This window comes from Bradyrhizobium lablabi (assembly GCF_900141755.1).
Taxonomy (GTDB): Bacteria; Pseudomonadota; Alphaproteobacteria; order Rhizobiales; family Xanthobacteraceae; genus Bradyrhizobium; species Bradyrhizobium lablabi_A.
Window position 1 is genome coordinate 2,751,166 of record NZ_LT670844.1, and the last position, 56,552, is coordinate 2,807,717.

General features: G+C 60.9%; 54 protein-coding genes and 1 tRNA gene (2 of these 55 only partly in view). 26 read left to right on the forward strand and 29 right to left on the reverse strand.

Translation table 11 applies throughout. From position 1 onward, the window contains the following. From trxB to dapA, 3 genes are all read left to right on the forward strand, one after another. Positions 1–530, forward strand: the 3' portion of a protein-coding gene (gene trxB / locus B5526_RS12745) for a thioredoxin-disulfide reductase (protein WP_079538500.1). The gene continues 436 nt to the left of window position 1, outside the view; the window shows 530 of its 966 coding nt (coding positions 437–966); the start codon falls outside the window, past its left edge; the stop codon is at positions 528–530. Positions 531–532: 2 nt separating this feature from the next. Continuing rightward, on the forward strand, positions 533–1,456 hold the full coding sequence (locus tag B5526_RS12750) for a LysR family transcriptional regulator (RefSeq protein WP_079544956.1): 924 nt from the start codon (positions 533–535) through the stop codon (positions 1,454–1,456). A gap of 680 nt (positions 1,457–2,136) precedes the next feature. After that, the gene (gene dapA, locus B5526_RS12755) at positions 2,137–3,114 is read left to right on the forward strand and encodes a 4-hydroxy-tetrahydrodipicolinate synthase (RefSeq protein ID WP_079538501.1); all 978 of its coding nucleotides are present in this window, start codon (positions 2,137–2,139) and stop codon (positions 3,112–3,114) included. Here dapA and B5526_RS12760 read toward each other — a convergent pair. Then, complete coding sequence (locus B5526_RS12760) at positions 3,111–5,516, reverse strand: heavy metal translocating P-type ATPase (RefSeq protein WP_079538502.1); 2,406 nt, start codon at positions 5,514–5,516, stop codon at positions 3,111–3,113. The genes dapA and B5526_RS12760 overlap by 4 nt on opposite strands. Positions 5,517–5,569: 53 nt before the next feature. Between B5526_RS12760 and B5526_RS12765 the strand changes: the two genes are divergently transcribed. From B5526_RS12765 to B5526_RS39440, 3 genes are all read left to right on the forward strand, one after another. Further along, positions 5,570–5,845 (forward strand): metal-sensitive transcriptional regulator, encoded by a 276-nt coding sequence (locus B5526_RS12765; protein WP_079538503.1) that lies wholly within the window; start codon positions 5,570–5,572, stop codon positions 5,843–5,845. A gap of 256 nt (positions 5,846–6,101) precedes the next feature. Beyond that, a complete protein-coding gene (locus B5526_RS37665; RefSeq protein WP_154071287.1) occupies positions 6,102–6,248 on the forward strand; it encodes a hypothetical protein in 147 nt (48 codons plus the stop codon). A 138-nt stretch (positions 6,249–6,386) separates the two neighbouring features. Continuing rightward, positions 6,387–6,521 (forward strand): hypothetical protein, encoded by a 135-nt coding sequence (locus B5526_RS39440; protein WP_283807619.1) that lies wholly within the window; start codon positions 6,387–6,389, stop codon positions 6,519–6,521. 281 nt (positions 6,522–6,802) lie between these two features. Here B5526_RS39440 and B5526_RS12770 read toward each other — a convergent pair whose 3' ends face one another. The 6 genes from B5526_RS12770 to B5526_RS12795 form a co-directional block, all read right to left on the reverse strand. Next, positions 6,803–7,483: a ParA family protein gene (locus B5526_RS12770; RefSeq protein ID WP_079538504.1), complete on the reverse strand. Its 681-nt coding sequence runs from the start codon at positions 7,481–7,483 to the stop codon at positions 6,803–6,805. A gap of 439 nt (positions 7,484–7,922) precedes the next feature. Continuing rightward, positions 7,923–8,276, reverse strand: coding sequence for a hypothetical protein (locus B5526_RS12775; RefSeq protein ID WP_079538505.1), 354 nt, complete (start codon positions 8,274–8,276; stop codon positions 7,923–7,925). Positions 8,277–9,012: 736 nt separating this feature from the next. Then, entirely contained in the window at positions 9,013–9,444 is a 432-nt protein-coding gene (locus B5526_RS12780) for a hypothetical protein (protein WP_244562282.1), read from the reverse strand. A gap of 628 nt (positions 9,445–10,072) precedes the next feature. Then, positions 10,073–10,149: transfer RNA gene (locus B5526_RS12785), tRNA-His, on the reverse strand. 314 nt (positions 10,150–10,463) lie between these two features. Continuing rightward, entirely contained in the window at positions 10,464–10,898 is a 435-nt protein-coding gene (locus B5526_RS12790; RefSeq protein WP_079538507.1) for a phasin, read from the reverse strand. Positions 10,899–11,209: 311 nt separating this feature from the next. Beyond that, a complete protein-coding gene (locus B5526_RS12795; protein WP_079538508.1) occupies positions 11,210–11,593 on the reverse strand; it encodes a phasin in 384 nt (127 codons plus the stop codon). 366 nt (positions 11,594–11,959) lie between these two features. Between B5526_RS12795 and B5526_RS12800 the strand changes: the two genes are divergently transcribed. Both B5526_RS12800 and B5526_RS12805 read left to right on the forward strand, forming a co-directional pair. Then, positions 11,960–15,484, forward strand: coding sequence for a PAS domain-containing protein (locus B5526_RS12800; RefSeq protein WP_079538509.1), 3,525 nt, complete (start codon positions 11,960–11,962; stop codon positions 15,482–15,484). A gap of 22 nt (positions 15,485–15,506) precedes the next feature. After that, positions 15,507–16,334, forward strand: coding sequence for a substrate-binding domain-containing protein (locus B5526_RS12805; protein ID WP_079538510.1), 828 nt, complete (start codon positions 15,507–15,509; stop codon positions 16,332–16,334). Here the strand turns inward: B5526_RS12805 and B5526_RS12810 are convergent. The 3 genes from B5526_RS12810 to B5526_RS12820 are packed head-to-tail and all read right to left on the reverse strand — an operon-like array spanning position 16,308 to position 18,133. Continuing rightward, complete coding sequence (locus tag B5526_RS12810; protein WP_079538511.1) at positions 16,308–17,006, reverse strand: ABC transporter permease; 699 nt, start codon at positions 17,004–17,006, stop codon at positions 16,308–16,310. The genes B5526_RS12805 and B5526_RS12810 overlap by 27 nt on opposite strands. 10 nt (positions 17,007–17,016) lie before the next feature. Then, a complete protein-coding gene (locus B5526_RS12815) occupies positions 17,017–17,682 on the reverse strand; it encodes a class I SAM-dependent methyltransferase (protein ID WP_079538512.1) in 666 nt (221 codons plus the stop codon). 37 nt (positions 17,683–17,719) lie between these two features. After that, a complete protein-coding gene (locus B5526_RS12820; protein ID WP_079538513.1) occupies positions 17,720–18,133 on the reverse strand; it encodes a MerR family transcriptional regulator in 414 nt (137 codons plus the stop codon). A 65-nt stretch (positions 18,134–18,198) separates the two neighbouring features. Between B5526_RS12820 and B5526_RS12825 the strand changes: the two genes are divergently transcribed. Next, a complete protein-coding gene (locus B5526_RS12825; RefSeq protein WP_079538514.1) occupies positions 18,199–18,924 on the forward strand; it encodes a cation transporter in 726 nt (241 codons plus the stop codon). 157 nt (positions 18,925–19,081) lie between these two features. Here B5526_RS12825 and B5526_RS12830 read toward each other — a convergent pair whose 3' ends face one another. From B5526_RS12830 to B5526_RS37670, 10 genes are all read right to left on the reverse strand, one after another. Continuing rightward, the gene (locus B5526_RS12830; RefSeq protein ID WP_079538515.1) at positions 19,082–20,242 is read right to left on the reverse strand and encodes a permease; all 1,161 of its coding nucleotides are present in this window, start codon (positions 20,240–20,242) and stop codon (positions 19,082–19,084) included. A 121-nt stretch (positions 20,243–20,363) separates the two neighbouring features. Beyond that, on the reverse strand, positions 20,364–21,140 hold the full coding sequence (locus B5526_RS12835; RefSeq protein ID WP_079538516.1) for a DUF2182 domain-containing protein: 777 nt from the start codon (positions 21,138–21,140) through the stop codon (positions 20,364–20,366). 42 nt (positions 21,141–21,182) lie between these two features. After that, positions 21,183–21,815: a DUF1326 domain-containing protein gene (locus B5526_RS12840; protein ID WP_079538517.1), complete on the reverse strand. Its 633-nt coding sequence runs from the start codon at positions 21,813–21,815 to the stop codon at positions 21,183–21,185. Positions 21,816–22,665: 850 nt separating this feature from the next. Further along, positions 22,666–23,307 carry an NrsF family protein gene (locus tag B5526_RS12850; RefSeq protein WP_079538519.1) on the reverse strand — a complete coding sequence of 214 codons (642 nt, stop codon included), beginning with the start codon at positions 23,305–23,307 and terminating at the stop codon, positions 22,666–22,668. Further along, the gene (locus tag B5526_RS12855; protein WP_079538520.1) at positions 23,304–23,861 is read right to left on the reverse strand and encodes a sigma-70 family RNA polymerase sigma factor; all 558 of its coding nucleotides are present in this window, start codon (positions 23,859–23,861) and stop codon (positions 23,304–23,306) included. Before B5526_RS12855 ends, B5526_RS12850 begins: the two co-directional genes overlap by 4 nt. A gap of 58 nt (positions 23,862–23,919) precedes the next feature. Further along, positions 23,920–27,117 (reverse strand): efflux RND transporter permease subunit, encoded by a 3,198-nt coding sequence (locus B5526_RS12860; RefSeq protein WP_079538521.1) that lies wholly within the window; start codon positions 27,115–27,117, stop codon positions 23,920–23,922. Beyond that, positions 27,114–28,547, reverse strand: coding sequence for an efflux RND transporter periplasmic adaptor subunit (locus tag B5526_RS12865; RefSeq protein ID WP_079538522.1), 1,434 nt, complete (start codon positions 28,545–28,547; stop codon positions 27,114–27,116). The genes B5526_RS12860 and B5526_RS12865 overlap by 4 nt, the downstream gene beginning before the upstream one ends. A gap of 157 nt (positions 28,548–28,704) precedes the next feature. Continuing rightward, entirely contained in the window at positions 28,705–29,430 is a 726-nt protein-coding gene (locus B5526_RS12870; protein ID WP_079538523.1) for a TolC family protein, read from the reverse strand. Next, positions 29,427–29,834: a FixH family protein gene (locus B5526_RS12875; protein ID WP_079538524.1), complete on the reverse strand. Its 408-nt coding sequence runs from the start codon at positions 29,832–29,834 to the stop codon at positions 29,427–29,429. The genes B5526_RS12870 and B5526_RS12875 overlap by 4 nt, the downstream gene beginning before the upstream one ends. Positions 29,835–29,931: 97 nt before the next feature. Beyond that, positions 29,932–30,318, reverse strand: a complete 387-nt coding sequence (locus B5526_RS37670) for a hypothetical protein (protein WP_154071288.1) — start codon at positions 30,316–30,318, stop codon at positions 29,932–29,934. A gap of 133 nt (positions 30,319–30,451) precedes the next feature. Here B5526_RS37670 and B5526_RS12885 point away from each other — a divergent pair, with 133 nt between their 5' ends. Next, positions 30,452–30,907, forward strand: coding sequence for a YybH family protein (locus B5526_RS12885; RefSeq protein WP_079538526.1), 456 nt, complete (start codon positions 30,452–30,454; stop codon positions 30,905–30,907). A gap of 266 nt (positions 30,908–31,173) precedes the next feature. After that, positions 31,174–31,608: a hypothetical protein gene (locus B5526_RS12890; protein ID WP_079538527.1), complete on the forward strand. Its 435-nt coding sequence runs from the start codon at positions 31,174–31,176 to the stop codon at positions 31,606–31,608. Between the two features lie 84 nt (positions 31,609–31,692). On the opposite strand, the gene B5526_RS12895 is transcribed toward B5526_RS12890, so the two are convergent. The 3 genes from B5526_RS12895 to B5526_RS12905 form a co-directional block, all read right to left on the reverse strand. Beyond that, the gene (locus tag B5526_RS12895) at positions 31,693–32,082 is read right to left on the reverse strand and encodes a nuclear transport factor 2 family protein (protein WP_079538528.1); all 390 of its coding nucleotides are present in this window, start codon (positions 32,080–32,082) and stop codon (positions 31,693–31,695) included. A gap of 102 nt (positions 32,083–32,184) precedes the next feature. Next, positions 32,185–32,535, reverse strand: coding sequence for a DUF1330 domain-containing protein (locus B5526_RS12900; protein WP_079538529.1), 351 nt, complete (start codon positions 32,533–32,535; stop codon positions 32,185–32,187). Positions 32,536–32,551: 16 nt separating this feature from the next. Beyond that, positions 32,552–33,262, reverse strand: a complete 711-nt coding sequence (locus tag B5526_RS12905; RefSeq protein ID WP_079538530.1) for a Crp/Fnr family transcriptional regulator — start codon at positions 33,260–33,262, stop codon at positions 32,552–32,554. Positions 33,263–35,001: 1,739 nt separating this feature from the next. Between B5526_RS12905 and B5526_RS12915 the strand changes: the two genes are divergently transcribed. Both B5526_RS12915 and B5526_RS12920 read left to right on the forward strand, forming a co-directional pair. Then, a complete protein-coding gene (locus tag B5526_RS12915) occupies positions 35,002–35,400 on the forward strand; it encodes a VOC family protein (RefSeq protein ID WP_079538532.1) in 399 nt (132 codons plus the stop codon). Between the two features lie 207 nt (positions 35,401–35,607). Then, positions 35,608–35,820 (forward strand): hypothetical protein, encoded by a 213-nt coding sequence (locus B5526_RS12920; RefSeq protein ID WP_079538533.1) that lies wholly within the window; start codon positions 35,608–35,610, stop codon positions 35,818–35,820. A 43-nt stretch (positions 35,821–35,863) separates the two neighbouring features. On the opposite strand, the gene B5526_RS12925 is transcribed toward B5526_RS12920, so the two are convergent. After that, complete coding sequence (locus B5526_RS12925) at positions 35,864–36,655, reverse strand: alpha/beta fold hydrolase (protein WP_079544957.1); 792 nt, start codon at positions 36,653–36,655, stop codon at positions 35,864–35,866. 148 nt (positions 36,656–36,803) lie between these two features. On the opposite strand from B5526_RS12925, the gene B5526_RS12930 reads away from it, so the two are divergent. The 3 genes from B5526_RS12930 (at position 36,804) to B5526_RS12940 (ending at position 40,426) form a co-directional block, all read left to right on the forward strand. Then, the gene (locus tag B5526_RS12930) at positions 36,804–37,454 is read left to right on the forward strand and encodes a GntR family transcriptional regulator (protein WP_079538534.1); all 651 of its coding nucleotides are present in this window, start codon (positions 36,804–36,806) and stop codon (positions 37,452–37,454) included. Continuing rightward, positions 37,451–38,980: an aldehyde dehydrogenase gene (locus tag B5526_RS12935; protein WP_079538535.1), complete on the forward strand. Its 1,530-nt coding sequence runs from the start codon at positions 37,451–37,453 to the stop codon at positions 38,978–38,980. The genes B5526_RS12930 and B5526_RS12935 overlap by 4 nt, the downstream gene beginning before the upstream one ends. A gap of 78 nt (positions 38,981–39,058) precedes the next feature. Then, positions 39,059–40,426, forward strand: coding sequence for an MFS transporter (locus B5526_RS12940; RefSeq protein ID WP_079538537.1), 1,368 nt, complete (start codon positions 39,059–39,061; stop codon positions 40,424–40,426). A gap of 135 nt (positions 40,427–40,561) precedes the next feature. On the opposite strand, the gene B5526_RS12945 is transcribed toward B5526_RS12940, so the two are convergent. After that, complete coding sequence (locus B5526_RS12945; protein ID WP_079538538.1) at positions 40,562–41,212, reverse strand: 3-oxoacid CoA-transferase subunit B; 651 nt, start codon at positions 41,210–41,212, stop codon at positions 40,562–40,564. Then, positions 41,212–41,952 (reverse strand): CoA transferase subunit A, encoded by a 741-nt coding sequence (locus B5526_RS12950; protein ID WP_079538540.1) that lies wholly within the window; start codon positions 41,950–41,952, stop codon positions 41,212–41,214. Before B5526_RS12950 ends, B5526_RS12945 begins: the two co-directional genes overlap by 1 nt. Before the next feature lie 420 nt (positions 41,953–42,372). Here B5526_RS12950 and B5526_RS12955 point away from each other — a divergent pair, with 420 nt between their 5' ends. The 6 genes from B5526_RS12955 to B5526_RS37680 all read left to right on the forward strand — a co-directional run bounded on the left by B5526_RS12955 (position 42,373) and on the right by B5526_RS37680 (position 48,076). Then, positions 42,373–44,322, forward strand: coding sequence for an AsmA family protein (locus tag B5526_RS12955; RefSeq protein ID WP_079538542.1), 1,950 nt, complete (start codon positions 42,373–42,375; stop codon positions 44,320–44,322). Positions 44,323–44,428: 106 nt separating this feature from the next. Further along, entirely contained in the window at positions 44,429–44,779 is a 351-nt protein-coding gene (locus tag B5526_RS12960; protein ID WP_079538543.1) for a hypothetical protein, read from the forward strand. 176 nt (positions 44,780–44,955) lie between these two features. After that, positions 44,956–46,203, forward strand: a complete 1,248-nt coding sequence (locus tag B5526_RS12965; protein ID WP_079538544.1) for a hypothetical protein — start codon at positions 44,956–44,958, stop codon at positions 46,201–46,203. Between the two features lie 7 nt (positions 46,204–46,210). Further along, complete coding sequence (locus tag B5526_RS12970; RefSeq protein ID WP_197688434.1) at positions 46,211–46,966, forward strand: OmpA family protein; 756 nt, start codon at positions 46,211–46,213, stop codon at positions 46,964–46,966. Next, positions 46,963–47,826: a hypothetical protein gene (locus tag B5526_RS37675; protein WP_154071290.1), complete on the forward strand. Its 864-nt coding sequence runs from the start codon at positions 46,963–46,965 to the stop codon at positions 47,824–47,826. The genes B5526_RS12970 and B5526_RS37675 overlap by 4 nt, the downstream gene beginning before the upstream one ends. A gap of 19 nt (positions 47,827–47,845) precedes the next feature. Then, a complete protein-coding gene (locus B5526_RS37680) occupies positions 47,846–48,076 on the forward strand; it encodes a hypothetical protein (protein ID WP_154071291.1) in 231 nt (76 codons plus the stop codon). A 155-nt stretch (positions 48,077–48,231) separates the two neighbouring features. On the opposite strand, the gene B5526_RS12975 is transcribed toward B5526_RS37680, so the two are convergent. Further along, positions 48,232–48,663, reverse strand: a complete 432-nt coding sequence (locus B5526_RS12975; protein ID WP_079538548.1) for a hypothetical protein — start codon at positions 48,661–48,663, stop codon at positions 48,232–48,234. Positions 48,664–49,135: 472 nt separating this feature from the next. Between B5526_RS12975 and B5526_RS12980 the strand changes: the two genes are divergently transcribed. After that, positions 49,136–50,041 carry an AEC family transporter gene (locus B5526_RS12980; protein ID WP_079538550.1) on the forward strand — a complete coding sequence of 302 codons (906 nt, stop codon included), beginning with the start codon at positions 49,136–49,138 and terminating at the stop codon, positions 50,039–50,041. Between the two features lie 21 nt (positions 50,042–50,062). Here B5526_RS12980 and B5526_RS12985 read toward each other — a convergent pair whose 3' ends face one another. Further along, positions 50,063–50,809 carry a class I SAM-dependent methyltransferase gene (locus B5526_RS12985; protein ID WP_079538552.1) on the reverse strand — a complete coding sequence of 249 codons (747 nt, stop codon included), beginning with the start codon at positions 50,807–50,809 and terminating at the stop codon, positions 50,063–50,065. Between the two features lie 1,372 nt (positions 50,810–52,181). Here B5526_RS12985 and B5526_RS12990 point away from each other — a divergent pair. The 3 genes from B5526_RS12990 to B5526_RS13000 all read left to right on the forward strand — a co-directional run bounded on the left by B5526_RS12990 (position 52,182) and on the right by B5526_RS13000 (position 55,473). Continuing rightward, on the forward strand, positions 52,182–53,492 hold the full coding sequence (locus B5526_RS12990; RefSeq protein ID WP_154071701.1) for an ABC transporter substrate-binding protein: 1,311 nt from the start codon (positions 52,182–52,184) through the stop codon (positions 53,490–53,492). A 245-nt stretch (positions 53,493–53,737) separates the two neighbouring features. Continuing rightward, on the forward strand, positions 53,738–54,610 hold the full coding sequence (locus tag B5526_RS12995; protein WP_079538555.1) for a carbohydrate ABC transporter permease: 873 nt from the start codon (positions 53,738–53,740) through the stop codon (positions 54,608–54,610). After that, positions 54,607–55,473 carry a carbohydrate ABC transporter permease gene (locus tag B5526_RS13000; RefSeq protein ID WP_079538556.1) on the forward strand — a complete coding sequence of 289 codons (867 nt, stop codon included), beginning with the start codon at positions 54,607–54,609 and terminating at the stop codon, positions 55,471–55,473. The genes B5526_RS12995 and B5526_RS13000 overlap by 4 nt, the downstream gene beginning before the upstream one ends. Positions 55,474–55,656: 183 nt before the next feature. On the opposite strand, the gene B5526_RS13005 is transcribed toward B5526_RS13000, so the two are convergent. Beyond that, positions 55,657–56,552 carry the 3' portion of an alcohol dehydrogenase catalytic domain-containing protein gene (locus tag B5526_RS13005; protein ID WP_079538558.1) on the reverse strand. The gene runs 184 nt beyond the window's last position, so 896 of the gene's 1,080 nt are visible here — the last part of the coding sequence; its start codon lies beyond the right edge, outside the window; the stop codon is at positions 55,657–55,659.

Genomic DNA, 56,552 nt, shown 5'->3' on the forward strand with positions numbered 1-56,552 from the left:
GCGGCAAGGAAGTCATCGTGGTCGGCGGCGGCAACACCGCGGTGGAGGAAGCGCTGTTCCTCACCAACTTTGCTTCGCAAGTGACCATCGTGCATCGCCGCGATCATTTCCGCGCCGAGCGCATCCTGCAGGAACGGCTGTTCAAGCATCCCAAGATCAAGGTGGTGTGGGATAGCGCGATCGACGAAATCCGCGGCAGCGAAAATCCTGCCAAGGTTACCCATGTCCGCCTGAAGAATGTCAAAACCGGCGCGCTGAAAGAGCTGCCGGCGGACGGCGTCTTCATCGCGATCGGGCATGCGCCGGCGACCGAGCTGGTGCTCGGCCAGGTGAAATTGAAACCATCGGGATATGTCGAGGTGGCGCCGAATTCGACCGCGACGTCAGTCGCAGGCCTGTTCGCCGCCGGCGACGTCGCCGACGAAACCTACCGGCAGGCGGTCACGGCGGCGGGCCTTGGCTGCATGGCCGCACTTGAGGCCGAACGATTTCTCGCCCTTCGCGCCAGCGAACGCGCGGCGGCGGAATGATCATGGCTCGAACCCGCGACGGATTTACGGATATGGATTGGGATAAGCTGAAGGTGTTTCACGCAGCGGCGGAAGCGGGGAGCTTCACGCATGCCGGCGAGCAGCTTGGGCTGTCGCAGTCTGCGGTCTCAAGGCAGGTCAGCGCGCTGGAGCAGGAACTGTCGGTGTCGCTGTTTCACCGCCATGCCCGCGGCCTCATTCTCACCGAACAGGGCGATTTGTTGTTCCGCACCGCGCATGACGTCTTCATGCAATTGCAGGCGGCGCGTGCCAAACTGACCGACAGCCGCGAGCGGCCGAGCGGCGACCTCAAGATCACGACGCCGCCGGCGCTCGGCATCAACTGGCTGATTCCGCGGCTGCATGAATTCACCGCGCTCTATCCGGAGATCCGGATTTCGATGATCGTCACCGACGAGGAACTGGATCTCTCGATGCGCGAGGCGGATGTCGCGATCCGCACCCGCAAGCCGACCCAGCCCGATTTGATCCAGCGCAAGCTGTTCTCGATCGGCTTCCACGCCTATTGCTCGCCGGAATACATCAAGCGCTTCGGTACGCCGCGCACCCTCGACGACCTCGATTCCCATCGCATCATCATGCTGAGCGATTCCCAGGTTCCGGCGCATTTGGCGAACCGCAGCTGGCTGATCGATGCCGGCCGCAACGGCTCCGGTCCGCGCGAGGCCTATTTCAAGGTCAACAACATCTTAGGGTTGGTGCGCGCATGCCAGCAGGGGCTCGGGATCGCGGCGCTGCCGGACTATCTGGTCGAGGAAAACAACCGCCTGGTGCAGCTGTTCGGCGAGACGGACTCGATCCAGGTCGACACCTATTTCGTCTATCCCGAAGAGTTGAAGACGGTGGCACGGGTGCAGGTGTTCCGCGACTTCGTCGTCAGCAAGGCGCAGCGCTGGCCGTCGTAGCGGTTTGTCGCTGCTTCGCGCGTTTAAAGATTATCCGAATGTCGTTTGCAGGCCGCTCTGGAGAATGTCTCAACCAAAAACCGTGCGAATCTTAGATTCATGTTCTTTCGAATCAAAGGTAAGCAAAAGCGTTACAGCGCGCTTGTCGACGTCTGACGACAACAGCCCCCGGTCTCCGCATGACTGACATGCGGCTTGGACGGTTGCTGCAAGGCTCTAACGGGGACCATAATGTTTTCACGCTGAGCAGTCGCGTTGCGCATTTGTCCCCCTCCTCCAGTGGCGCGAAAGTTCAGTAATCCCTCTTGGAAGGTGATTGTGTCGGCCTCACGTGGCCAATACCTTAAGCCGGGCTTTTACGAGCCCGGCTTTTTTTCGTCTGGAACTGTTGCTCAGCAAATAGCCGCCCGAAAACCGTCGGATCGCGCTAACTCGCGGCGGTTGCATGCATCCGGCTGCACCTATTCCGCCTGTTGACAGCGCTAGTGCCGCCGATCATCATCCTCTGATGATCACGAATTCGTGCACTGCAGCGTCGTCGAAAAAAGCGCCCCTTCCGGGGACCGCAGATCGACGCGCGCGATAGACCTCTCGCCCTCGCCCGATCCGCAAAACCCCGCCGTCTGGACGGGGTTTTTTAGTGTCCCGTCTCCGGCTCAACTTTCCAAGGAGATGGACAAATGACCGACCCAATATCTTCCGACCTTCGAGCTTCCGACCTTCGATCTTGCCTACATGGCTTGTGGCTGCCGCTGATTGCGCCGTTTCGAGAAGGTGCGCTCGATGAGGCCTCGCTGCGGCGGCTGGTGCGGCACTACACGGCCCTGCCCGTCAACGGGCTGATCCTTGCCGCCACCACCGGCGAGGGTCTGACACTCACACCGAAAGAAACCCAACGGTTGGTGTTCGCGGTCCGGGACGAGGCGGGAGCCCGACCTCTTCCGGTTTGCCTTGGCCTGTCCGGCAGCAACACCGCTGCGCTGTTGGATACGCTGGAGACGACCGCGGCATGGCCGATCGACGGATATTTGATTTCCTGCCCGTATTATTCGCGGCCGTCGCAGCGCGGCCTGGAGCTGCATTTTGGCGCGCTGGCCGATCGCGCCGCGCATCCGCTTGCGCTCTACAACATTCCCTACCGGACCGGCGTCAATCTCGGCAATGAGGCAATGCTGCGCCTCGCCATGCATCCGAACATCGTCGGGTTGAAGGATTGTTCAGCAGACCGCAATCAATCGCTCGATCTGTTGCGCCGGCGCCCAAATGATTTTTCCGTGCTCACCGGCGAGGATGCCCAATACCATGAGGCGCTGACCGACGGCGCCGATGGCGCTATCCTGGCCTCCGCCCATGTCGAAACCGAAGCGTTTGCGAGGTTGCAAAGCTTGATGGCCGCGGGCGAGCGCGATGCCGCGTTGGCATGTTGGCAATCGGTTGCCGATCTCACCAGGTTGCTATTTTCCGAGCCGAGCCCGGCGCCGATCAAGTATTGGCTGTGGCGCACCGGATTGATCGACAGCGCGGAGGTAAGGCTTCCGATGACCGAAGTGAGCGCGGAGTTGGCGACGCGGATCGATCGGGAGATCGAGCGGCGCTCACCCCACCCCTCTCCCCGCGAAGAGCGGGGAGAGGGAGAAGCGGCGATCACCGCCCTCTAATCCAATTTCGTCCTTGCCAACCTTAGCGCGTTGCCGATCACGCTGACCGAGGACAGCGCCATCGCGGCGGCGCCGACCATCGGCGACAACAGGATGCCGAACACCGGATAGAGCACGCCGGCGGCGATCGGCACGCCGGCGGAATTGTAGACAAACGCGAACGCCAGGTTCTGGCGGATGTTGCGCATGGTCGCGACCGACAATCGCCTCGCCCGCACCAATCCCAAGAGGTCACCGGTCAGAAGCGTGACGCCCGCGCTTTCGATCGCAACATCGGTGCCGCCGCCCATGGCGATACCGACATCGGCCGCGGCCAAAGCCGGCGCGTCATTGACGCCGTCGCCGACCATGGCGACGCGGCGGCCTTGGTTGCGCAGCCGCTGCACCACCTCGCTCTTGCGTTCCGGCAGCACACCCGCCTCGATTTCCTCGATGCCAAGCTGGGACGCCACCGCACGCGCGGTCGTAACATTGTCGCCGGTCAGCATGACGATGCGCAAGCCGTCGCCGCGCAGCTTTTGCAGCGCCGCTTGTGCCGATGGCTTTATCGGATCGGCGATGGCGATGACCCCGGCGGCACGGCCGTCGATCGCGACATAGATCGCGGTGGCGCCGTTTCTGCGTGCAGTTTCTGCGGGCGCGTCGAGATCATGCGTGGCGATGTCTTGCTCGCTCATCAGCGTCGCATTGCCGAGCGCGATGCGGCGGCCGTCGACCGTCCCGGTTGCACCCTTGCCGGAGGGCGAAAGGAAATCGCTGACCTCGCCGAGTTTTTGACCGCGCGCCTTTGCCGCGTTCAGGATGGCCAGCGCCAGCGGATGCTCGCTGCCGCGTTCGACGCTGGCGGCAAGCCGCAGCAATTCGCTCTCCTCAAACCCGTCGGCAGTGACGATCGACACGACTTTGGGCTTGCCTTCGGTGAGCGTGCCGGTCTTGTCGAGCACGATGGTGTCGATGCGCTCGAATCGCTCCAGCGCCTCGGCGTCGCGGATCAGGATTCCCGAATGCGCGCCGCGGCCGACGCCGACCATGATCGACATCGGGGTGGCAAGTCCGAGCGCGCAGGGACAGGCGATTATCAAAACCGTAACGGCTGCGACCAGGCCGAAGGTGAAGCGCGGCTCCGGCCCGAACAGCATCCAGGCCGCGAACGCCAGGAGCGCCGCAGCGATCACCGCCGGCACGAACCAGCCGGCAACCTGATCGGCGAGCCGCTGGACCGGCGCGCGCGAGCGCTGTGCGCGGGCCACCATATCGACGATCCGCGCCAGCATGGTGTCGCGGCCGACTTTTTCCGCTGATAGCACGAGCCCGCCGCTCTGGTTGACGGTGCCGCCGATCACGCGCGCGCCTTCCACCTTCGACACCGGCATCGATTCGCCGGTCACCATGGATTCATCGACCGCCGAGCGGCCTTCGGTGACGATGCCGTCGACCGGGATTTTTTCGCCGGGACGCACCCGCAACAAATCGCCGACTTTGATGGCGTCGATCGCGACGTCCTCGTCGCCATGATCGGTGATCCGCCGCGCGGTTTTGGGCGCTAACCCCAGCAGTGCGCGGATCGCGCCTGAGGTGCGCGCGCGCGCCTGCAATTCCAGCACTTGCCCGAGCAATACCAGAACCGTGATGACGGCGGCGGCCTCGAAATACACCGCGACCATGCCGTGCATGTCGCGGAAGGCGGGCGGAAAGAGTTGCGGCGCCAGCGTGCCGACCACGCTGTAGAGCCAGGCGACGCCGGTGCCCATCGCGATCAGCGTGAACATGTTGAGATTGCGCGTGATCAGCGAGCGCCAGCCGCGGACGAAGAACGGCGCACCCGCCCACAGCACCACCGGCGTCGAGAGCACAAGCGAAATCCAGTTCGACCACCTCACTGGCGCCAGATGCATCAGGCCGATATGGCTGCCCATCTCGATCGCAAACACCGGAAGCGTCAACGCCAGCGCGATCCAGAATCGCCTGGTCATGTCGATCAGTTCAGGATCGGGCTTGTCGTCGAGCGAAATTTGTTCGGGCTCGAGCGCCATGCCGCAGATCGGGCAAGCGCCCGGGCCGACCTGACGCACCTCGGGATGCATCGGACAGGTGTAGATGGTGCCGGCCGGGGCCGCCGGCTCCGGCTCGCTCGGCTGCAGGAATTTTTCGGGTTCGGCCTCAAAACGCTCGCGGCAGCGCGCGGAGCAGAAGAAAAAGTCCTGGCCCTTGTAAGCAAAACGGTGCTTTGCGGTATCAGGGTTGACGCTCATGCCGCAAACCGGATCGATCGCGACCGGCGTGCCGGCGGCTTTGTCAGCATCGCCGTGTTTGCCGCCGCAGCAGGATTTTGCCTGCGCCTGGCCATGATGATGGCCGGCGTGAGCTAAGCCATGTGCGTTATCTTCATCGAGCTGCGCCATCAAACTTCTCCCGGCACCTTGAACAATATACCCTAGGGGGGTATATGAGGCTCATGCGCACCGAGATCAAGACCTCCTGCCTCAAACGGCTGAAACGAATCGAAGGCCAGATCCGCGGCCTCGCCGGGATGGTCGAGGATGACCGCTATTGCATCGACGTGGTGACGCAGATCGCGGCCGCGAAAGCAGCGCTGCGCCGGGTCGAGGAGGAAATCCTGCGCGACCATGTCGCCCATTGCGTCGAGCACGCGATCTCTTCGGGCGACAAGGCCGACCAGCGCCGCAAGATCGCCGAATTGATGGACGTGGTCGGCCGCGCCGACCGCTAGTGCGCCGGATCGGAGCGCGCATCCGGGCCGCATGGTTCGAGACGCGCGGCATTGCCGCGCTCCTCACCATGAGGGGATAGAGGACCTCATCCTGAGGAGGCCGCAACGCGGCCGTCTCGAAGGATGAAGCCCCGCGCTAACCCGCTGGTTAACGCACGGTGTCGCCACCCGCTCAAATCCGAGCGATGCAGCGTCCGCGGCTTTAAAATTTGAAGTCTATTGAAATCCCCTCGAACCAAAAACCCGGGGGGAAGCAATGACCGATCACACCGCGCAAACCGCCGAATTTGTCAATTCCGAGCGATCCCAGGGCATGCAGGATGTTCTGCTGGTGTCGACCTTCGGCCTGTGGGTCGGGCTGCTCGGCCTGATGCCGGTCGTGGCGCTGCGGCTGTTTGCCTGACGCCGACACGACGGACGAGATGCTGCCGTGGTTAATCGGCGGTAGCACCTGTGGTCAAATGCAAGCGAAATCACGACCGGGATTTTAAAATTCCGCGCGTATCAAGGTCCCCGACAAAACAAACAACGCGGGGGCGTCGTGAATACCACGGAAAATCCGGTTCCTGAACAACAGGGCTTTAGGACCGAGGACATCCTCTGGGCGCTCGGCATCTGGTCGGTGATCCTGAGCCTGTCGCCGGTGATTGTCTTTTACGTGCTGATGGTCGCGTAATTCGCGAACCGACTCCACCGCCCGCTCCGTCATTGCCTGCGACAAACGCGAAGCGTTTGCGCAAGGGAGCACTTGCGACGAAGCAATCCATGCCCCCTAAAAGGAGGAATGGATTGCTTCGTCGCTTGCGCTCCTCGCAATGACGGTGGGACATTATTCCACGCAAGCAACATCAACCCTGCGTAACGGCGAAACCGTTACGCAGGGTTGATGTTTTTAGAACAACAGAAAAACGCGCGGGCCCCCGCGCGTTCTTTGCCGGCCCTTGCAGTTCGGCGAGACTACGCCGCCTGCTTGTGCATCGCGCCGCTCGCCGGCGCATTGCCACGGATCGCCTTCACCGAGCGTTCGATCGCGGCCCATAACCGGCCGATCTCGGCCGCCGCACGGCCTTCCGCATAATATTCGCGCGCGCCTTCGCCATGGCTGAGCGCCATCAAAAGGTCGGCACGGTTGGTGATCTGGCCGCCCCATACCGGCGCCCGGAATTTTGTCAGCGATTCACGCGCGATGGTGACGATCGGGCTCTCGACGTCGTCGCGGCGCGCCGGAGCGCCGTTGAGCACAACCGCATAGGGCTTTCGCGCGGCGCGGCAGGTTTGGATGGTTTCCTGTACCGCGTTGACGTCGAAGACCCCCGGCCGTGCCGGAATGATCACCATGGTGGCGTTCTTGATGGAATCCTCCACCACCGCCGACATATTCGGCGGCGTATCGATGAATACCCATTCAATTCCGTCGCGCTTGGCGGCAGCAATAATCCCGCCGACCGAAGTAACGGCGGTTTTGATCGCCGGTTCGTTGGTGCCGCGCAGCTTGTGCCAGAGCGTCAACGATCCCTGCGGATCGGCGTCGATCAATAGACACGGTTTGGTTGCTTTATGGACATGGGCAGCGAGATGGGCAGCCAGAGTACTTTTTCCCGAGCCACCTTTACGCGATGCGAAAACAATGACGTTCATTACGTTGGCCTCCAGATTGACCCCAGAAGCTGAAAATGAATCAGCGCGCTGATTCGTGAAAGAAAAATTTACTGAAATTACAACGTAGCCCCTGATTAATCAGCGGCGTTGGCTTTTGAGTCACACCGTGCGTTGCAGCAGAGCGAAAAAAACCCGAAAATCGATTCGAAAAACGCGCTTGAACGAGCGATCGCGCGATTTTTTTGCGTGCTGACACCCGTTTGGTGCGCGCTCTACCTATCCGTGCATCCGCGTTTTCGACTCTTTTGCGGAAACGAAAGCCATTTTGTCGAACAAAACGAGTCCGGATCGCGGCGAAGTGTGCCCGTAAAGCAGGCAGGCTCGTCATTTCCCGGCGCGCGCGGGCGCGAAGGGCGCAATCTCGCCGACGATCATCGCCGGACTCCATGGATGAAGCGCAGAGCGGCTTGCGCCGCGATCAGGTCGCGGCCGGCTTCGGCTTCTTGGTCTTGCGCGATTTCGCGCTGACGGGTTTGTGCGACGAGGCCGGCTTGATGGTGAGCGGCCGGCCGGCGGTGACCGGCGTGACCTCGGGGTCGGGCCTGAAGAACGCGCGGCAGCCCGGCGAGAGCTGCGCCTTGTTACGAATCATGCAGACCGTGACGCGGTCGACATCCGGAATATCTGAACCGCAAAGGCGAAACGCGTCGCCGGTGCACGCCTGCTCCTGTTCGGGCGTGTAGGCCCGGCTCGCCGCGGGCCACAGCGAAACCGCGAACAAAGTTGCGAACATCCAGCCGCACTGGATCTTCCTGGACCGGACTGCAGACATGAATCCCCCCCCAAGCGCTTAGGTGCGGATTGTGGGTGAATGAGGTTGGGTTGGCAAGGACAGGGAGCGTCCGGGTTGAGAGGGCCAGTGGACAGCACCCTGCCCGCTTCGGCTTCGACTACGCGCGATGTGAATTGATGCGTGGTACAGTTGGGTGGGAACTGCCGCTTAAGCGACTAAGCCTTGATAAACCTAACGAATTTGACCTACGCGTCATCGTGGAGGACATTCGGCGTTCGGGCATTACAAGCGTGAGAGGGATTGCCGATGAGTTGCACGCGCGGGGCATTCGGGCACCTCGTGGGGATACGTGGCATCCAACCGCCGTCGCACGCCTGCTGAACAGACTTCAGGGCATTCAATCCACAAGTACCCACGTGTAACCCAAAGGCCACCCGCAATGGTCGCTGTCTCAGTTCTATTGTCATTCATCGGAGTCGTCGCATTCGAATGCGAAGTGGCTGCGCTTGTGTTCATGGGCTTGGCGGTAGGGGTCGCGCGGTTTCTCGCATAGACGTGGGGCATGAGAGAACTTGTGGGATCACATGGGGACACGGCGCGAAATGAGCCTCCTTTTTCGTAGGAACTCTATTTTTGGCGATCAATGGATCGCGATTTCAAAGTTTCCAGTAAAGCCTGCGGCTGCTGCTCGGCTGCACGCGACCGTGTCTCGCTTGGCAGATGTACGCTTTCGCCCCCACGCGCGGAACCAAGTTCCTAGTGGGCCGGACTTAGATCAGGCCGTGGCCGGAGCGCCGATCCTTTCCTTCAATTCGGTGCAGGTCTTGCGGACCTCCGCCGTCATCTGCGAGCAGTCCTCAATCTGAACGAAGATGCGCTTGGCCTCCTCGCGGTAGCGCATTGCGGTTTCCTTCATCTCCTGGGTCACGGCGAGCGCATCGCGGGTCATCGCCTCGCATTGCTTGACTCGCTCGATCAGCTCCGCGCCCATCGCCTCGATGTCTTTCGCCGCAGCTTCGTATTCGCGGACAATGGCTTCCGCCGTCAGCTTGCCGATCTCCGTGGCCCCCTCGCGATGCTCGACATAATCCGGCATCGACGGGGTCGGCGCACCCACCCTTGGCGGCGCGAAATTGACAGGATGCGGCTCGTGGACTGGCGGCCTGTTTCGAAACTCTGCCTCGATTTCGCGCTCTAGATCAATCACGCTCGAGACTCGTCCTACTGTTGATTGCACCATCACTAATACTCCCTTGGTTAAAAAGTGAGTCCTCGTAATTGAGCTTAATCAGACTCCGCTTCTTCGGACGCTGCGCGCCGCGCTCTTGCGAAGAGAGAAGATAATATCGCTAAAGTTCCCCTAGTTCTACTGTGGGCGATTGCAGTCTGGTGACGACTGTTCACCAAACGTTCCATCAATGAATTAGGCATTACGTTATACAACTTGGGATACGGGGCACCGGATTTACAAAAGGTTCCTGTACTCTCTTGGGGCGCTCGCGAAGCCCACGTGTGACCACCTCCGTTGAGGTGAGCACGTAGCTTCTCAATGCGAGTTTCAATCTCGGCCAACCACTCGCCGAGCTTCGCCTTCGCGACCGCTTTGAGAACTCGCCCCCGAGCGTGAACCGCTCCTCCTGCCGCATCTTGTACAAACTTCGCGTACTCGTCACGAACGTCCTTGGGGATAGCCTTACGTGCGATGTACCCGCCAGATTTACTTCGATTAAGCCCGACCATTCTCAGCGCCATTTGGTGCGCCTTTTGTAGTCGAGGCGCACGAAATGACGTGCTGTATCAGCAACTTGATGGAACTGCTGCAAAATTTTTGTGCGTGGTACAGTTGGGTGGGCTCGAACCACCGACCTCCTGTTCCACAGACAGGCGCTCTAACCAACTGAGCTACAACTGCATCCTTGGTGGGGCCCCAAAAAGGGGCCGCCGAACGGGGCGGAAACTAGGTGCAACGCCCGCCTTTGGCAAGGCCAAGACACCCCGTTGTGGTCGTTCGGGAGAGCAACAAAGTTCACAGGCGGGTCGTCCCTGCGAAAGCAGGGACTCATAACCACCGGCGTTAATTGCTGCAAAGGCAACTCACCCCATCGCCTTACCGATAGGCCGCGGCGTATGGGTCCCCGCTTTCGCGGGACGACACCATTTTTCGAACGCGGCGAAAAACAAAAGCCCGGGCCGACGCCCGGGCTTCGTTCAAAACTGCTGAATCGCTCAGGCGGCCGGCTTGAACAGCTTCGAGGCGCTGGCCTTGATCGGCTCGGCGGTCTCGGTCGCCACCTTCTGGCTCAATTCGGCAAGCTCCTTGGCCTGCGCGGCGAGGGTCTCGTACTGCTTTTTGGCGTGCGAAGTCCACAGCTCCAGCGCTTCGGAGGGCGATTTGACGGCGAGCAGTTCCTGCGCGAAGTCGAGCGAAGCGGTGGTGTTGGCCTTCATCATCTCCATCAGCTTGGCGGAATATTCGCTAAAACCCTTGCTGGCGGTCGTGAACACGGCCTCGATGGTGCCGTTGTGGGTCTCGGCGGCATCCTTGAACTTGGCGTAGCTGTCGCGCGCCTGCGAAACGCCCTTCTCGGCGAACGCACGCATCTGCTCGGGAACCTCGAACGGAATAACCGAGGAGGAGAAGGGATCGGTGGGATTTGCCATGGAATGAAACCTTCGAAACGGGGTGAGACGGATGTGACCCCTTGCGCGCGCGCGAGCCAATAGGCCGCGAGAACGTCGACTTGGATCACGCAGTGGGAATGCCCATCGTAGGGCAGCCACACTCAGCGCCCAGATAATGTCAATTTTGTGCAACGCAATGAAAGATGCCGTAATTTTAGGTGCGATGCCGCATTTCTGCTCAAATCCGGGGCATTTGCCCCGACCCTCTTGGCGTCGCCGGAGCGAGGGTCGGGGCCGCCTAAAATATTGTCAGGTCCTTGGTTTTTCAGGTCCCGGCGTTTCAGGTTCTGTCAGATCTTGGGCTTGGCCGCTTCCATCGCCGCCTTGCTGACAATTTGGCCCATCTCGCTGGCCTGCTCCGCCAGCGAGCGCATCTGCGATTGCACATATTCGCTGTGCAACCGCATCACCTCGGACAGGTCCTTGGCGTGCAGCAAGTTTTCGGCGAAGTCCAACGACGCCTGCACGTTCTTTTCGGCGTAGGAAATCGCCTTGGCGCTGACGTCCTTGGCGCCGGCGCGAACGGTCGCTCCGCGTTCCTCGATCGAGCCCGCGGTCTGCTGCACGCTGGTGACGAATTTCTCGAAGGCCTTACGGGCCTGATCGACGCTCGCCTCGGCGATCGATCGCATTTCCTTTGGAATCTCGAAACGGTCACGGCCTTCTTCGCTCATGGTCCCAACTCCTGTTTTGGCATTCGCATGTGCGAGGCCATCCACGGCCCCGCTGCCCGGTTCGCGCACCTCAAACCTATCGACAAAAAGACCCCGCCGGTATGACGCGGCGCCCATCGGGGCCCTATCGTGGACTTCTGACTGCGGTTTGCAAGATTGCAACGCGACCACAGCTGCGAAGGTTCAGCCCAATTTCGCGATCGCCGGCGAATTAACGTTATCGCGGCTTTCGATAATTCCGTCGCTGTCAAGCCGTGGACCTGCTCTCGCACCCGGGCAATACTCCGTCCATTAAGGCTGGCATGGTTTGGCAGCCGAACCCTCTCGCCATGCTTTGAGCTAAAGCCAGCCGGTCACATAGCTGCGATGAACAACGCGGAATTCCAGTTGCGAGGCGTCGGCGATCCGCGACTGGCCCTGCATGCAACGAGTGCGCTGCCGGCTTGGCTGTGGTCGACCGACGGCAGGCGGATTCTCTGGGCCAATCCGGTCGGCGCCAAGTTGTTCGGCGCCGCCAACGCCGCGAGCCTTGCCAAAAAGATGTTTGGGCCCGCCGATGCGCATCGCCGCCAGGTGGCGCGGCTCGCAAGCCGGCTGAGCCCGACCGGCGCGATGCGGCTGGAGCGGCTGCGCGGCTTCGGCTCGCCGCTCGGCCAGCTCGTCACCTGCGGCTGCGTGCGGCTCGATTTTGCCGACGGCAGCCACGGCATTCTGATCACGGCCGCCGAGCCGGTCGGCCGCGCGATGCCGCTGCTCGAACGACTGCAGCGCCTGGTCGAAGGCATCGACACGCCGATCGCGGCGTTTGCGCGCGACGGCATGTTCGTCGGCGCCAGCGACGCCGCGCGCACGCTGCTCGGTTTTCGCAATCTGTCGGAGGCGGGCCTGGACGCGGCGCGCAGCGATGCGCTGGCGCAGGGGCGCGTCGAGACGCCGTTCGGCATCGGTCACCTGATTCTGCAACGCGTCGGCACCGGCGCCGATGTGGGCCTGGTCGCTTTGATTGCGCCGGTAATTGTGTGTGCTCCGGCTGAGGAAGCCGCACCCGCATCGGGCGAAGCGGCCGAAATCGCGCCGGCGCCCGAGCCGGCCGCGCCCGCGGCGGATCCGGCGATAGCAGATTATGAGCAGCCAGCGATATCGGGCGAAGCGCCGGCCGAGTTTGCCTTGATCGACGAATTCGCCGATCCGCCGGAAGAGGCGGCCACCGAGCCCGCCGTCGCCAATGAGCACGCCGTCGCCAATGAGCCCGCTGTCGCCGATGGGCCCGCCGAACCCGACCTGCAGACGGTGTTGCAGCTCGACATCCCCCACGTCGAAGCGCCACGCGCCGAACCAACGCAGGCGACAACCGCGCCCACTGATAAAACCGATCGGCACGAACCGTCGCCCTTTGTCGAAGCGGTTGCCGATGAGCCGTCGCCGCCACCTTCGCCCGCCGAAGGGTCCGCGCCGCAGCAGGCCGAAGAGTCCGCGCCGCCGGCGATCGACGCACCGGCTCAATCATTGGCGCCGCCGCCGGTCTGGACGCTGTCATGGCTCGACGACCATGGGCCGAATCCGCGCCGGCACCCGCTGCGCTTCATGTGGCAGATGGACGCCGAGGGGCGCTTCTCGCTCGGCTCCGACGAATTCACCCGCCTGATCGGCGTGCGCACCCCCGCGGGCTTTGGCCGGCTCTGGAGCGAAATCGCAGACGTGTTCGGGCTCGATCCCGAGGGCCGCGTGCTCAAGGCGGTCGCCACCCGCGATACCTGGAGCGGCGTCACCCTGAACTGGCCGGTCGATGGCGGCGGCCGATTGCCGGTGGAATTGTCGGGGCTGCCGATCTACGATCGGGCGCGGAATTTTGCCGGCTATCGGGGGTTCGGGGTTTGCCGCGATCTCGACGGTCTGGCGCGGCTCGCAGCACTGCGCCGTTATGAACTGTTCTCTGATCCGCCTCCGCCCGGCCCCGCGCAAGTCGATGTGGCCAAAGGCCCGCCCGCCGCGGATCCGCCCGATCAGGGCGATATTGCATCCTCGAGTACGCCTGAAACGAGTACCCCTGATTCGCCTGCGTCGATTGCTTCAGAGATTTCACCACCAACCGATTTGGAAACGCCCGTGGAAACGCCCATCGAAGCAAAGAACGTCCTGCCGTTCCGGCCCCCCGGCGAGCAGAAATCGCCGGTGCTCACGCCGGTTGAGAACTCGGCCTTCAACGAACTGGCCCGCCAATTGGCGGCGCGGCTCGAGAGCGAAAACGGCGCGCCCGAGACGCCGGCTGAAACATCCGAGGTGCCCGAACCCGTCGTCGCGCCGCCGGAGCAACCGCCCGAGGCCGCGGAAAAACCCGGCTGGCTCGCGCATCCCGAACCGCCCGCGCGCGGCGAAGCGCGGCGCGACAAGATGCTGCTCGATTTGCTCCCGGTCGGCGTCTTGATCTACCGGCTCGACCGGCTGCTCTATGCCAACCCGGCGTTTCTGGCGCGGATCGGTTATCCGAACCTTCTTGCCCTGGAACAGGCCGGCGGTCTCGACGCGCTCTATGTCGAGCCCGGCGTTTCCTCCGCGAGCAGCACGTCAGACACCGGCACGCCCGTGACGATTTCTTCGGGCCAGGCGCCGCCGGAAACGGCGTCAGGAACCGAAGCGCGGCTTTATACGATTTCATGGGACGAAGATTCCGCGCTGGCGCTGATCTGCTTGGCCGCGGCCACCAAGACCGCCGAGATCGCCGAGATCGCCGCCGCGATGTCGCAGCCTTCGGCAGTACCCGAACCATCCCCGGTCGGCCACGCCAATGCCGAGGAGCTCGGCGCCATCCTCGACACCGCGGCCGAAGGCATCGTGATGTTCGACGCCGAGGGCAACCTCAACTCCTGCAACCGCAGCGCCGAAGCGCTGTTCGGCTATGACGGCGAGGAATTGGTGAAGCGCAATCTTTCCGATTTGTTCGCGCCGGAAAGCCAGCGCGTGGTCCGCGATTATCTCGAAAGCCTCAAAGGCTCGGGCGTTGCGAGCCTGCTCGAGCACGGCCGCGAGGTATTGGGCAAGGTGCGCGAGGGCGGCCTCATTCCGCTGTCGATGACGATGGGGCGGACCCGGCCCGATGGCCCGAATTTCTTCGCGGTGTTCCGCGATCTGTCGCAGGCCAAGAAAAGCGAGAGCGAATTGCGCGAGGCGCGGCGGCTCGCGGATCGCGCGGCCAACGCCAAGGCCGACATGCTGGCGCGGATCAGCCACGAGGTGCGCACGCCGCTCAACGCCATCATCGGCTTTGCCGAAGTGATGATCGGCGAGCGGTTCGGCGCGCTCGGCAACGAGCGCTATGTCGAATACATGAAGGACATCCGCGCCTCCGGCGAGCGGGTGATCGCCATCATCAACGATTTGCTCGATCTGTCGCGGATCGAGACCGGCAAGCTCGATCTTGCCTTCGCCAACCAGAACCTCAACGACCTCGTCGAGAGCTGCGTCGCTGTCATGCAGCCGCAGGCCAACCGCGAGCGCATCATCATCCGCACCTCGCTGGCGCATATGCTGCCGCCTGTGGTCGCCGACGCCCGCGCGCTGCGCCAGATCACGCTGAATCTGATTGGCAACTCGATCCATCTCGCCAACGCCGGCGGCCAGGTCATCGTCTCCACCGCGCTGTCGGATTTCGGCGACGTGATCCTGCGGGTCCGCGACACCGGCCAAGGGCTGAACGACAACGAGGTCGCCGCCGCGATGGAGCCGTTCCGCACCCGAGCCCCCTCCGACCAAGCCTCCGACAGCGCCGCCGTCAACCTTTCGCTGACGAAAGCGCTGGTCGAAGCCAACCGCGCGCAATTCCAGATCAAGACCGGGGCGCATTCCGGCACACTGGTCGAAGTGGTGTTTTCGCACGCGATGGCGCGGGCGTAATTCGCGGACGTAAGTTTCTCAGATGTTGCTGAAGCGGTTCCTGCTCCCTCTCGTTGCCATCGTCGCCGGTCTGGGAGCCAGCGGGCCTGGCTTTGCGCAGCAGCCTTCGATCATCGTTGCATCGACAACGTCGACCGAACAGTCGGGACTTTTCGGCTATCTGTTGCCGCGCTTTTCGGCTGCAACCGGTATCGCGGTGAAAGTCGTCGCCGTCGGAACCGGACAGGCGCTCGACATTGGACGGCGCGGCGACGCCGACGTGGTATTTGTCCACGATCGGCCAGCGGAAGAAAAATTCCTCGGCGAGGGATTTGGCGTTCGGCGGTTTGACGTGATGTACAATGATTTTGTCATCGCCGGTCCGAAAGCCGATCCCGCGCATATCGCGGGCGATAAAGACGTCACCGCGGCTTTGCGCGCCATCGCCGCCGGCAAGGCGACCTTCATCTCGCGTGGCGATCGATCAGGGACGCATGAAGCCGAACTTCGCCTGTGGCGCGAGGCGGGAATCGATCTCGAGACCATCAAAGGCCCCTGGTATCGCGAAATCGGCCAAGGGATGGGCGCTGCGCTGAACATGGCTTCCGCGATAAACGCCTATCTGCTGACGGATCGCGGCACCTGGCTGTCGTTCAAAAATCGCGGCGATCTCATTGTGCTGACCGAGGGCGATCGGCGGCTGTTCAACCAGTATGGCGTGATGCTGGTAAATCCTTTGAAACACCCGAACGTCAAGGCCAGGGAAGGGCAGGCCTTCGTCGATTGGCTTATTTCGCCGGAGGGCCAAACAACCATCGCCGGCTACAAGGTGAACGGCGAGCAGTTATTTTTCCCCAACGCGTCCCACTAGCAAAAAGGCCACGCTGCTCACGATCACGCTCAATGAGAGCAGAATAAACCCAAGCGCAAGCGCCAAGGTGAGATCGCCCTTGCCGGTCTCGAGCGCGATGGCCGTCGTCATGGTTCGGGTATAGCCGCGGATGTTGCCGCCGACGATGATGATCGCGCCGACCTCCGCGATGGCGCGACCGAACGCGGCGAGAAATGCCGTCAGCAGCGAGTCCCGCCCGATCAGGAACAGCAATTGGATGCTGCGGGCTTTGGACACGCCGTCGGTACGCATGAGGTCAGCATATTCGGACCAAAGCAGCGAAGTGGGCCGATGCACCAGGGCGATCACGATCGGCGTGGTGATGACGGCCTGCGCGATGATCATGGCGGTCGGCGAAAAGAGCAGCCCGGCAAAGCCGAGCGGCCCCGACCGCGACAGCAAGAGATAGATAAAAAGCCCCGCCACGACCGGCGGCAGGCCCAGCAAGGCGTTGGCCAGCACAATGACGGCCTGCCGTCCCCGAAACCGGCTGACGGCCAGCGCAGCGCCGAGTGGCGCGCCGATCATCATGGCAATCAGGCTCGCCGACAGGCTCACGCGGAGCGACAGGCCGACGATGCCGACAATCTCGGAATCGAAGCTGGAGATTAACGAAAGGGCGGTAACAATGGCCTGGGCGAAATCATGCATCCCGGCCCGTTTACCGTCTAAGCGCGGAAAGGACCATGCTTATTGCTTCGGGCTTCTGGACACGCCGGAACAGGCTGAATTGAAACTGCTGCACGGACTGCCACGGCGTGGTGTGCCGATGGTTTCGCGTCTCGACCAGCGCAAAACCGTCGCCAAGTGCTTGCCCCAAGCCTGCTGCATCGTAACGCACAACAGGCAGGCCGCTGCAGCGCTCGGGACCATCGAGTGCGAAGGTCGCGATGATGGCATGGCCGCCAGGCTTGAGGGCCTTTCGCAGGGCTGCCAGGTACGCCGCCCGATCGCGCGCCTCGGTGAGAAAGTGAAACGCGGCGCGGTCGTGCCAGATGTCAAAGGATGCCGGCGGCTCCCATGTTGTCACGTCGCTCGCGATCCATTGAACATCATGGGCGCGCTCGCCGAGCCGGGCCCTGGCTGTCGCTAGCGCAGCCTCCGACAGATCGAGCACGGTGATGGCTCGAAAGGCACGTTCGATCAGCGCGTCAACCAGGCGTGACGCGCCACCGCCGATGTCAACGATCGCCGAGTCGGGATTTGCTCCCGCGCGCTCGATCAACTCCAACGAGGGGACCGGGCTTTCCTGGAACCAGCTGAGCTCGTTCTCGCCCTTGCTGGTGTAGACCTTTTGCCAGTGGTCGTGACGGTTCTCGGCGCTCATGGGTTTACCTCAACCGGCGCTCGCGCCGGGCAAGCAGTCATTTGGTGGACCGATCAGACGGCATGCCCAGACTTTCAAGCACCCGACAATCGGCCACACGGCCGCCCTCGCAATTGTCGAGCATCCGAGCGAGCTCGCCGCGCAGTGCGTTAAGTTGCGAAATGCGTTGGTCAACTGCCGCCAGGTGACGGGCGGTAATTTTGTCCGCGTTGTCGCAAGGTTTTTCGGGCTGGGCACTTAATGCCAGAAGCTCTCGAATGTCGTCTATCTCGAAGCCCAGCTCGCGGCCATGCCGGATAAAATTTAGTCGCATGATGTCGGGTGCGCCATAGCGCCGCTGCTTGCCTTCGGTACGAACGGGCGCAGCAAGCAGGCCGACCTGCTCGTAATAGCGTATCGTCGGCACCTTCACGCCGGTCCGTCGCGACAATTCTCCGATCGAAACATCCATTTTTCACTTGAACCTCTAGTCGCTAGAGGTTGTACGCTCTTTGCAGATCATTGGGAAGCGTCAGGATGTCCGACCACTGTTGTGGCTCAAATGGCCAGCGTAATCATCAAATTGATACCGCCGCAGCCAGCGGCGGGGATAGCTGCTGTTCGGTGGGCGTGCCGGTATTTGACGGCGTCGAGCCGCGTTACAAGCGCGTGCTTTGGACGGTAATCGGTATCAACGGTTTGATGTTTTTCGCCGAAATGTTCGCCGGCCATGTTGCGGGCTCGCAAGCGCTCAAGGCTGATGCGCTCGACTTTCTCGCCGATACGGTCACTTACGGTTTAAGCTTGGCGGTCATTGGCGCCACCATGAAAACGCGCGCTATGGCGGCGCTCTCCAAAGGCGTTTCGCTAAGCGCGATGTCGCTATGGGTATTTGGTTCAACAGTTTACCAAACGCTCGTCCTTGGCGTGCCCCGTGCCGAACTGATGGGTGCTATCGGGATGCTCGCGCTGGCAGCCAATCTTGCGTCGGTGTTGCTGCTGATGCGCTACAAGGAAGGCGATGCCAATGTGCGCTCGGTCTGGCTTTGCTCACGCAACGATGCGATCGGCAACGTCATAGTAATGATTGCTGCGCTCACCGTTTGGGGAACGGCGAGCGCTTGGCCGGATTTAGCTGTGGCAGGCGTGATGGCTGCCATCTTCCTTACTTCGTCGGTGCAGATTTTGAGGCAGGCCTGGATGGAATATCGCGGAAACACCAACTCACCTTGGGTTACCTCAACGGGCGCTGGCGTCGGGTGAGGTAGTATCTAGCGGCCGGTTGGAATAATGCGACGGGGCTCCTCATCGGAGCGATTGATGGATTTCGCGGAATTTATCATCGGGCGCGCATTCCGCCTCCGCGCTTCGAGGTACGGCGCACTGGTCGCGCGACCCGTTGGCTCAACGCATCCTACAACTACATGTGTTGATGCGAGTGCCCCGTCGCAGGAGGCTTGTTCATCATCCGCAGCATCCCGAGGCCTCCCGTATTGAAGAATCGCCAGACCAGCACGCCTGCGAGAACGAGAAAGGCGATGTTGAGCCAGGTGGTGTAATCCCAGGTGATGGCGGCATCAACCACGCGCGCGTTGCGCTGGGCCGGGACCAGACCGAGGGTACCGAAGATCAGTTCGACGATCAGCGCGGCACCGGCCATGGCGGCATAGAACGTCACGAACAGAAAGCCAGCCATCTTCAATCCGTAATATTTGCGGTAGATGTTCAGGATCGGGAGAATGATCAAATCCGCAAAGATGAACGCGATCGCGCCGCCGAAACTGATGCCGCCGTTCCAGAGCACCGCGGCCAGCGGAATATTTCCGACCGAGCAGACGAACGAGATCACCGCGACCAGCGGCCCGACGATCGGTCCCCATAATTTGGCCAGCAACGGGTGGTCGACGGCGAAGAACGACTGCCAGAATTCGGCCGGCACCCAGGCTGCCAGCGCCCCGGAAATCAGCAGGCCGCCGGCGATATCCATCCACACCGAGGCCCAGTCCATCACGAAATAATGGCTGATCGCGGTAAAACCCTGTTCGGATGTGATCCGCTGCCAAAGCGTGCCGCCTTCAGGGACCGACATATCCATTGCGGCGTGGCCTTCCATACGGCCGGCGATGCCTCGGTCGGCCTGCGCCCTCGCCTCCTCCAGAAGCTCGCGACTGAGAAACCGCCGAAACATCAGAACCAGCAATCCGACCATGATCGGCGCGCCGATGAACTCGGCCAATGTGAACTGCCAGCCCAAAAACACCAGCATGATGAGGGCGAGTTCGACCACGAGATTGGTGGAGGCCATTTCGAACGCCATCGCGGCGGTGAAGTTGGCGCCCTTGCGGAACAGCGCGCGGGCAATCGCCACGGCTGCATAAGAGCAGGATGAGGATGCCGCGCCGAGCGCAAGCGCTTTCGCGATCGTGGCCGGCCGATCGTCCGGCAGCAGCCGCGCCATTTCCCGGTGGGAAACGACCGCCTGCACAATCGCGGACAGTGTGAAGCCCAGAATCAGGGGCCACAGGATTTCCCATCCCATGGCGAACGCCATGCCGAGTGCGCGTAGGATCGATTCTGTCATTCGCCGCCTCTGTGCTTGAAATGCACATCATCAACGCATGTCGGACCAATGGGTCGCCCATCATGCGTGACTGATTGTCCCCGGAATAGATGGACACCCCGAATCCTCGTAGAACTTGTTCTCAAGTTGCGCGCGCAAGAACGATCGTGCCGGATACGATCAGGGCCACACCAGCGGCGCGGCTGAGCCGCTGCCCGAGCGGCAGCAGCTTCTCGGCTGCAACATAAAGGGCGATGCCGGCAATCCAGACAAGGTTCATGATACCGGCGACGAACAGCAGCCCCATCAGGAACCAGCAACAACCGAGGCAATAGCCGCCGTTCCGGAGTCCCATACGCAAAGCTCCCGCGGCGCCAGGTTGCCAGTACCGACTCAAAAACAGCACCGGATTCTGGCAGTAGCGAAGGCACGCGCTCTTGACAGGCGTGAACTGATAAAGCCCTGCGGCAACCAGGATGAGGCCACCAAGTACGGCGCTGGTGCTGGTCATCGCCATCGACAGCAGCCCGGCGCGCTCGAGCCCCCATTGCGCCAGGGTCGCGACGAGGCTGAAACCGGCCCATGTCAGGAGATAGCCACTGAGAAAGACCCAGGCTTCCACGAAGGGACGGACCGAGGCCGCTTGCTTGCGCTGGATGGTTGTAAACAACAGGAGCGTGGGGGCGGCACTCGGCACCATCATGGCGACCATCATCACCCACCACATGACGAACGCGAGCACGGCGTAGGCCGGCGACCACGGCATCGGCATGTCCATCGACATATCGGCCATGTCGGTATCCATGCCTGCACCGGCGGCTAGATAGATGCAGGCCAGCACCACAACGCCAGCCAAACCGGCGACAACGATTAGGCGGTCGCGCCGCAGCAGATATTCGAGCACAGACGTCTCGGTCATGGGCTCATCTCGGCCGCTGGAAAAGCGACCTTTGGCGCAGCGTCAAGCCGCGACACCTTGAGGTGTCTGCACGACGTTGGCGAGGGAGCTGTGCGTGCCCTTCGTTTCAAACTTGATCGCGCCGGTCGAGCGGATGTTGGCGGAGGCAACTTCGGCGGCTTTGTGCTCAAAGCCCTCGGGCATCACAACTTGGATGCGATGGGGCGCGCCCGTCACCGGGTTCTTGATCGGCTCCACCTCGGTCTCCAGCACACCCTTGGCGACGAGGCGCGCGACGCGTCCATTTTTGTCGAATGAGAACTCGAACGGCACAAACAGCGGATCATGGATCGTAGTTACGATCACGCTGAGGATTTGGAACAGCGTACCCTCGGCCGAATTCTTGCCCGACATGATGTTGAAAAGTGCCTGGCGCTGCTCCGGCGTAGCGCGCTCATCGATGATCGGCTGCATCTTCCCGTTGCCCTCATGCAGCGCTCCGGGAAAATCAACGGTTGCCGCGAAAACGAGACCATCGAGCTTGGTCCCCTCGAAATGTCCTTTGGTAATCCTCAGGCCGACCAGGGCTTTGCACGAGCCGTGAGTCGGCGGCGCATTGAAATCGCAGGGACAACCAAACGCGCAATTGCAGTTCTTGATCCATTCGCCTTCGAGACGCCAGTCAGATGCAGCCATGGCACACCTCCCATCGCGTTGTCAGGTTGTCAGGGACTATGCAGCCGCTCGATTATCCTCTTCAGCGTCAAAAGCCCCGGTCAATGCGAGCAGAATCGGGATTGGATATGAGGGTCCTGCACTGCTCGACGGAGCCATGAGACGGTTAGCGGACTGCGACTTGCTGTCCTGACCATGGAAGAATATCAGCCAACGTCCTCAGCGTACAGGCGGAGCCATGGATGGTAGTGCGACATTTTCGCGTTTCCGGCCTCCTGGAGCCTGATCACGCGGCTTGCTGCTTGTTGTCGTGGGTCCAACGCACGACTGTGCCAGGCCATGGGGATGCTCTTTTCGTTTTGGCGAACACCAAGTGAAAAGGGTTGCGGAGATCGAGTGCTTATCCGCAACCCTTTTACGCTTCGGGCCGGGTCAAAAAGCGGCGGCCGACGACCCGCTTACATTTTGGCCGGTGCGCATCTTGGTATTACCTGCCTCCACTGCGCGTCACCTGAGATTTCGGGCCGCCTTGATAATGCCATCCACCGTCGTTCGGACTCGTCGCGGGCTGCAAACGTGACGCTGCCGGATAGAGGGCGAACGAAGAATTCAAATCGCTTGGCGAGCTAACCGTTGTGGTTTGCGCGCTCTGCCTGGCCTCGCTCGGCCAATAGCTTTTGTCCGAGATCGTCGAGCCCGCATGGGCCGTTGCAGATATCGCCGCCAGCGGCAGCAACAGCGAGATCGTGAGAAGGTGTTTCGTTAACATGGTCCGGCTCCATCATTGTCGGAGGCGCGTGATGCGCTTCCAACAATGAGTTCGGAGCTAATCGTCCGGCGGTTACAGACTCACGCCGACGTGAAGACACGTCTACCAACGCAAGAGACGCGGTCCCAATGCTGCGCCTGCTAAGGTGCACAGCACAATCGTGCCGCCGTACCAGACCGCGACGAACGGCAGTGAATCATCCGTGCAATGAAGCGCATATGCCATCGCGCTGACGCCGCCTGCAATGAGACCGGCGAAAGCACCTGCGCGACCGAGATTCGTGGGCGCAGCTCTTCGCACGGCCCAGATGGCAGCAGCGAAGGGCACGATCGCGATGATCGGGATAGAGAGCAGGCATTCCAGCCACTGATCTCCCACAAGCATCTTTTCCCAGTGGGAGCTTGGCGCGAATCCAAGGCTGATGACGGAAAGTACCGCGATAGCTCCGAATGGTATTGCAACCAAAACTGCCGAGGTTTTTCGTTCCCCGCCGGGGCGTGCCAGCCTCGTCAGGTAAGTCGATGCGACGCCGACGATCCCAACCGTGAATGCAAGCTTCAATAGCAGAAAAGCAAAGGCGCGGGCCGTCATCAAATCTGGGCGGACGCCCAGTCCGGCGAGTGCGATGCCTAGCGCCACGATTGAACCTGCGGCAAGCGCGACGTAAAGCGTGCGAGCGACCGACCTGCGATCGACCGGCTCAGGGTTGGTGCTCAAAAGGGCAACCAGGTCATCCGTCTTCATGTTTGCGTTTCCCGGGCAATCAGGGCAGCGAGTGTCTTGAGCCCACGATGAATATTCACTTTCACTCCGGATTCAGAGATGCCGCACCGGCCTGCTGCTTCGGCGATGCTCTGTCCATCCAGTTTTACCGCCTCGATGGAACATCGCATCTTTTCCGGCAACCGCTGCATGAGCCTTCTGAGATCGTATGAACTCTCGGCGTCGACATTGTCGTCGTGCGCCATCATGGTATCGGCCTCCTCGATAGACACCTCAGCAAACGACGTGCGGCTCCGGCGCAGGAAATCGATCAACTTGTAGCGCGCGATGGCATGGACCCACGGGGTCAGAGGCTCAGTGGGATCATAGGTATGTCGCTTGAGGTGGATCGCCAATACCGCTTCCTGAACCAGGTCTTCGGCCTCCGATATACCTCTGCCAATGCCCGCGAGCTTGCCTTTGAAATAGGCACGCAGGCGGCGGCTCAATCGTTCGAGCAGCGCGCGGTGCGAAGCCGCGTCGCCGTCCAGGCTCGCAAGCATCAGCGCCTTGAGTTCGATTTCGTGGGTCGTCATGCCTGCGTATTTCTATTAGTTCGTTGGCCCGGCGGGTTTGGTTACAGGGGCCGGCGCGTTATTCTGCTGCTTCTGGGCGGTCGAAGGCATTTGACGAAGTCTGATCCTGACTAGCCCGTTCCACTGAAACAGCGGCAGTCGGTTCGCTCGGCAATCCAAACCCCTTGACCAACCCGAAGATCGCCGGGATCACGATCAGCGTCAGCAAGGTCGAGGAGATCATGCCGCCGATCATCGGCACCGCGATGCGCTGCATGATCTCGGAGCCCGTGCCGGTGCTCCACATGATCGGCAGCAGGCCTGCCATGATGGCGACTACCGTCATCATCTTCGGACGTACGCGTTCGACCGCGCCCTCCATGATGGCGTCGTAAAGATCTCCCCGCGTCAGCGCGCGGCCCTCAATGTCACGTTTCGCCCTGATCTCTGCCAGCGCATGATTGAGATAGATCAGCATCACGACGCCGGTCTCGGCGGCGACCCCGGCAAGCGCGATGAAGCCGACGACCACGGCCACCGACAGGTTGAAGCCGAGCCACCACATCAGCCAGAGACCGCCGACCAGCGCGAAGGGCAGCGACAGCATCACGATCATGGTCTCGGTGATGGAGCGGAAGTTGAGGTACAGCAAGAGGAAGATGATCGACAGTGTCACCGGCACGACGATCTTCAGGCGCGCGGTGGCGCGTTCGAGATATTCGTACTGGCCGCTCCACATCACATAATAGCCGGGCGGGAACTGAATGCTGGCCTGCACCGCGCGCTGTGCGTCGGCGACGTAGCCGCCGAGATCGCGGTCGCGGATGTCGACGTAGATGTAGGTCGCCAACTGCCCGCTTTCGGTGCGGATCGATGTCGGCCCGCGCGCTGGCACCACCTTCGCGACCTCCCCGAGCGGCACCGCACCGCCGCCCGGCATCGGAACCAGGACGTCGTTGGCGATCGCCTGCGGATTTTCGCGCAGGTCTCGGGGATAGCGCATGTTGACACTGAACCGCTGCCGGCCTTCCACCGTCGTTGTCACCGTCTGACCGCCGAGGGCGGTCGCGATGACGTCCTGGACGTCCTGCACCATGATCCCGTAACGCGCCAGCGCCGCGCGGTCGGGCGTCACATCGAGGTAGTAGCCGCCGATGCCGCGCTCGGCATAGGCAGACGACGTGCCCGGCACGGCTTTGAGCACCTGTTCGATCTGCTTTGCAAGTTTGTCGATCTCGACCAGATCGGTTCCGATCACCTTGACGCCGATCGGGGTGCGGATTCCGGTCGACAGCATGTCGATGCGCGCCTTGATCGGCATGGTCCAGGCGTTGGAGACGCCCGGAAACTGCAGCGCCTTGTCCATTTCCGCGATCAGGCCGTCGACCGTCACGCCGGGACGCCATTCCTCCTTCGGCTTGAGGTTGACGACCGTCTCGAACATTTCTGAAGGCGCCGGGTCGGTCGCGGTCGCGGCGCGCCCCGCTTTGCCGTAGACCGAGGCCACTTCGGGAAACGAGCGGATGATCTTGTCCTGGGTCTGCATCAATTCGCCGGCCTTGGTGACGGAGATGCCAGGTAACGTCGTCGGCATATAGAGCAGCGTGCCCTCGTTCAGGTTCGGCATGAACTCGGTGCCGAGCTGGCGCGCCGGCCAGATCGTCACCGCGAGCGCCGCGAGCGAAAGGGCGATCACCAGCGCCTTGGCGCACATCACGCCCTTGATCACCGGCCGATAGATCCAGATCAGGAAACGGTTGATCGGGTTCTTGTGCTCTGGAACGATCCGGCCCCGGACGAAGATCACCATCAGCGCGGGCACCAGCGTGACCGACAGCAGCGCCGCCGCCGCCATCGAAAAGGTTTTTGTAAATGCGAGCGGGCTGAACAGCCGCCCTTCCTGTGATTCCAGCGTGAAGATCGGCATGAACGAGACGGTGATGATCAACAGGCTGAAGAACAGCGCCGGTCCGACCTCGGACGCTGCCTCGATCAGGATTTTGACGCGGGACTGGCCCGGCTCCGCCCGTTCAAGATGTTTGTGGGCATTTTCGATCATGACGATGGCGGCGTCGACCATGGCGCCGATCGCAATCGCGATGCCGCCGAGGCTCATGATGTTCGAACCCAGCCCGAGCAGCTTCATCGCGCCGAACGCCATCAATATGCCGACCGGCAGCATCAGGATCGCGACCAGCGCGCTGCGGACGTGCAGCAGGAAGACGATGCAAACCAGCGCGACGATAATGCTCTCCTCGAACAGCGTATGCTTGAGCGTCGCGATGGCGGCATTGATGAGGTTCGAGCGGTCGTAGACCGGAACGATTTCCACCGATTTCGGCAGGCTGCTGGCGATCTCCTTGAAGCGCTTTTTCACGTTCTCGATCACGTCGAGCGCGTTGACGCCGAAGCGCTGCAGCACGATGCCGCTTGCGACCTCACCCTCGCCGTTGAGCTCGGTGATGCCACGCCGCTCGTCAGGGCCGAGCTCGACGCGGGCGACGTCGCGCAGCAGGACCGGCGTGCCGTTACTGGTCTTGAGTACGATATTGCCGAGGTCGTTGATGCTCTTCAGATAGCCCTTGCCACGGATGACGTATTCGAACTCCGAGAGCTCGACGGTGCGGCCGCCGACGTCGGCGTTGCTGGCGCGGATCGCGTCGCGCATCTTCTGCATGGTGATACCGAGATCGCGCATGCGCTGCGGATCGAGGATCACGTTGTATTGCTTGACGAAGCCGCCGACGCTGGCGATTTCGGCGACGCCTTCGGCTTTCGCCAGCGCGAATTTCAGGTTCCAGTCCTGGATGGTGCGCGTGTCGGAAAGGTTCAACTCTTTCGACACTACGGCATATTGGTAGACCCAGCCCACACCGGTCGCGTCCGGGCCGATGGTCGGCGTCACGCCGGGGGGCAATCGCGAGGCCGCGCCGTTGAGGAATTCGAGCACGCGTGAACGCGCCCAATAGATGTCGGTGCCGTCCTCGAAGATGACGTAGACGAACGACACCCCGAAAAAGGAGAAACCGCGCACCACCTTCGAACGCGGCACGGTCAGCATCGCGGTCGTCAAGGGATAGGTGACCTGATCCTCGATCACCTGCGGCGCCTGCCCGGGATATTCCGTATAGACGATCACCTGCGTATCGGAGAGGTCCGGTATGGCGTCGAGCGGCAGATGGACGAGCGCGTAGATTCCGGCCGCGGCGGCAAAGCCTGTGCCGAACAGGACCAGCAGCAGGTTACGGGCCGACCAGGCGATCAGGCGCGCGATCATGGCGACTTCCCCCCGGAATCCAGGCCCTTGAGCGCGGCTTTGAGATTGCTTTCGGCATCGATCAGGAAATTCGCGGAGACGACCACCTTGTCGTTTTCAGCGAGCCCTTCCCTGATCTCGATGCGACCGTCGCCGCGGCGCCCAAGCTTGACCGCGCGCGGTTCAAAACGGCCGTCACCCTTGTCGAGAAGGACAATTTGCCGCTCGCCGCTGTCAAGGACAGCGCTGCTGGACACCGTCAAAACCGGGGTTTCCGCGCCGGTAGCGATTTCGACATCGGCATACATGTCCGGCCGCAGCACTTCGTCCGGATTTGGCAATTCGATTCTGATCCGCGCGGTCCGCGTCTCCGCCATCATGTGCGGATAGATCAACGCGACTTTGCCGACGAAGACCCGATCGGGGTAGCCGCGAAGCCGGACGCTGGCCTTTTGTCCGACCTCGATCAGTGAAAGATCGCGCTCGGCGACATCGGCCAACACCCAGACGACCTCGTGATCCGAGATCCGGAACAGAACGTCGCCGGGAGCCGCGCGCATGCCGTTGACGGCTGCGCGCTCCACGATCTCGCCGTCCTGCGGTGCAGGCCAGCTCACATAGGCCGGGATTTCGCGCGTACGCTCGATGTCGGCAATAAACGCCTCAGGGGCATCCAGATTTTCAAGGCGCCGGCGTGCGCCTTTCAAGGCTTGGTTGCTGATGCCGGCATCCGGGCGGGCATTGAGCGCCGAAAGATATTCGGCGGCGGCGCTCGACAGGTTCGGGCCGTAGATGCGCATCAGGCGCTGGCCCTTATGGACATGCGTGCCGGTAGTGACGTTTTCGACGGTATCGATAAAACCTTCGAAACGAAGCGACACGACCGATTTGCGCCGCTCGTCTTCCTGAACGGTGCCCGGTGCACGAACCACCGTGTTCAGGGCGCGCCGTTCCGCAATCTCGGTCTGAACACCTGTCTTTTGCAGTTTGCCCGTGCTGACCTTGACGGAAGAATCATCGTCCTGCTCGCCCTCATAGACGGGCAGATAGTCCATGCCCATCGAATCCTTCTTCGGTGTCGGCGAGGTGTCGGCAAGGCCCATCGGATTTCGGTAGTAGCGGATTTTGCCACGTTCTCCGCCCTTCGCGGTCATGGTTTCCGGAGCTTTCTCCTCGAAACTCACATCTTCGCTTGCGTGGACTGCGAGATAGTCCTTGCCCGCCGAAGTCTTCTTCGCAGTCAGCGAGTAGTCCGGCAGACCGTCCGGATCGCGGTAGTAGATGATCGGTCCGGTCGCTTCCGGCTGAGTTGGGCTCTGTTTCGCGGCCGCGGGCAGAACACCGTCGAGCCATCCGAGAGGCCGACCGTTCGAACGCCCAACAACCAATCCGACCAATCCGGCAGCCAGGACTGCGGACACGATCAAGAAAGCGCTTACTGGCCGTCTCATAGCGAACCTCCCGCCAAGCGTTCCATCTCAGCGCGCTTGAATCTGGCGGGCACCTGCGCACGAGAAGCGTATGATGTGCGCTTCCTCAGTGAGTTCGGAGCGGATCGCCGGCCGGTTACGTGCTCACGCTGACGTGAAGCCGCCCAATACGTTCCTCTCATAGCGAACCTCCCGCCAGACGTTCCATCTCCGCATATTTCGTCTGCAATTCCACCTTGAGCTTCAGCAAGTCGAGCTGAACCGCGCGAAGCCTTCGTTCCGACTCGAAAACTGAAGAAAGATCGGACGAGCCGGCCTGAAAACCGTTTCGCGCGTTGTCGACAGACGAGCGAGCCGGCGGTAGCTGACGCGTTGTATAGATTTGCGACGTTGTGCCATATCGCGATCGCAGCAACCCGAGGATCTCGTCATAGCGCCGTTTGATTTCGGTCGAGATTCCTACGGCTTCATACGCTGCGTTGTATTCACCATGCGCGGCAATGACCTGCGCAATCAGTTCGGTAACGGTCGCGCGTCCCTGGAATTTTGCGGCGTCGGCGTCCGATTGCGCAATATCGCGCTCGAGGCCGTATTTGCCCCAGAGCTTCACCTCTTGTTCAATGCCAAAGCGACGCTGCCCGACGCCAAGCCGGTTGACGTCCCACGCTTCAAGGATGAGGGTCGGATCGGCCAAAACGCCGGCCGTTCCGATCTTGTGGACCGCCGCATCGAAGTCGAGCGAGGCCGCCGCCACCGTCGGATTAAGGCGCTTGGCAATTGCGACGACGCTTTCCACCGTCGCGCCGGGCATGGTCTGATCGCCCGCCGCTGCCGGAGACAACCACAGCGCTGCGGTGGTTGCTCCAATTGCAGCGAGATAAGTGATTCCGACCGAGCGGATCACGGCGTCGCCTTAAGGACGAGCTTGCTTTCGACCGTGCCGGTCTCGCCCTGCACCTTGGCGCCGAGGGAGAGCTGCCAGCGGCCCGCCATCCCGAAGGTCGCTTTGAACTTATAGGTGCCGGGCTCGCCGCCCGGCACGGCTGCGATCTTGGTGGCCATCTCCTGCATGCCGTCGGGCGCCATGTCGAGGCGGGTGGCGAAGATCACCGCATCGGGCACCGGCTTGCCGGTCTTGGTATTCATCAGCCTGACGGTGATGACCTTGTCGGGGCCGGCCTGAACGGTCTGATCGACGAGTTCGAATTGATAGTCCTTGATGTCGGCGCGGGCGATGGCGGTCGAACCAGCCATGGCCATGCCGATCAGCGCGGCCTGCAAGGCGCGCGAGGAGCGAGACGTCTTCATTTCAAATCCTCAATAATTTCTGGTCGCCGCAAGGCGGCATGCGTTTATCCGCGCGGCTCTAAGGCCACGCGGCAGCAACCGGCGCAGCAAGCGCCGATCAAACCAGAATGCGAGGAGGATGCTCGGGAGGCGGATGGCCGAGGCCGTCGGGCCGGAAATCATTCTGCGGTCGAGCAAGACCAGACGACACCGCGAAAAACGGCTGGAACAGAGCCATCGTCATGCCGACAAAGCATTGCGCCGTGCAGGCCGCCATGAAGATGCACTTGTCGCAGCCGATAGGCATCGGAGCTGTCGGCGGACAACACGGCATTTCGCCTGCCATCTGGTCCGCCGATGCCGCCATGGACATATCGTCCGCCATCGCCGACATCGATGCATCGGAAGTCACGCCGGCCATCACGGGCGAGGACAGCGGGGCCAATACCAGCCCCGCGATCATCAGGATCGCGAGCAAACGGCGGATGGTGATCAGGCGTTTCACGTCAACAAAATACCACAAAACGACCCGGATTGATAGTCTGCCGAGCCTGACGACGGCGTGATCGGTCCGGCGCCGGCTTCGTCAACGCGGTGGGCGACCTTGTGCCATTCGGTGGCCGAATATGGAGCAGGCAATGGATGCTTTGCCGACCGCGAACACAGAGATAACGCAGTTCTTCCGCCAGTGGCTGGAAACCTTCGCGGGCTATGTCCGTGAGGTCGACTACGCCTCGGCAAGGCCGCTCTTCCATCCAGATGTGCTTGCCTTCGGCACGCACAACGATGTCATCCCCGGCCTGGATAAATGGGTCACGACGCAATGGGACAATGTCTGGCCGAAGACCACCGACTTCCGTTTCGTCCTTGAGCAGACATCGGTTCTGGCGTCCCCCGATGGCATGATGGCGATCGTGATCGCGCCGTGGACCAGCACGGGCTATCATCCCGATGGCAACCCGTTTCCGCGCCCCGGCCGCGCCACCATGGTGTTTTCCAGGAATGCCGATGGTTGGCTTTGCATGCATTCCCATATGTCGCTCAACCGTGGCGTGCCGCAGGTGAGTCATGCCAATCGACCGGTGAAGGCCTAGAGCATGATCCGGAAAAGTGGGTACTGGTTTTCCGAAAAGATCATGCTCAAACAAAAAGATAGAGCGGAATGACGATTCGAAGAAAAGTCATCACGCTCTAGTGGACCGCATCGAACGCTCGGTGCCCGCGCCTGACCGATGCCCTCATCAGGGCGCCGGGACCGCAGCTTAAGCTCACGTTGAACCCTCAGGAGGCTAGAACCCACCAAGAGTGGGCTGCATGAGCCCGGTTCACCCCGTCCAAGGTGGCGCGGAGATTTCAGGTGATGAATGCTGTCAGACAATCCTGCCGGCTCGGCACCATCGGAAGCGTTGTCGGCCTGTTGGCGCTCCTGGCGTCGGTGCTGACCCAATTGTTGCCGGCGGTCTTTCCGCCCGAACCCGCCAAGGTGATTGACGATGCCGGACCGAGAGTAAAGGACCATCTGATTTTCCGTGCCAAGCGACTTGAAATCAGATCTCGCGAGGCTTCCGAGCAACGCACTGTCGGCTACACATGGACCCAGGGACTTTCAACGGTGGCGGTCTCGCTGGGCTTGCTCGCCATTGCTCTCGCAGTCTTCTCGGTCATCCTGCGAGAAGAAAAACTCTTGGCAGGCGTCGCGGCCGCACTCGGCATCGCGGCCATCGCCGTCCAGGTGTTTTGGATGTTGATCGGCGTGGTGATCTTGATCGTGATCATCAACGCCCTCTTTTCTTAAAATCATCCCCGGAATTGCATCACTGGCTCGAGCCAGTCGCGAATGCCCGAGCGGACATCTAGTCTGAAGGGAGATGCCAGCGTCTTAGGACCAGAACCGGTCCTCTCGCTGCTCATCGCCTTGATACTCGCGGAAGTCGGTCGCCTTTCCGTTCTTCATCCGCCAGACGTGGATCTCCGGAAACGACGCGGAAAGCCCGTTTCGTTGAGCATTCACGGTGACCAAGACGACAACGAGATCATTTTCAGCCATCACATTGTGCACATCAATGCTGAACGCGCCTCTGGAGAGCTCCATCGTGCGCTGAAAAAAGCCTCCGATCTGATCGTGGCCTGTATAGTCGCCTGATAACGGGCTATGACCGGGAACGTGCCAGGTGATGCCCGCGTCGAAGGCCGCAAACACCGAAGGAACGTTTCCTTGCGCAAAGTCTTCGTAGGCTTTGCGAATAATCACGGAATTCGTATCGCTCATCGTTATCTCCTACATAAGAGTTAACACCCCCCTGCATCGCGTGCGGTGATTGCCTTTTGAAAAAGTCTCCCTGATCGATCGGGCGCTGTTGGTGGCGAAAGGTCAATGCGGCGCTTGCGTCAGTGCCCAGGCGTCTATCGCCCTTATCTTGTCCAGGCTCTCATCTTTCTGGCCGCGCACCATGAGCACGACGGCGTCGGCGCCGGCCTTGCGGTCGACCGCGATCTCCGCATATTCGGGCGACTCCTGAAATTCCATCGCGGCCGCCTGGTCGGTAAATTCTAGCACTACCACCTTGTCGCGCTCGAAAGGTCCCTCCAGCACCTGCGGCCGCTCATCGGCGACCAGGAGCCTGCCCTTGAACTTGCGAAAGACGTCGAAAAAATGTGCCTGGTAGCGGTCGTAAAGCTCGCGACGGGTGAATTTGAGCTGGGCGATGATGTACACGCTCATGCTGCTCGCGCTCCGGTCAGTGGTTGCGCGCGCCGACGATGAAGGCGTCAAGGCGGCGAGCGCTGATGATGGTGATGTGACCGCGCCGCTTGGTGATCAGTCCGAGCCGCTCAAGCTCGCCGAGCGCGATCGCAATCCAGTTTCGGCTAACGCCGACCATCTTGGCGAGTTCTTCCTGCGTCAGTCCGTCGACATGCAGCCGTAGACCGGCCGCATCACCGCTCTCCTGCCGTGCCAGTGATTTGAGTGTGCTGCAGAGGCGTACCGCGGCGCTGTCGAGTACTAGAGGTCCACTGCGCTCGATCGATTGGAGGGCGAGGATCGCCAACAGACGCGTGATGTTCCAGTGAAAGCGAGGCACCATGTTCAAACAATTCATGAAGTCAGTTCTTGTCATGACGGAAGCTGTGACCGGTTCCAGGGCGACGGCCGACAGGATGCGCGGCTCGCGCGTCACAAGCGCCGCAAGACCTAAGATGGCACCGGCGATGCAGAGCCCGAAGGTGAACTCCTCGCCGCTCTCCAGGGTCTGGTAGAGCCGCACGCGTCCCTCGGTCAGCAAGACCAGCGTGTCGCTCGGCTCGCCTTGGTCGAACAAGATCGCCCTCGGATCGAACGAGAGCGGACGCATCCGGTCGAGAATGAACTGACGTTCCTCCGCATCGAGCCCTTCGGTGGCGATGCTCCATTTCGGCGACAGCATCGGCGCGTGCACAACAGGCGGCATGGCCTCCTCCTGACATTGCGGCGGAGTCTAGTCCATATGCGCGAGATTCTTTTGCCAACAAGTCAACAGAGTCTAGTCCAAATGCGCGAAAATGTTTTGCCAACAAGTCAACGCCGCCGCGTTTGCAGCGGTGCGTGAGCCCGGTGTTGGCACGTTTGAGACATGCTGACTGTATTGGGTAATGTCCGCTTTCAGGGTAACCCGGAAGACATTTGCTCACACTGAGTTCTTCTCAGTTTGACCCACATGTATGGTCCGGCCGTGCGTTGCAAGACCATGATCACTGCGCTTTACAAATATCCGCGCGCAATTGAGTACATCGCTGAACTACCAATGACGATTACCGGCAAGTTCGAAGGGTTTTCTGGTTGTTGCTTGGGCCAAAGGCCTGTTTGGCGCACACCCCTTCGGCAATCCGGCGGTATCTGTGGGCCAAAGCGCGTTCCTTTCGGCGCAAACAGGGGCTCGCCGAATTAATGTTTCTTAGATCGACTCCCGGACGTGAGGGGAATCTACTGATCCCATCACCGCCCCTCTTCGGCTTCTACCGGTGACTGAGAGTTTTGCGCTCCCGCCTGATATTCAGGGTGGAATGCAATGACCGATTACCCAGCCACAATCCCACTGCTCGCAATTCAGGAACTCCGCTGCCCGAAATGCCGAACGCGCATGACGCTTACGCATATCCGGCCAGGGCCTACAGGATTTGAACTTCGCACGTTCGACTGCTCCAAATGCGATCACATCGAACAAATCGCGATAGCGTCAGATGATCCAATGCAATCCGCTGTGGTTGGCTGGTTTACTGGCGAACTACAGCCGCCGAAGTGAGGGCGCTTCGGTTTGCCGCAAGGCACCGTTCAGTGGATAGACGTTCATCAGAGTGTGGACAGCGGCCGAGCGGGACCGCCTCAATTGGCGGCCTCTTTCATTTCAGATCGGCTTCTTGCCCTGCGCCATATCGACGATCGATTTAGCAAGCCGGTCGGGGTCCCCAGCCCGTTTGGTGTGCTTGTCGGGCATGCCAACTTTCACATTGCTTGGTGCCCCATCCGGCGTCGCCGTGTTCGGTCCAAAAGCCGGTAACGATTTCCATCTCGCCGTTAGGCGAGACGATATGGACCTCCCAGCCGTAATTGGGAGTGCCCCTGCCTACAACGAAAGATGGCCGCCGTTCTCGCACGCTTCGAGTCTGCGCCGCGAGCCGGCCCATTTCCAGCCCGGACCCCTGCCACAATCAAACCGACCCACTACCAGGCTTTCCGTCTGGACGCTTGACCAGCTCGAATATGGCAAGGTGGGTACTTTCCAGCCAAGTCTCTAGCGTAGCCCCGCAGACTTCACAGGATGCGTGACCGGTATGCGGTACCAGGAACTTCTCTTCAGTGCGTCGGTACTCGGCGCCGCAATCACATCGGACGATTGTCTCCATTCTCGGAATATGCGCCCCAAACCGGACGTTTTCCAGTGTGGAACTCTGCCACAATAAAACTGACCCACTACCATTTTGCATCCCCTATGCAGCGTGTGCGCTCGCGATACGACTGACGGTCGAGTGCCGACCGGATCTGAAATCTGCTTATTGGGGTAGACCGGAAGTGATCGGCGCACGGCTCGATACGACGAGATTGACCCATTGTGGACGTTGAGCGCGTACTGCATCATGACACGTTCTCAGGCCCTCACGGACCAACTCACGATGCTTGCCGACGAACCATGGAGCGCGTGGAAGAACTACAATGTTTTCTCATGTCCATGTCGGTATCACGAATTTTGAGCGATCGTACGCTTTCTACTCGGTCGTCATGAACGAGCTGGGATTCGAGCTCAAGTTCTGCAGGCCGGAACAGTCGTGGGCGGGTTGGATCGCTCCCGGAAAGGAACGGCCATTATTCCTCATTGGGCTTCCGTACGATCGTCAGCCGACAAATGCGGGCAACGGAGGCATGACGGCCTTCCTCGCCTCAACTCGTGAGGTAGTTGATCGCTGTTATGCGGCCGCACTCGGAATGGGTGGCCGATGTGAAGGGATGCCTGGGCTCCGGCCGCACTATCACCCCAACTACTACGGGGCATATTTTCGCGATCCGGACGGCAATAAGATATGTGTCTGCTGCCACCAGCCAGCACCGGCGTGACTTCCGGTTCTGGCACATCGCGACATTTCGCTGCGCTGCAGGATTTGGTCGTTATCGGGGCATCGCAGACATCGAGCAAGCCTTACCGATCAGCCGCGCCCCCGGTTTGAATACGGGATAACGCGCGAAAAGCTTGCGCTGGCGTCAAGAGCGGCGTCCGTTAGCGGGGGACAGTGACGCATGATTCGACAAACTGGAGCTGCGTGAATGAGCCTGTACATTCTGGACGCTGTTTTGTGGGTTTTCGGAATCCGCGGTCATATTCCCCAACATGACGACTTCCGGCCCGGCCGGGGCGGATCCTCACTCGCCGACGGCAGCAACCCGTTGCGGCGGATGCTGTTAGCCTTCGCGCTATCGGTCGTGTTTCTGTCGCTTTCGCTGTGGGCGACCGTCTGGCTCGCGATACGATTGCTGTAAGGCAGGCCGGCGCTCCGCGCGCAGGCCGATCGCACCAAATTCGTCAGCTTGCGGCGTAGGCCGCCGCCAGGAAATCGCCGATCGCGTCGAGAAAAGCTTCAGGCGATTGCAGCTGGGGCACGTGTGCACAGCCGGCAATGATCTTGAGCCGCGCGTCCGGCAAGAGCGCGGCCAATTCACGCGACATCGGCGGCGGCGTCGCCTCATCCTGCTCGCCGACCAGCACCAGCACCGGCACTTTTACGTTCGCGAGCTCGGGCCGCAGGTCGAGCTCGGCGAGCGCAGCGCAGGCGGCCTGAAACACTTCCGGGTCGGTCTTTAAAAATGCCTCGCGGCGATCGCGCATCAAATCCGGATGTTCTGCCTGAAATTCCGGCGCAAACAGCCGGCGCATCGCGACATCGGTGATGGCCGGTAATCCCTTGGCCTTCGACGCCGCCGCCATGTTGCGGAACGCCTGGCGGCCTTCTTCGGAAAACGCCGCGCCGCAATCGGCGAGAACAAGTTTTGTAGCGATCGCGGGATGGCGAATTGCCATCTGCAGCGCGACGAACCCGCCATAGCCGTTGCCGAGCACGATCGCCTCCTCGCCCCCGGCCGCCTCCTTCACGGCTTCCGCAATCCGGTCGGCGACCGCGGCAAGGCCGCCACCGACCGCGCGGGATCGGCCGAAGCCGGGCAATTCGGGAACGATGAGGCGGAACGATTGCGACAGTTGCGGGACGATGGCGTCGAAACTGGCGCGATCCGACAACAGCGAATGAAGCAGGAAAAGCGGCGGCCCGTCGCCGAATTGCTCCGCATGGACCGTGCCATTGGCGAAAACTCGGTTCATGCGGGTCTCTCTTTCATCGATTGCGGCGCGCGGACGCTCGGCGGCGGCATCCCATTGATAGATCAAATTTCAGCCTTTTCAAGCCTTTGCTACTTGACGTGATATTTCACGGCTGCAAGATTGGCGTCCGGTCAGCGGGAATCTTCGATTGCTTTTACGCGACAATGTCTACGAAAACCTCCGTTCTGATATTCTAACCTGCCGCCTGGCGCCAGGTGATGATATGCGCGAACAGGAGCTTGCCGAGCGCTATGCGGTGAGCCGCCAGCCGGTGCGCGAGGCGCTGTTGCGGCTCGAGCGCGAACATCTCGTCACCGTGCAACCGCGCCAGGGTTATCGCGTCAATCCGATCTCGCTTGCCGACGCGCGCGATTTGCTGCGGTTCCGTTTCGCGCTGGAGCCGGCCTGCGTCGCGGAGGCGATCGAGAATGCCGCCGATGATGTCCTCAAGGCGCTGGATGAATTCCGGCGCTTCGCCGGCAACCATGAGGATTTCATCGCCTATAACCGCGCCTTTCATTCGGCGCTCGCGCATGCCTCGGGCAACCGCCGCATGGCGGCAGCACTGTGCGACCTGATCGGACAGGCCGATCGTCTGGTGCGGGTCAGCGTCGCCAATGTCAGGGATCACAATCCGGCGCAGCTCGTGGCCGAGCATGTCGCCCTGATCGAGGCGATGCAGCGCCGCGACGGGCGAAGCGCCGCGCGCATCATCAAGGCCCATATCAGCCAGACCGAAAAACGCGTGCTGCCGGCGCTCAAGCGCAACGCCGTCATCGTCGAAGGAAGGGATCGATGAATATTTCCGCCAAACCAAAAACAATCGACGTGGAAATTCACGGCAATTTCGTCGACGGCCGCGAGATCGAGGCAGGCGCGGGCGAGATGCTGGACGTCCGCAATCCCGCAACCGGCGACGTGATCGCGCGGATTCCGAATTCGACCGCTGATGACGTCGATCGCGCGATGAAAAGCGCGCGTGCCGCGTTCGAAGGCCGCCCCTGGGGTGGCATGGACATTCGCGCCCGCGCCCGGCTGGTCAACCGGCTGGCGGACGCGTTCGAGGCCAATCTGGAGCAGCTTTATCGATTGGAGACACTTAACAACGGCCGGCCGCTGAACGAGACCCGCGCGCAGCTGTCGCGGCTGCCGGACTTCTTTCGTTATTTTGCCGGCCTCGCGCTGGCGCGCCGCGACGCGGTGATCCCGGTCGAGGGCTCGTACCTGAACTACACCTTGCGCACGCCGATCGGCATCGTCGCCAATTGCACGCCGTTCAATCATCCGCTGATGATCCTGTGCAAGTCGCTGGCCGCGGTGCTGGCGAGCGGATGCGTCACGGTGGTAAAGCCGTCGGAATATACGCCGCTGACGACCCTGAAACTGGCGCAGATTTTTAGCGAGGCGGGATTGCCGCCCGGCGTGTTCAATATCGTGCTCGGCCTCGGCCAATCGACCGGCAAAATGCTAGCCGAACACGGCGACATCAACAAGCTGGTGCTGACCGGCGGCACCGAAGCCGGCCGCATCGCCGGCTCTGCGGCTGCAAAAGTGTTCGCGCACCAGACGCTCGAGCTCGGCGGCAAGACTCCCGTCATGGTGTTCGATGATTTCGACATCGATCAGGCCGTCAATTATGCGGCGTTCGGCGCCTTCATCGGCGCCGGACAGACCTGCGTCTGCGCCTCGCGCCATCTGGTGCAGGCCGGGGTCTACGATGAGTTCGTCGAGAAGCTGAGGACGAAAACGAAAAATATCCGGATCGGCGATCCCTTCGATCCCGCGACCCAGCTCGGGCCGGTGATCTCGGCGCGGCAGCGCGATCGCGTGCTGTCTTACGCAAAATTCGGCCATGAGGACGGCGCGCGGCTGGTCACCGGCGGCGTCGCCGCAAAGGTGCCGGGCCATGAGAACGGCTATTTTGTCGAGCCGACGGTGTTTGCGGATGTGAAGTCCGACATGCGCATCTTCCAGGAAGAAGTTTTTGGACCGTTCACCTCGGTGACACCGTTCAAGGACGAAGAGGAGGCCTTGCGACTGGCCAACGATTCACCGTTCGGGCTGGCGGCCGCGATCCGCACCCGCGACATCGGCCGCGCCCATCGCGTCGCAGCACACGTCAAGGCCGGCATCGTCTGGATCAACGATCATCACCGTCTTGATCCAGCCTCGCCCTGGGGCGGCATCGATGATAGCGGCATCGGGCGCGAGTTCGGCACCGAAAGTTTCAACGACCACTTCAATACCAAGAGCGTGATGGTCGCCACTGGCGACCAGCCGTTCGACTGGTACCGCGACACGGCGGCGCAACGGCGATTGAACTAGCTTACAACAAGCGACTGCATCAGGTCCTCCAAGAAAGACCGGCAGCATTACCGAATAAGGGACAGGGGAGAAACGCACATGGTCACATCAGTCAATAGCGGCAGCCGCCTCGACCGGCTTCCGATCGGCCCATTCCATCGCCGCATCATGCTGCTGATCGGGATCGGCATGTTCTTCGACGGGTTTGACATCTATCTCGCCGGCACCGTGCTCGGCGTGACCTTGAAGAGCGGATTTTCCACGCTGCCGCAAAACGCCGTGTTTATTTCGGCGACCTTTGTCGGGATGATGCTGGGCTCGTTCGGCACCGGGTTCCTCGGCGACCGCTATGGGCGGCGGTTCACCTACCAGTTTAATCTTTTGCTGTTCGGGCTGGCCTCGCTCGCGGCGGCGTTGGCGCCGAACATGATGGTCCTGATCGCCTGCCGTTTTGTGATGGGCGTGGGCTTAGGTGCCGAGAACGTCGTCGGCTATGCCACCATGACCGAATTCGTGCCGGCGCGCTCGCGCGGCAAATGGCTCGGTTTTACCACCGTCTGCGTCGTCACGGGATTGCCGATCTCGCTGTTGGTGGCATCCCTGATCGTGCCGGAATTCGGCTGGCGCGCGATGTTCGTGCTCGGCGGCATCGGCGCGCTGATCGTCTGGTATCTGCGTAAAGCACTCCCCGAATCGCCGCGCTGGCTCGAGGCGGTCGGCCGCACCGAGGAGGCCGAAGCGCTGATGCGCGCGATCGAGCGCGAGGCGGCGCAGGGCAAGCCGCTGCCGGCGCCGGCGGCGACAGCCACCGTCGCGGCGTCCGCCGACGTCGCGACGCTGTTCGCGCCACCTTTATTGTCGCGCATGATCGTAGGTTCAGTGTGCCTGATCACCATCAACACGTTGTTGTATGGCTTCGTCACCTGGCTGCCGGTGTTCTTCATCAAGCAGGGGCTCTCGATCGCGACCTCGTTCGGCTATTCGCTGCTGATGGCGCTAGGCGCGCCGGTCGGCTCCGCGATCGGCGCGCTGACCGCGGATCGTTGGGGCCGCAAGCCGACCATCATCGCCGCCTCGCTGATCTCGGTCGTGCTCGGCATCATCTATCCGATGATCTCTGATCCGGTGCTGCTGCCGGCCGTCGGCTTTGCCCTGACGGTGCCGATCTATGTGCTGGTGGCGCTGTTGTTCGGGATCTACATCCCCGAACTGTTCCCGACCGAGGTGCGCTTGCGCGCCTCCGGCATCGTCAACACGCTCGGCCGCGGCGCCACCATCGTGACCCCGTTCCTGGTGGTGATGCTGTTCGAAGCCCGCGGCGTCGCAGGCGTGATGGCGCTGATGGTCGGATTGTTGGTGGTGCAGGTGATCACCGTCTGGGCGCTCGGCATCGAACCGCGGCACCGCAGTTTGGAGGAGTTGAAGGGGGAGGAGACGGCCGCACCGGTGCTGAAGGAGGCGTCGTAAAGACTGTCCCTTCGTCATTGCGAGGAGCAAAGCGACGAAGCAATCCAGCTTTCTTTTCGCGGCACGATGGATTGCTTCGCGGAGCCTGTCATCGGGCGCGCGTTCGCGCGACCCGTTGGCTCGCAATGACGGGAATCACGCGTTCTTCAGCGCCACCCGGAACTCGGCCTCGGTCTTGGCCTTCACCTCGTCGAGCGTGACGCCGTCGGCGAGTTCGATCAGGGCCATGCCGTCCTTGCCGTGCTTGTCGATGGTGAAGACGGCCAAATCAGTCACCACCATGTCGACCACCCGCTCGCCGGTCAGCGGCAGATTGCACGTCTTCAACAACTTTGGGCCGTCCTTGGCGGAATGCTCCATCACCACCACGACGCGTTTGACGCCGGCGACGAGATCCATCGCGCCGCCCATGCCCTTGACCATCTTGCCGGGGATCATCCAGTTGGCGAGGTCGCCGTTCTGGGCCACCTGCATCGCGCCCAAAATCGACAGATCGATATGGCCGCCGCGCACCATGCCGAAGGATTCGGCCGATGAGAAATAGCTGGTCGACGGCAATTCGCTCACCGTCTGCTTGCCGGCATTGATGAGGTCGGCGTCTTCCTCGCCCTCATAGGGGAACGGTCCCATGCCGAGCATGCCGTTCTCGCTCTGCAGGCTGACGTCGATGCCCTCGGGGATATAGTTCGACACCAGCGTCGGAATGCCGATACCGAGATTGACGTAATAGCCGTCGCGCAATTCCTTGGCGGCGCGGGCGGCCATCTGTTCGCGGGTCCAGGCCATCAGACTTCTTCTCCCGTTGCGGCCGCCGACGCCTTTTTCTCTGCACGCGGGCGGGTGTTGCGGAACTCGATGCGTTTCTTGGCGGTGCCGACCTCGACCATGCGCTGCACGAAAATGCCGGGGGTATGGATGTGGTCCGGATTGATCTCGCCGGCCGGCACCAGATGCTCGACCTCGGCCACGGTGATCTTCGCAGCGGTCGCCATCATTGGATTAAAATTGCGCGCGGTTTTTCGATAGACGAGGTTGCCGGCGGTATCGCCCTTCCAGGCATGGACGATGGCCAGATCAGCGACCAGCCCCCGCTCCATGATGTATTTCTCGCCGTCGAACTCCTTTACCTCTTTGCCTTCGGCAATGAGGGTGCCGACGCCGGTCTTGGTGAAGAACGCGGGGATACCCGCCCCGCCGGCGCGGATGCGTTCGGCCAGCGTCCCCTGCGGGTTGAATTCGAGTTCCAGCTCGCCGGCGAGGTATTGCTGGGCGAACAGCTTGTTCTCGCCGACATAGGACGAGATCATCTTCTTGATCTGGTGGGTTTCCAAGAGCCGGCTGAGCCCGATGCCGTCGACGCCGGCATTGTTGGAGACCACGGTCAGGTTCTTCACCCCGGAATCGCGGATCGCGTCCGATAGGGTTTCCGGGATACCGCAGAGGCCAAAACCGCCGGACATGATCATCATGCCGTCCTTCAGGATGCCGGTAAGGGCGGATTTGGCGTCGGGATAGACCTTGTTCATGGAAATACGACCTGATGGGAGGAAGTTTTGTCGCCGCCGCAATTTCTCGTGAATTATTAGGCGAATTCTTCGCAGTGCGTCAATGACGGGGGTCTGGGAGAAAGGTCGTCATGCCCGGGCTTGTCCCGGGCATCCACGTCTTGCCGGTATCGCCGCAAGAAAGACGTGGATGGCCGGGACAAGCCCGGCCATGACGGAGAGGGTTCGGGACGCCGCCGCCCTTGCAACCCGGCCTTGAAAGCGTCAAGAAAACCCATCAAGTTGCGCGCCTTGGCACGGGCGCCATCCCGCTCGGCGGCGGCCGGTTTGGGCAATTGTTAACTTGCCGACTCGGGGCACCCCGTGGTCGGTGGGCGGCCTGCCCGGCCCTCTTGCTGCAGCGACGCGCCCCTCAACACCAATCAGGATATGTCATTGACGATGGCCCAAGGAATGAAGCGCCTGGGGACGCCGATTGCGGCGTTGCTCGGCTTGGCGCTGGTCGGCCTGATCGCGACCTCCTGGTTCCTCAACCGGGACGCGCTGCGCCAGGCGGTGGAAGCACAAATCCGCGCCGTCACCGGGCTCGATCTCGTCGTCCGCGGCACCATCGACGTCTCGGTGTTTCCGGCGAGCTATGTCTCCTTTCACGACGTCGGGCTGAAAGGTAGCGCCGCCGCCGACCCCGCGCTCTCGGTCGACGTCCTGACCGCGAATTTGCGGCTGTTGCCGCTATTGCTGCAGCGCTTCGAGATCGCCGACGTCATGATGCTGCGCCCGCATATCCGCGTCATCCGCGAGGCCGATGGCGAAAGCAACTGGACGCCGTTCATCGACACCATCGTGCGCAACATGAAGCCCGGCGCCGACAACCAATTGTCGTTCTCGGAAATCCGGATCCAGGATGGCGTGCTCGACTACGAGGACGCTTCCAATCACCTCGCCGAACAGCTCGGCGCCATCGACCTGTCGCTGGCCTGGCCCTCGATCTCGCGTTCCTTTGCCGCCACCGGCCAGTTCGACTGGCGCGGCGAGCGGGTCGACGGCTCGATCTCGGCCAGCGATTTTGTCGCAGCCTTGTCCGGCGACCGCTCCGGCCTGAAGGCGCGGCTCGCGAGCGCGCCGCTAAAACTGGCGTTCGACGGCACGGTGGCCGACCGCACCTCGATGATGATGGAAGGCACGCTGACCATCGACACCCCGTCTTTACGCAACGCCATGCGCTGGACCGGCCAGGCCCCGCCCGGTGCCGGCGGTTTTGGCCGTTTTGCCCTGAAGGCGCGCGCCAATGTGGTGGGCCCGTCGATCGCGCTCACCAACGTCAATGTCGAGCTCGACGGCAATGTCGCCGAAGGCGTCATGACCTACGCCAATAATGGCCGCCAGACGCTGCAGGCGACGCTCGCCGCCGGCAATCTCGACTTCACGCCCTATATCTCGACCTTCCGCTTGCTGGCGAGCGGCGCGCATGACTGGAACCGGCAATTATTCGATCTGAACTCGCTGTCGACCACCGACCTCGACATGCGCTTGTCTGCAGCGCAAGTGACCGTCGGCCCGACAAAACTCGGCCGCACCGCGCTCGGCGCCAACCTGCGCGGCGGCGCGCTGGCCTTGAGCGTCGGCGAAGCGCAGATGTATGGCGGCATCGCCAGGGGTTCGTTCGGCGTCGCGCGCTCCGACGCGGTTGCCGACGTCAAGGCGCAATTCCAGTTCATCGACGTCGATTTGCAGCAGCTCGCCACCGAATTGTTCGGCGTCACCAGATTGAGTGGCCGCGGCAATCTCAACGTATCGCTGGTGGCCTCGGGATCGAGCCCGTTTGGATTGGTGTCATCGCTCGACGGCACCGCGACCCTGACCGGCCATGACGGCGCGATCGCTGGCGTCAACGCCGAGCAGCTCTTAAAGCGCCTGGAGCGCCGGCCCTTGTCCGGCGGCGGCAATTTCCGCCAGGGCTCGACGCCGTTCGACAAATTGACCATCGCGGTAAAATTCGCCGACGGCATTGCGACTGCCCAAGACGTCCACGTCGAAGGCCCCGCCGCGCGCATGGTGTTGACCGGCACCGCGTCAGTGCCCGCACGCGAATACGATCTCAAGGGCGTCGCCAGCCTGACCTCACAGAGCGCCACGCCCGGTTTTGAGTTGCCCTTCGTGGTGCAGGGCCCCTGGGACGATCCGCTGATTTTTCCCGACCCCGAAAGCCTGATCCGGAGATCGCCGGCGGCCGGCGCCCTGCTCAACGCCGTGAAGGACCGCAAGACACGGGATGCGGTGCGCTCGGTGCTGGAGCGGTTTACCGGCGGGGGGCAGAAGGACGCGACGCCGGATGCCGCCGCGACCGCGCCGGCGGGTGCGCCGGCGGCGGATGCGAGCAAGCCGAACTAACGGCTTTGTCCGGCGTTGAGAGCGTGGGCTAGTTCTTAGCGTGGGTTAGCGCTCGTCCGCCATAGCTCGAAGAGCGACGGCGGATAACCCACCATCCATCCGCGACATGACAACCGACGAAAAATTCCCCTATCACACCTGCACCTGGCACCACTCGGACGACGCCTCCGAGCGCTGGCTATCCGCTCTGGAAAAGACCGGCGCGGAGAATGTGAGGGCGCGGCTGGCCCGGTTCGAGCACAGCTCGCATGCCTCGATCGCGGTCGGCACCGAGCCCAACATGACCGCAGGCTTCGCGCAGGAATGGCTGGCCTGGCGCGATCAACAAAAATCCGCCGAACAAGCCGCCCGGCTCGACCGGCAAATTTTTTGGACCCGACTTGCGGCGCTTGCGGCGTGTGTTGCGGGGCTGAGCGCGGCGATTGGGTGGGGGTGGACGATATTGTTTAAGCCGTGAGGGCGGGGGTTGGGTGGGGCGGTTGGCGCAAGCGTAACCCGCCATCCCCACGACCAGCGGCGGATTACGCCCATCGGCGAATCTGCGCCAAGAACTACTAGCCCCCGATCCCCACCTTCGGTGATGACAATGGCCTGTCGACGGGTCTAAATTGCTACTTAGGGTTGGGGGGCGATATGTTTGAACAATATTGGCATCTATTCGAAAATTGGTATTGGGCTTTGCCCCAAACCACACAACTTATGTTGGCGGCAATTTTTATTTTCTGGCTGCTGTTCAACCTGTTTTACAATGAGAAAGCGGTTTCGTTCGGACCGACGATTCTTACTACTCTTGGTATCTTCGCAACGTTTCTTGGAATCGCACTTGGTCTTTCTGAATTCGATGCCAACAACATTCAGGCAAGCGTCCCCGCACTCCTTGGCGGTCTAAAAACAGCGTTTTGGGCCTCGGTGGCAGGCGTGGGCGGCGCACTCCTGTTAAAATTTCGACATCAATTCTTTGATCGCGCTGTTGCCGTAGGCACGGGTGACGACGGCGAAGTTACAGGGGCTGATTTGGCTCGCCTGTTATCCGGTATTCAAACGGCTTTAGTCGGCAATGAAGAAACATCATTGATCACTCAAATCAAGCTACTGCGCTCCGACAGTAATGACCGGTTGGACGCACTAAAGGCCGCTCAATTGCAGGCACTCCAAGAGTTGTCGAAGATGGGATCACAGGCCTTGGTCGAAGCCCTCCGCGATGTCATCAAGGACTTCAACGCCAAGATTACGGAACAGTTTGGCGATAACTTTAAGGCACTCAACGACGCAGTAGGTCAGCTACTTGTTTGGCAGGAACGATATCGGCTTCACATCGAAAAATCCGAAGCATCGCTCGAGTCATTGGTTAGCCTGATGAGGAAGACGACAAGCGACTACTCTTCCCTTGTGTCAAGTTCGCAGTCGTTTTCGAAGGTCGCGCATGACTTAGGTCAAATGCTCGAGGCCCTTTCGATCCAAAAAACTCAACTAGTTGATCTTTCGCGTTCTCTTGCCGAGTTGTTAAAGGAAGCGTCTGGAAGCCTTCCCGCTGTGCAAGCTAAGATTATGGAACTTACCGCGCAGCTTTCGAGCGCGGTTCAAGACAATCAAAAAACGATAAACGCCGCATTGAACGAAAACGCTCAGCAACTGAAGAATGCGGTTCAGTTGAGTCATCAAGGCTTCGTAACAACGAACACCGAAGCAAACAAACAAGTTACCGACTTGATGGCAAAAACAAAAGAGCAGATATCGAATCTCGACGCCGCGCTTACGGAAGAACTTAAGAAATCCCTGGAAAGTCTTGGGCGCCAGCTGGCTGCTCTTTCAGAGCGCTTCGTCAGTGACTACGGACCGCTAACAGAAAAGCTTCGCCGCGTTGTCGAGATGGCAAAATAGGTGCATCGTGAAGTTTTTAAAAGATGGAAAAGTTGCAGCTGCCAAAGAGGAACATTGGATTCCGTTAAGCGACCTCATGACCGGTCTTATGATGATGTTTATGTTGGTGGCGATTGTTTTTATGGTGAAGGTTGAAGCCGAAGCAGCTGTTACAAAAGAATTGAAAGCAAAGGCTGAGGAACAGGCAAAACGCGTTCAACAAATTGCGGTTCTTTATGATGACATGAGAAACGAGCTTTATAAGTCACTCGACGAAGAATTTAAGAAGGATTTGAAAGATTGGGGGGCAGACCTAGACACTGATTTGACCATCAGATTTAGAGAACCCGACGTGCTCTTTGACACGAGCCGGGCGGAACTCAAAACAAGGTTCAAAGGAATTCTAGATGATTTCTTCCCTCGGTACGTAAGAATTCTGGGGAGGTCAGAGTACAAAGACTCAATTGAGGAAGTTCGTATTGAGGGGCACACGTCCGGCTTCTGGAAAGATGCTAAGGACGAAGATGATGCGTATTTCAAGAACATGGAATTGTCACAGCAACGAACGCGTACTACCCTCGAATATGTGCTCTCAAAAACAAACATATTTGGCTACAAGCGATGGATACAATCATTGCTTACTGCAAACGGGCTATCATCTTCCAAACTTCGTCTGAATGCCGACAAAACTGAGAACATCGCGGCTTCGCAACGTGTCGAGTTTCGGGTGCGGACGAACGCAGATGCGCGCATAGCCCAAATTTTAATGGCTTCACAAAAATGAAGCTCACAGATTTTTACAAGTTCGCACCATTAAACGACCTAAGAGCGCGGATGGGAATTCCGTCGGACGTCTATGGAACTCTAACAATAACGATAAGTGCTGCGAAGCTGACACCTGATGAACTAGATCGACTCTATGAAGGCGACGGACTCGAGGTTGGATTTGATGAAATCAACATCCACGATGATGGCACACTTATTTACAAGAACGCTCGTGTGCTGCTCTACATTCGCGATGTGCATCAATATCAAGAACAAGTTAGCCTCCCGAAATATCATTTAGCTCACTGTCCAGTATTAAAGAACATGAGTGAGATTGGGCGCTCACACCGGTATCTGATTTCGGCGAGAGTGGACGGCATTTTCAGATTGAATGTGTTTCGTGGCGACAGGATGAAGACTCAGAACCAAACATTGAACGTTTGCCAACACTGTCTGAGCACGCTGGAATTCAACGGGTTCAAGAACAATCTGACTCGTCCAGAGCGGACGCTGCATGTAAATGCGTTCACCCCTGCAAATTTTTTCGAACAGTATCCCCGATTACTCGATGGCACTGGATATGGCGGAGGGGATGTTACTCCTATTAACGCATACCCGGCGGATTTTGCAAGAATCAGCACACTGGTGAGAACCGTAGCAGGTTGGCGGTGCCAAGAAGCAACTTGCAAGTACGACTGCTCGTCGCCTGCACTCAGGCAATATTTGCATGTCCACCACTTAAACGGAAATCGCGCGGACAGTGGCCGAAAGAACTTGAAAGCGGTTTGTGTCGAGTGTCACGCTAAACAGCCGAAACACTCGCATGTCAAAAACACGCCTCAATACCAAGCGTTCATGCGGATAAGATACGGACGTTAGTTGGCGCAGGGGGATCAGCATGGCCAAACCACAGAAGAAGGCCAACAAAGCTGAACGACCTTTGCTTCTTTCGATAATTCTTTTTCCGGGTATTTTTTATCAATGGCTGCTCTACACGTTCGTCGGTGGTCGTCACTACAGCAGAGTTACTTCGCGTACCCGGATAAGCAAAAGCTCGGTCATGACGTGGGTGTTCTCGGCAATTTTTTACATTGCTTTCTATTTCCTAGTGATCAAGAATTGGCGCTAACTAATCCGCCGGTAAGCGACGATCACGAGCTAGTTGCGCAGGAGCCCGTCATCGGGAAAAAGCGCAATCAGCGGGGAAGTATTTGCAAGCGCAACAGCTAAGCCGAGGAGGCGGGTTACGCTTTAGACTAACTAGCCGTCCTTCGGGCTCCAGCCTTATTTGGCATTCGACACCCGCGGCGCCCGCCTCGGCGCGACCGGTTGCTGGCAGGTTTGATCGGGCATCATCGCCACGGTCACGATATCCGGATACTTGTTCATGGCGCCGCTGGCGGCGTCGACGCCGAGGCCGATCACGCCGCCGAACACGACATTCCCCGCCGCCATGGTTTCAGTGCCTGAGGGAATGATGCTCGATCCCATCGCATAGCACTCTTTGGTGCATTGGATGGGTAATGGCGCGGAGCCCTTGCTGAGAACCACGGTGCCCGGTGTCGAAACCATCTGCGGGCCGTTTTGAGTCTGTATGGTGCAGACGGCTCCCGGCACGCCGGGCGTGTCCACCGCAACCGTCTGTGTCGTCCCCTTGGTGATCGTCGCGCAGCCCGTAACCAGGAGCGCGAGCAAAATAATCGCACGCTTACGCATTCCCCATTCCCCCCGGGTGGGACTATCGGGGAACGTCCCGCACTTGGCAATACCACCTGACGCTGAAAAACGACCGGGTCATCACTCTTGGTTAAGACAGGCTGCGGACACGTAGGCCGTTACGCCTTTCCCCCTCCGCCGTTCGAGCGTCAAAATCGTCTCGCCCATTCTTGACGCTGATTGACGCTGACGACTGTCGTCTTCCGAATTATTTTTGTCTCCGAGACGTGAACGAACTCATAAGCGAGTCAACTGTGAGCCGGTTCACATTGGATCGATGCGTTCGATGCTATGCAAGGGAACGCCGAACTGATCTTGGGATACGAGATTACCCAACGACAATTCCGCGGTTGGACAAACAAAAAAATTCAGCACTTCAAAAATTCTTAAGTGCACGGCCGGTGCCGCTGCATTCACGCGGTTCATTGCCGCCTGCGGCGTCAGCCACCGACAAACCTTCGGAGGTCATGCAATGAACAATATCGTATTGCTGTTCGTTTGCCTGCTGCTCGGAATGGGTCTGCGCGCCGCGAAAAAATTCCCGGACAATGCGCATCTCGCGCTCAACGCCTTCATCATTCACATCTCGCTGCCGGCGCTGATCATCCTGCAGATCCACAACGTCAAACTGCACACCTCGTTGCTGTTCAGCATCGCGATGCCCTGGCTGATGTTCTCGCTCGGCGTCTTGTTCTTCTGGGCGCTGTCCGCGCGCTTGAAATTCACCCGCGAGACCACCGGCGCGCTGATGCTGGCGGGCGGCCTCGCCAACACATCGTTCGTGGGCCTGCCGATGATCGAGGCGTTCTTTGGCGCCCCCAATATGGCAATCGGTATCCTGATCGACCAGCTCGGCACTTATCTGGTGCTGAGCACGCTGGGCATCACCGTCGCCACGATCTATTCCGCGGGCACGGGATCGAAAGCCGACATCTTCAAGCGGATTATCGCCTTCCCGCCGCTGATTGCGCTGGGAATTGCGTTTGCCCTGATGCCCTTTGAGTCTCCCATCTGGATTGCCGACGCCTTGAAGCGGCTCGGCGATACGCTGACGCCGCTGGCCCTGGTTTCGGTCGGCCTGCAACTCCGGTTCGATCGAACCAAGGGGCTCAAGACCGCGCTTGCGACCGGCCTCGGGTTCAAGCTGCTGCTCGCGCCCGCAGCCCTCGCTTTGTTGTACTTCAGCATCCTCGGCACCACGGAAGAAACCACCCGCGTGACCCTGTTTGAGGCGGCGATGGGTCCGCAAATCGGCGGCGCCATCGTCGCGGTTCAGCATGGCCTGAACCCGCCGCTGGTCTCGTTGATGGTCGGCGTCGGCATATCGCTGTCGTTTCTGACATTGCCGCTGTGGTCCTACGCGCTGCATCATGTTTGAAAGGCGAAACGAGAGCCCGCATCACGAAAGCACGCGCCGCAGGCTTTCGATTTCCCACAGTCCCAAATGACGGCGGTCGAACGGCGGCACCCAGTCGTCGATGGTGCGCAGCGGCGGCGGCAGATTGTAGGGCGGCGCGCAGAGGTTCACGGTAAACCAGTCGCCGATGCGGATGGCGCGGTTTCGTCCCTCGGGATAGGTGGTGGTCAGGAGATATTTGATGTCCGAGCGGATGATGTTGGCGAGCGCCAGAAAGATCATTTCCTCGGAAAGATGCATCAGGCAGTCGCGGCACAACAGCAGGTCGACTTGCGGAAGCGCGTCGCTGCAGAGATCGAGGGTGCGAAATTCCCGCCCCTCGCGCCCATAGCGGATTTGCGTATTCTGCACCAGCCGCGGAACGATGTCGGCGCCGATATAGTGCGTGACCGGAAGTTTTATCTCGGACATCCAGTGAAAGTCGCCGCACGGCAAATCCAGCATGGTGCCGATCTTGAGATCGCCGATCAGAGCGGGAAGCGTTTCCCGTATGCCTTTGGTGTAATGCAGCGTCGAGCCGCCGCCCGAAACCGTCTCCTGATAGCCCCAGATGTTGCGCCGGAAAATCTCGGTGAATACCTCGCGCGGCCCGCCGGTGAGATTGCGGACCATCTGCGAGCGCAGCCATACCAGGATAGGCGCAGGAAGCGTCCGGCGCGCAATGTCGATGCAAGCCGTGAAAAACGCCGTCCTGCGCAACTCGTCGGCAAATCTGGTGAACGACGCCATGATTAAAAATTCAATCAAAGGCCAATCAAAGTCAAGGCGGGTTACGCGGCAGGTTCACGCGCGAAGCGCGTTACCTCTCCCCTTGCGGGAGAGGTCGGATCGCATTGCGATCCGGGTGAGGGGTGGCCGCATCGGGACTGCCCGTGTGGACCTCAGCGACGTCGAGACCACCCGTGTGGACCCCTCACCCCAACCCTCTCCCGCAAGGGGAGAGGGAGCTCACTGCCGTTGTGGTGACATCAATACTTGCCCGACGGGCAAATCAGCAAATTCGTGTCCAGCCCCTTTTGCAAAAATATTCCGTTTCGCGCTTTACCCAAATCACCCGTATATCAATCACCGTCTCGTCCCACTCGAGGGGCGCTTCGCGGTCGTCACGAACGCGGGACGGGATGCGGTGGACGCTGATAGTGCCATTGACGAACGGCACGAAGGCGGACGGCGAAGTCGTGTGGTCCTGACACCCCGACGCTGGTGTCAAGTTGGTGGCGGTAACGTCGCAAGCGACGGTGGCAAAAGAGCCCGGTCACCGGGGAGAGCACGAAATAAGCCGTAAAACCATTGCGTGCGGGAATGCCGGGATGTTCCGGTGGACCTGTGGTGACTAACGCGCGTGTTTACTACACTACACGCGCGGCTGCGGGTGCATCGGCGCCCGGCATTCCCCACGCCCTCACGGGGCGGATGATTTTGTCAAACCTCGGGCGCTTCGCGTCGCGAGATCGCGAAGATGTATCCAGCCGTCGAAGACCTATCCGGCCGTCATTGCGACGAGCGCGCCACTCCCTCAGTTGTCATCGTCCGCCACCGGGTCGGCGCAACGCGCCGCCCGATGACAGGCTCCGGCGGACGATCCAGTATTCCAGAGACGCCAGTGATGAACGGAGAGGCCGCGGCGTACTGGATGCCCCGCCTTCGCGGGGCATGACACCCGGTTGTGGGGAGGCGCTGACTTATTGGCTCGCAATGACGACCTCTAGCTGTTTGAAAGTTGAATCGTCGCACGCGCGAACGCGCCTTACCTCTCCCGCTTGCGGGGGAGGTCGACGCTCGAAGCGCGGCGGGTGGGGGAAAGTCTATCCACTCGAACAGCGCGTTTTGCGGAGGCACCCCCACCCCAACCCTCCCCCGCAACCGGGAGAGGGAGCTCACTGCCGTTGCGGCGACACCCTACAGCCCTACCACCCCCAACCCCTACGCAAGACCTGAACACGGCATCTGGATCAGGCCCGCGCAATGCGCTAGGGTTTTATCCAACCGGTTAAAAAATATCGGCAGATTCAGGGAGAACAACGTGAAAGCATGGGGATTACGGACGTTTGCATTGGCGGTTTCCGCCGCGATCGGGCTCAGCTTTGTCGCAGCGCCCGCGATGGCGCAGCAGAAGACGATCACGGTCTGGTTCGGCAAGGGATTTTATAAATCCGAAGACGACGCGCTATTGGACGCGATCAAGAAGTTCGAGGCCAAGACCGGCATCAAGGTCGAATTGTCGCAATACGCCATCCAGGACATGATCCCGAAGACGGTGGCGGCGCTGGATTCCGGCACCGTGCCCGATGTCGCCTATTCCGATTCCTACGACGTGCAGGCGGCCGGCAAATGGGCGTTCGAGGGCAAGCTCGAGGATCTCTCCGACATTTTGACGCCGATGAAATCGGCGTTCGCGCCGAACACGCTGGAAACCGCGCTGCTCTATAACGACGTCACCAAGAAGAAGGCCTATTACGGCTTTCCGCTGAAACAGCAAAGCATGCACGTCCAGATCTGGGGCGACATGCTGGAGCAGGCCGGCTTCAAAGCGAGCGACATCCCGACCAAATGGGAAGACTACTGGTCGTTCTGGTGCGACAAGGTGCAGCCCGCGATCCGGAAAGCGACCGGCCAGCGCATCTACGGCGTCGGCCAGCCGATGGGCGTTGAATCCACCGACTCGTTCCAGTCGTTCTACACCTTCATGGACGCCTACAACGTGAAGCTCGTCGATGACGACGGCAAGCTCCTGGTCGACGATCCCAAGGTGCGCGACGGGTTGATCCACGCGCTGAAGGATTACACCGACACCTACGTCAGGGGATGCACGCCGCCCTCCTCCACCACCTGGAAGGACCCGGACAACAACGTCGCCTTCCACAACAAGACGATCGTGATGACGCATAATTTCACCATCTCGATCGCGGCAAAATGGTTTGAGGATTCCACCAACCCGGCGCTCACGCCGGAGCAGCGCGCCGCCGGCAAGAAGGCGTATGAGGAAACCATCATCACCGCCTCCTTCCCCAACAAGCCGGACGGCACGCCGATCAAATATCGCTCCGACGTCAAGACCGGCGTGATCTTCACGGCGGCCAAGAACAAGCCGGAGGCCAAGGAATTCATCAAGTTCCTGCTGCAGGAAGAAAACTTAAGGCCCTATGTCGAAGGCGCGCTCGGCCGCTGGTTCCCGGTGACGACGGCAAGCCAGCAGAGCCGGTTCTGGCAGGCTGACCGGCATCGCAAAGCGGTGTACGCTCAGTTCACCGGCGGCACCACGCCGTTCGATTTTACCAAGAACTACAAGTTCACGATTTTGAACAACGAGAACGTCTGGGCCAAGGCGATGAACCGCGTGGTGAGCGAAAAGGTGCCGGTCGACAAGGCGGTGGATGAGCTGATCGCGCGGATCAAGCAAGTCGCGGGGTGAAGTATGATACCGAGCGCCGCTCGACTGCTCCCTCGCCCCGCTCTTCGCGGGGAGAGGGTCGGGGTGAGGGGCTCTCTCAGCGAGCGCAACTCGCGGGAACTTCTCCCTCGCCCCGCCCTTGCGGGGAGAGGGTTGGGGTGAGGGGCTCTCTCCGCAGCAGGACTCGTGGAGAGAGCCCCTCACCCGGATCGCAAGTGCGATCCCCGCAAGCGGGGAGAGGCTAAAGAAAGCAAGAGTAAGCGCATATGGCGATCACGCTTTCCCAAGACCACGCAATGCCAGGCGCACCGTTATCGGCGCGGCTGACGATGCCGCAGGTCTGGGGCATCGTGCTGCTGGCGCCCTATGCGCTCGTGTTCCTGGCGTTCGTGGTCTATCCCGTCGGCTACGGATTGTGGCTGGCGCGGCATCCGGAAAGCTATGTCGCGCTCTATCACGACCCGATTTTTGCGCGCGCTGCCGTGAACACGCTGATCTTCCTCCTGATCGGCATCAATTTCAAAATGCTGATCGCGCTGTTCTTGTCCGGCTTCTTCGTCCAGGAGCGGAGGTGGATCAAATGGCTGTCGGTATTGTTCATCCTGCCCTGGGCGGTGCCGTCGATCCCGACCATTCTTTCCGTGCGATTCATGTTCAATCCCGAATGGGGCATGATCAATCAGTTGATCTTCAGATTCACCGGCGATGACGGCCCGAACTGGCTGAACGACCCGGCGGTGGCGCTGACCATGGCGATCGGCGTGCACATCTGGAAATCGCTGCCGTTCTGGACCTTGATCCTGATGACCGGGCGGCTCGCGATCTCGCAGGACTTGTTCGAGGCGGCCGACGTCGACGGCGCCACCTGGTGGCAGAAATTCCGCTTTATCACCTGGCCCTCGATGCAGATGCTCTACATCACCTGCACGCTTCTTTCGATGATCTGGACGCTCGGCGATTTCAACAGCGTGTATCTGTTGACCGGCGGGGGACCTGCGGACCTTACCCACGTGCTCGCAACCCTCGGCATCCGCTACCTCCGGCTCGATCAGCTTTCGCTGGCGATGGCCTCGATCGTCTGCGCGCTGCCGTTCGTGCTGCCGCTGGTCTATTTCATGATGAAACGGCTGTCGCGATGAAGCTTCCGCACTTACGCGCCCTCACCTTACGCGATGTCACGACCGAGGCGCGGCTATTGCTGATCGGCATTCCCGTCTTCATCTGGACCATGCTGCCGATCTATCACATGTTCCTGTTCGCGATCTCGCCCAAGGAAGACGCGTTTTCCGGAAAACTCTGGCCCGCGCATCCGACGCTGCACAATTTTGAAATCGTGTTTTACCAGCAGCATTATTTCCTGCGGGATTTCTGGATTCAGTTCTGGAATTCGGTGGTGATCGCGGTCGCGGCCGGCGCGCTGACCTTGTTCATCGCGACCGCCGCCGCGTTCTCGATCTCGCGCCTGCGCGTCCCCGGCGGCCGCTGGGTGATGAATTTGGCGCTGTTCACTTACTTCATCCCGGCGGCGTTTCTGGCCGTGCCGATGTACCGGACCATGGGCAATTATGGCCTCTTAAACAATCACTGGGCACTGATCCTGGCGATGGTGACGATCGCCTCGCCCTACGCGATCTGGGTGCTGAAACAGGCTAGCGACAAATTGCCGGTCGAGCTCGACGAAGCCGCCATCATGGATGGCGCCACCACGCTGCAATTGTTCCGGCTGGTTTACGTGCCGCTGATGATGCCCTCGCTGGTCGCGATCGGCACCTACGCGCTGTTGCTCGCCTGGAACGAATATCTCTACGCGTTCCTCTTGCTCTCCAACGACCGCGACATCACGCTCCCCGTGGCGCTTGGCAATTTCCTGTCCGCCGACGATTCGCCCTGGGAACTGCTGATGACCACCGGCTTCATCTATGCGCTACCCCCCGCCGCCATCTACTACGCGTTCAAGCGCTACATGGTCGGCGGCCTCACCGCGGGCGCGGTGAAGTCGTGAGGTGGACGAGGCAACAGTGATGTGGGCGTGGCAACCAACCCTCCACGTCATTGCGAGGAGCGCAGCGACGAGGCAATCCATTCTTCGTCCATCACGATGGATTGCTTCGCGGAGCCTGTCATCGGGCGGCGCTTCGCGCCGACCCGTTGGCTCGCAATGACGGGACTTAGAGTGGTGCCCCCATCACGGCCGGATCACCGTCATCTTGAACGGCCCGGCGTTGGCCGCGGCATGCGCCACCGCGTCGTTGGCATGATCGAGATCGAACGTCGTCGCCGCGAAGTGGTCGAGTTTTATCAGCCCCGACCTGATCAGCCCGACGAGGCGAATGGTCGCCTCCGGCGGATACATCCACATGCCCTTGATCGTGATGCAGTTGCGCATCAGCCACGGATACGGCAACTCAAGCCCGGCGCCACCCAGCATGCCGACCCCGCCCATCAACGCCACACGCCCATACGGCCGCACCGTCATGACCGCCGCGCGCACCGTGGTCGACGAGACCGACGGCGGCATGATATCGAGCACGCAGTCGATCGGACCAGACGCGGCGCGTTTCATCTGCTCCCGGTCGTCATTCTCGTTGCCACTCAGCTTCACGGGTCGCACGCGCTCGCCAAAGCGCCGCGAAAGATCGTTCAGCACCTTTTCATTGCGGCCGGGCGCGACCACGCATGCCGCCCCCATCGCCAGCGCAACCGTAACCGCGGAGCTGCCAAAATTGCCGGTGGCGCCGCTGACAAGAACCGTCTCGCCGGGTTGCAGGTTCGCGGCGAGGAATCCGCCATAGGGCACCAGCAGCGTGCCCAACGCGCACCAAGCCACCGCTTCCGCCTCATTCATCGGCCCGAGCTGCTTGACGTTCTCGGTCGGCACCCGCATCTGCTCGGCCCAGGAGCCGTCGTGAAAATGTCTTGCCAGGCGCAAGCCCCCTTCGCCGGCGGCGACCCAGCCCTGCAGCGTGATGTCGGGCGAGACGACGTCGTCGCGCGAGCGCACGGTCGGATCGCAGAACACCCAGTCGCCCTTGGCCAGATGCGTAGCGTCCGGCCCGAACGCGCGGACCCGGCCGATCGCGC

What these genes read in the sequence shown, in the direction of transcription:
- B5526_RS12840 (WP_079538517.1), bottom strand. Translation starts at nt 21,815, where the DNA reads ATGGCTGCATCTGACTGGCGTCTCGAAGGCGAATGGATCAAGAACTGC.
- B5526_RS12980 (WP_079538550.1), top strand. Translation starts at nt 49,136, where the DNA reads ATGAACAATATCGTATTGCTGTTCGTTTGCCTGCTGCTCGGAATGGGT.
- dapA (WP_079538501.1), top strand. Translation starts at nt 2,137, where the DNA reads ATGACCGACCCAATATCTTCCGACCTTCGAGCTTCCGACCTTCGATCT.
- B5526_RS12990 (WP_154071701.1), top strand. Translation starts at nt 52,182, where the DNA reads ATGGCGCAGCAGAAGACGATCACGGTCTGGTTCGGCAAGGGATTTTAT.
- B5526_RS12795 (WP_079538508.1), bottom strand. Translation starts at nt 11,593, where the DNA reads ATGAGCGAAGAAGGCCGTGACCGTTTCGAGATTCCAAAGGAAATGCGA.
- B5526_RS12830 (WP_079538515.1), bottom strand. Translation starts at nt 20,242, where the DNA reads ATGACAGAATCGATCCTACGCGCACTCGGCATGGCGTTCGCCATGGGA.
- B5526_RS37675 (WP_154071290.1), top strand. Translation starts at nt 46,963, where the DNA reads ATGAAGCTCACAGATTTTTACAAGTTCGCACCATTAAACGACCTAAGA.
- B5526_RS12925 (WP_079544957.1), bottom strand. Translation starts at nt 36,655, where the DNA reads ATGAACCGAGTTTTCGCCAATGGCACGGTCCATGCGGAGCAATTCGGC.
- B5526_RS12985 (WP_079538552.1), bottom strand. Translation starts at nt 50,809, where the DNA reads ATGGCGTCGTTCACCAGATTTGCCGACGAGTTGCGCAGGACGGCGTTT.
- B5526_RS12820 (WP_079538513.1), bottom strand. Translation starts at nt 18,133, where the DNA reads ATGGATGTTTCGATCGGAGAATTGTCGCGACGGACCGGCGTGAAGGTG.
- B5526_RS12890 (WP_079538527.1), top strand. Translation starts at nt 31,174, where the DNA reads ATGAATGCTGTCAGACAATCCTGCCGGCTCGGCACCATCGGAAGCGTT.
- B5526_RS12800 (WP_079538509.1), top strand. Translation starts at nt 11,960, where the DNA reads ATGAACAACGCGGAATTCCAGTTGCGAGGCGTCGGCGATCCGCGACTG.
- B5526_RS12905 (WP_079538530.1), bottom strand. Translation starts at nt 33,262, where the DNA reads ATGCCGCCTGTTGTGCACGCGCCGATGCTGTCGCCGAAATGGAGCATC.
- B5526_RS12750 (WP_079544956.1), top strand. Translation starts at nt 533, where the DNA reads ATGGCTCGAACCCGCGACGGATTTACGGATATGGATTGGGATAAGCTG.
- B5526_RS12760 (WP_079538502.1), bottom strand. Translation starts at nt 5,516, where the DNA reads ATGGCGCAGCTCGATGAAGATAACGCACATGGCTTAGCTCACGCCGGC.
- B5526_RS12965 (WP_079538544.1), top strand. Translation starts at nt 44,956, where the DNA reads ATGTTTGAACAATATTGGCATCTATTCGAAAATTGGTATTGGGCTTTG.
- B5526_RS12790 (WP_079538507.1), bottom strand. Translation starts at nt 10,898, where the DNA reads ATGGCAAATCCCACCGATCCCTTCTCCTCCTCGGTTATTCCGTTCGAG.
- B5526_RS12895 (WP_079538528.1), bottom strand. Translation starts at nt 32,082, where the DNA reads ATGAGCGATACGAATTCCGTGATTATTCGCAAAGCCTACGAAGACTTT.
- B5526_RS12875 (WP_079538524.1), bottom strand. Translation starts at nt 29,834, where the DNA reads ATGAAGACGTCTCGCTCCTCGCGCGCCTTGCAGGCCGCGCTGATCGGC.
- B5526_RS12825 (WP_079538514.1), top strand. Translation starts at nt 18,199, where the DNA reads ATGTCCGACCACTGTTGTGGCTCAAATGGCCAGCGTAATCATCAAATT.
- B5526_RS37665 (WP_154071287.1), top strand. Translation starts at nt 6,102, where the DNA reads ATGACCGATCACACCGCGCAAACCGCCGAATTTGTCAATTCCGAGCGA.
- B5526_RS37680 (WP_154071291.1), top strand. Translation starts at nt 47,846, where the DNA reads ATGGCCAAACCACAGAAGAAGGCCAACAAAGCTGAACGACCTTTGCTT.
- B5526_RS12770 (WP_079538504.1), bottom strand. Translation starts at nt 7,483, where the DNA reads ATGAACGTCATTGTTTTCGCATCGCGTAAAGGTGGCTCGGGAAAAAGT.
- B5526_RS12855 (WP_079538520.1), bottom strand. Translation starts at nt 23,861, where the DNA reads ATGACGACCCACGAAATCGAACTCAAGGCGCTGATGCTTGCGAGCCTG.
- B5526_RS12775 (WP_079538505.1), bottom strand. Translation starts at nt 8,276, where the DNA reads ATGTCTGCAGTCCGGTCCAGGAAGATCCAGTGCGGCTGGATGTTCGCA.
- B5526_RS12920 (WP_079538533.1), top strand. Translation starts at nt 35,608, where the DNA reads ATGAGCCTGTACATTCTGGACGCTGTTTTGTGGGTTTTCGGAATCCGC.
- B5526_RS12995 (WP_079538555.1), top strand. Translation starts at nt 53,738, where the DNA reads ATGGCGATCACGCTTTCCCAAGACCACGCAATGCCAGGCGCACCGTTA.
- B5526_RS13000 (WP_079538556.1), top strand. Translation starts at nt 54,607, where the DNA reads ATGAAGCTTCCGCACTTACGCGCCCTCACCTTACGCGATGTCACGACC.
- B5526_RS12815 (WP_079538512.1), bottom strand. Translation starts at nt 17,682, where the DNA reads ATGAGCGCCGAGAACCGTCACGACCACTGGCAAAAGGTCTACACCAGC.
- B5526_RS12940 (WP_079538537.1), top strand. Translation starts at nt 39,059, where the DNA reads ATGGTCACATCAGTCAATAGCGGCAGCCGCCTCGACCGGCTTCCGATC.
- B5526_RS12765 (WP_079538503.1), top strand. Translation starts at nt 5,570, where the DNA reads ATGCGCACCGAGATCAAGACCTCCTGCCTCAAACGGCTGAAACGAATC.
- B5526_RS12945 (WP_079538538.1), bottom strand. Translation starts at nt 41,212, where the DNA reads ATGGCCTGGACCCGCGAACAGATGGCCGCCCGCGCCGCCAAGGAATTG.
- B5526_RS12960 (WP_079538543.1), top strand. Translation starts at nt 44,429, where the DNA reads ATGACAACCGACGAAAAATTCCCCTATCACACCTGCACCTGGCACCAC.
- B5526_RS12950 (WP_079538540.1), bottom strand. Translation starts at nt 41,952, where the DNA reads ATGAACAAGGTCTATCCCGACGCCAAATCCGCCCTTACCGGCATCCTG.
- B5526_RS12935 (WP_079538535.1), top strand. Translation starts at nt 37,451, where the DNA reads ATGAATATTTCCGCCAAACCAAAAACAATCGACGTGGAAATTCACGGC.
- B5526_RS12900 (WP_079538529.1), bottom strand. Translation starts at nt 32,535, where the DNA reads ATGAGCGTGTACATCATCGCCCAGCTCAAATTCACCCGTCGCGAGCTT.
- B5526_RS12860 (WP_079538521.1), bottom strand. Translation starts at nt 27,117, where the DNA reads ATGATCGCGCGCCTGATCGCCTGGTCGGCCCGTAACCTGCTGCTGGTC.
- B5526_RS12885 (WP_079538526.1), top strand. Translation starts at nt 30,452, where the DNA reads ATGGATGCTTTGCCGACCGCGAACACAGAGATAACGCAGTTCTTCCGC.
- B5526_RS12850 (WP_079538519.1), bottom strand. Translation starts at nt 23,307, where the DNA reads ATGAAGACGGATGACCTGGTTGCCCTTTTGAGCACCAACCCTGAGCCG.
- B5526_RS12835 (WP_079538516.1), bottom strand. Translation starts at nt 21,140, where the DNA reads ATGACCGAGACGTCTGTGCTCGAATATCTGCTGCGGCGCGACCGCCTA.
- B5526_RS12810 (WP_079538511.1), bottom strand. Translation starts at nt 17,006, where the DNA reads ATGCATGATTTCGCCCAGGCCATTGTTACCGCCCTTTCGTTAATCTCC.
- B5526_RS12975 (WP_079538548.1), bottom strand. Translation starts at nt 48,663, where the DNA reads ATGCGTAAGCGTGCGATTATTTTGCTCGCGCTCCTGGTTACGGGCTGC.
- B5526_RS12955 (WP_079538542.1), top strand. Translation starts at nt 42,373, where the DNA reads ATGGCCCAAGGAATGAAGCGCCTGGGGACGCCGATTGCGGCGTTGCTC.
- B5526_RS12805 (WP_079538510.1), top strand. Translation starts at nt 15,507, where the DNA reads ATGTTGCTGAAGCGGTTCCTGCTCCCTCTCGTTGCCATCGTCGCCGGT.
- B5526_RS12915 (WP_079538532.1), top strand. Translation starts at nt 35,002, where the DNA reads ATGTTTTCTCATGTCCATGTCGGTATCACGAATTTTGAGCGATCGTAC.
- B5526_RS12865 (WP_079538522.1), bottom strand. Translation starts at nt 28,547, where the DNA reads ATGAGACGGCCAGTAAGCGCTTTCTTGATCGTGTCCGCAGTCCTGGCT.